The organism is Streptomyces sp. GESEQ-4 (assembly GCF_017948455.1).
GTDB lineage: Bacteria > Actinomycetota > Actinomycetes > Streptomycetales > Streptomycetaceae > Streptomyces.
This window is the reverse complement of sequence record NZ_JAFFSU010000038.1, coordinates 1-57,671: the sequence shown is the minus strand read 5'-3', so window position 1 is coordinate 57,671 and position 57,671 is coordinate 1. Positions and strand designations below refer to the sequence as shown.

The following is a 57,671-nucleotide window of genomic DNA, read 5'->3' as shown; positions in this document are numbered from 1 at the left end:
GATCGCGTTCGATCCGCCTTCCGACCCCACCGCAACCCCGACTGACACGCCCACATCTACGCCGACCCCGACCCCCACTCCGACCTCCCCATCGGCGCCCACCCCGAGCCCGACACTCAAGCCCACCCCCACCCCCACTCCCACCCCGACGCCGACACCTCCACCGCCCCCTGCCGACTACCAGTGGAGCGAGCTGGCGTACGACGTCAGCGGCGACGGCACCGAGCCGGAGATGCGGCTCCGGGAGAGCAGTTGGGTGTGGCAGCGGTACGGCATCTCGATCGCCGACAAGCGGTACGCGCACGGCGTGACCGTGCACGGCAGGTCCTCCGTGACCATCGACCTCAACCGTGAGTGCACGTCCTACGACGCACGGGTCGGCGTCGACGACCTGGCGCTGGGGCTCGGCAAGGTCTACTTCTCCGTGCACGCCGACGGAGTCCAGCTGTGGAGGTCCGGCTTGATCAAGGGCGGCGACCAGGCGGTCCCGGTGCATGTCGACCTCACGGGACGCAAGGCCGTACGGCTGGTGGTAGAGCCGCACAGCCACTTCGACAACCTCATGCTCGCGGACTGGGCGGAGTCGAAGTTCGCCTGTTCGTAGGGCTTACGGCGCCTGCCCGACGGGGTGGGTGAGCACCGCATCGGCGAGTTCGCCCTGCACATCGCCGGGGGTGAGGGCGGTTCCCCTGGTGCGCTCGGCCGCGTACCGGTCGGCGCCCAGGGCGGTGCGGGCGACGGCCTCGGTCCGCTCGGCCACCGTGCGCCCCGGCAGAGGACGGGGGTGGCCCTCCCGCCACTCCTCGGAGGCGGCGAGCAGGCGGACAGCGCGGGCGTGGTCGCCGAGCTCGGACACGAGATGCGCCGCGCTATCGGCAAGCTCTGCCGTGGCCCATTCGGCGCACCGCCACTCCACAGCCTGGCGCAGTGTGTCCGCGAGGATCGGCAGTCCGTGCCTCGGGCCGGACTCGGCGGCCGTGACCAGCGCCTCGAGCGAGTTCAGCGCCACCGTGAACTGGGGCGGCGGCGTGCCGTGCACCATCTCCACCCGGGTCGCCTCGCACAGCGCACGCGCGCGTGCGAGATCCTGCGCCTCCAGGGCCATGTGGGCCCGCAGCATCAGGACGAACGCCCGGGCGTCCGCCACTCCGTACCGGTCGGCGGCTGCGCTCGCCTCGTCCAGCGAGACGAGGGCGGCGGCGCGATCGCCCGAGCGGTAGGCGATCTCGGCGAGCCGGGCCAGGAGGAACGGCGACTCGGCGTAGGCGCCCACCTCGTAGGCCAGCCGCAAGCCCTCGGCGTACTCCTTCTCGGCCTCCTCGAAACGGCTGCGCGCCATGGCCGCCTCGCCGCTCGCGCTGCACACCTGGGCTCTGATCCAGCGGTCACCGACGCGTCTGCTGAGCATCCGCACTTCCGCCAGGTCGTCATCGAAACCCTCGAGCCGGCCGGGTGCGTCGACGACCATGTGCGCGCGGAACATCAGCAGCACGGCGAGCTCCCAATCGCCGCCATACATACGGCAGTTGGCGACCGCCCGATCCATGCCGGCCCGGGCGTCCACGGAGTTGCGCAGGTAGAAGGCGGTCAAAGGCCAGGCCAGCCCCGGCATCCGGGCAGCCTCCGGACCGCCCGGCTCGTAGAAGGCCCGCACGCGCGCGATGTACTCCCGGTACCGCGGATCCTCCACCGCGCGCTTCGGCTCGGCCTCGGTCATCAGGAAGAGATACATCATCCTGAGATCCATCCGCAGGGCACGCAGCGGATGCGGGGCCTCTCCGTTGGGGTCGGCGAGGAAGGCCTCGACGGGGTCAGGAGCGCGGAGGGGCACGGCGGCGCGCTCTTCGGGGACGCGGCTCGGGTCGCGGCCTGGGCGATCGGGGTGACCCAAGTGACCCAAGTGATCGGGGTGATTGCGGTGATTGCGGTGATCGCGGTGATCGGCCGCGTCCCCGCCGACCCGATCGGCCGGCCCGCTGTCCGCCCGACCTGGCGGCCCGCTGTCCGACCGCTCTACCGGCCGGCTGTCCGACCGGCCTGCCGGGCCGCTGTCGGACCGACCTGCCCGGCTGCCGGACCGACCCGTCGGCCCCCCGTTGCTCGAGCGACCCCCCGGACCGACCCCGCCCACCACATCCGCATCCACATCCGCACCCGAATCCGCATCCAGGCCCAAGCCCAAGCCCGAATCCAGAGCCGCACCCAGGCGCAGCACGCGCTCGATCCACTCCGCGCCCTCGCGGCGGTAGTTGCGCAGGAACCAGAACCAGCCCAGGGCGAGGGCGATGGCACCGGCCTCTGCCTCCTCACCCGCCAGGAGGCCGCGGTGGAGGGCCGCGCGGATGTTGTCCAGCTCGGTCTCCAGGCGGGAGATCCAAGGGAGTTGACCGGCGGAACGGAGCAGGGGCTCGGCCTGCTCGACGAGGGTGCGCGCCCATGCGCGGTGCCGGCGCTCGGCGGCCATGCGGGCTCCGGGGACCTCGGCGGCGCGCTCGACGGCGTATTCGTGGATCGTCTCCAGCAGGCGATACCGCATGCCGTCGCCGCCGTCCCGCTCGCAAGGGGCCGCCACGATCAGGGACTTGTCGACGAGGGCCCCGAGGAGATCCGAGACCGGACCGGTGCACACGGCCTCCGCCGCCGAGAGGTCCCAGCCGCCCGCGAAGACGGACACCTCACGCAGCACCGTCCGCTCCGGCTCGTCGAGCAGTTCCCAGGACCAGTCGACGACCGCGCGCAGGGTCTGCTGGCGGGGCAGGACGGTGCGGCTTCCGGAGGTGAGCAGGCGGAAGCGGTCGTCGAGACGGTCGGCGATCTGCCGGGGCGTGAGCAGCCGCAGCCGGGCGGCGGCCAGCTCGATGGCGAGCGGCAGCCCGTCGAGACGGCGGCAGATCTCCGCCACCGCCTCCGTGTCCTGGAGCACGGCGGCCGCGTCGGGACGGACGGCGGCGGCGCGCTCCGCGAAGAGGCGGTGCGCCTGGTCGGGGACGAGAGGTTCGACCGGGCGCACCGACTCGCCGGGTACGCCCAGGGGTTCACGGCTGGTGGCGAGGATCGTGAGCCCCGGGCAGCGGGTCAGCAGCGTTTCGGCGAGGTCGGCGGCGGCGCCGATGACATGTTCGCAGTTGTCAAGGATCAGGAGCTGACTGCGCGAGGCGCAGTGCTCTACGAGCAGGGCGACCGGGTCGTCCTGCGGGGTCGCCATCTCGGTGGTCAACAGCACGGTCTCGCGCAGACCGAGCGCGCTGACCACCGCGCCTGGCACCGCCTCCGGCCGGTCGAGCGGGGCCAGCTCGACCAGCCACGCCTGCGGGAGCCCGGCGGCGGCTTCCTCGGCGAGGCGGGTCTTTCCAGAGCCGCCCGGTCCGGTGAGGGTGACGAGGCGGGCCCTGTGCAATTCGGAACGGATGGCGTCGAGTTCGGGTTCCCGGCCCACGAAAGAGGTAAGGCGTGGACGGAGGTTGCCCTTGCGGGGAGCCGGGGCCGGGACCGTCGGCTGATCGAGCAACGCCTGGTGCAGGGCGCGGAGTTCCGGGCCGGGATCGGTGCCGAGGCCGTCGGCGAGGGCGCGGCGTGCCGTCTCGTACGCGGCGAGGGCGTCCGCGGAGCGGCCCGTGTCGCACAGGGCGCGGATGAGGAGGGCGTGCAGCGGTTCGTCGTACGGGTGCGCCGTGGTCAGTTCCGTCAGCTCCGGTACGGCGTCCTGAGCCTGCCCGAGCCGCAGCCGTGCCTCGGCGTGGGCGCGGGTCGCCTCCATGCGCAGGGCCTCCGGGCGGGCCGCGGCGGTCCGGTCCGGGAGGTCGGCGAGGGCGGGGCCGCGCCACAGGGCGAGGGCGTCTTCAAGATCTCCGGCGGCGGAGCGGGGATCGTCACGGTCGAGTGCGGCTGTGCCCTGTCGTACGAGCCGCTGGAAGACGTACAGGTCTACGTCGTCCTGCGTTGCCGTGAGGCGGTAGCCGCCGGGGTGGGAGGTGATGGCGTTCTTGCCGACGGTGCGGCGGAGTCGGCCGACGAGGGCCTGGAGGGCGGCCGGGGCGTCCTGCGGTGGGTCGGCCGCCCATACGTCGTCGATCAGGGTGCCGGGGGTGATGATGCGGCCGGGGCGTAGGGCGAGGGCGGTCAGCAGGGCGCGGAGGCGGAGGCCGCCGATGGATACGGGCTTCCCGTCATCGTCTTCCGCCAGCGCAACGCCCAGAATTCTGTACCGCACCGAGCCATTGTCGCCGGGACGGCTGTGCGGGGCACGGGCTTTGTGGCGCGGGGCGCTGTCGCGTCACCGGAGCCGACGCCGACGCCGACGCCGACGCCGACGTTCAGGATGAGTCACACCCGGCGCGGTGGCTGGGGCGGGGGGTGGGTCGCGCAGCCCGGCGCTTACGGGGTGCCGCCTGCGCCCACCCGTGCCGCCCCAGGCGGCACGCATGCCCGCAGCTACGGCAGAGGTACGCATGCCCGCAGCTACGGCAGAGGTACGCATGTCCGCAGCTGGGCGGGACGGCAGGCCCCGGATGGGCGGGCTCGGACGCATGTCCCCGCGTACCGCGTAATCGACCACGCACGCGCAGCCGCCCACGCGCCTGACGGCCCGGCGTCCTGCAGCGTATGCGACCGCGTACCCGCAGTCGCCCACGGCGGGAAGGGGACGTGGTGGGGGTGTCCGCCCGCAGCGGTTGTCGCGTCAACACGGGCACCTCTGTGAGGAACCGAGCCGCGACGTTCCGAGGACGGACACCCCCGCCGCGGCCCCGACCCCACCACCAACCGATGGCGCTACGCGTACCCCCACACAGCCGCAGCCCCGCCGGGAGGCATCCCGCCCACTCACGCCTGCCGAGCCGCAGCCCCCGCCCCCAGTGCACGCCCCTGAGGCGCGATCCCGGCCGGTACCGCGCGGGTGCGGGCCGGGGTTCCGGTCCAGCAGGTTCCTCTTCGGGCGAGCAGGCGGCGGAGCCAGAGTTCCAGGGAGACCAGGTCGGCGAGGCCGTCCAGGGGCAGCGGCTCGCCCTCGGCCGCCGCGCGGATGGCCTTGCGGACGACGCGGGCCTCGACCAGGCCGGCCTCGGCGAGGAGGGGCGTACCGAAGAGGGACATCAGGGTGTCCGCGGAGACCCGCAGCCCCATGCGGGCGGCGGCCGCCGAGGAGGCGTGCGAGGGGGCGCCCCAGCCCGGCGGAAGATCGGTGACGCCCGCGCCCTCCAGCACCGTACGGAGAATCGCGGCCCGCGCACCGGGCCGTACCCGCAGAGCCTCGGGAAGGGCGCGGGAGGCGCGGACCACCTGGTTGTCGAGGAACGGCGCGTGCAGCCGCTGGAAGCGGATCTCCGCGGCCTGCTCCAGGACCCGGAGGTTCGTGGCCTGACGGGAGAGCGCGGCACGCGCGCGGTAGTCACCGGGACGCTGCCCGGGCCCGACGCCCGAGCGATTCGTCGCCCCCTGTAGGAGAACCGATACTTCAGCGAGCGCCTCCCCGGTCAGCCACCGAGCGGCAGGCCCCGGTCTGCCCCAGGTGAGCGCGGCGAGGGACGCCCCCACCGCACCTCCGGGCTCGTCGAAGCGCCGCCGCAGCAGCCGCTCGGCGAGGCTCTCCAGCCCCGCCCGGTACGGCGTACGGGCCAGCCGCCGGGCGGCGCCGTACACGCGCGCGGGGACCAGCACGGACCCCCCGTCCGCCTTCGCCAGCGCAGCGACGGGCCGCACCAGATACCGCCGCTTGCGGTCCATCAGCAGATCGGCCAGCCGCGCCGGATGCGCGTCCAGGACCTGCCGGGCGCCGTACCCGGTGAAGTGGTCCGCGCTGCCGGAAGCGAGCCGCGCGCGGTGCCGGGCCGCCGTCACCAGGCAAGACCCCGGCTCGTCCGTCAACGGCCCGTCCAGATCGGCGTACGGCAGCGTCTCCTCGCCCCCGGCCACCACCACATGGTGCAGCCGGGGATTCGCCGCCAGCGCCCTCGCCCGCTCCAGCTCGGCCTCCCGGCCGCCCACCGCCAGGTCGTTGAAGGTCACGGCCAGCAGCCGCTCCCCCGCCCCCGTCCCGTGCCCGAGCACGGTCCCCGGCATCCCCGGCAGCCCGGCCGCCAGCAGCGCCAGCGTCCCCGAGGCCGGCCCTCCGGACAGGTCCGCCCCGATCCCCGGAACCGGCATCCCGCGCGCGGCACGCCGTTCGGCGGGCCCCATCCCCGGCACCGGGCCGGGGTCTATGTCGGCGCCGGGCACATGCCGGGGCGCGGACAGACGCGCGCGTACGGCCTCGATGAGCGCGTCGCGCACCGCGTCGACCGCGCGGTCCGGGTCGGCCGAGGGCGCGGCGACGGCGAGGGAGGCGACCTGCTCGTACCCGGCGATCTCCCGCGCCCCGGCGCGCAGGATCAGCGCATGCCCCGGCGGAATGCGCCGTACGCCGTCATAAGGGGTGGAGTCGTGCAGCGCGGCCGGCACATCGGGGGCCGCCAACAGCGCCGCCAGATGCCCGAAATCAAGGTTGGCCTCGATGAGATCGGCCAGCGGCAGCGCGGCCGTGGCATACGCCGTACCGCCCGCCCAGGGCGTGTAGAACACCGGCCTGGCTCCCGCCAGATCGCCGCAGACCATGATGCGCCGCCCGACCTGGACGACGGCCGTGTAGCTGCCCGGCCAGGCCGTCAGATGCCGAAGTGCGCCTCCGCGCGCGGCGAACAACCCGACCCGCAGCTCCTCGTCCGTCGCCCCGCAGGTGCCCAGCACCGCGATCCGGTTCTGCGGGTCGGCCTTCACCACCCGCACCTCGTCCGGGCGCCAGTCGCCGACCGCCCACAGCGGATCGGGGTCGCCCCACAGGAGTTGGGAGCCCACCGGGTGCAGCGTCTCGCCCTCGTGACCGGTCGCGCCGGCCGAGCCGGGCTCGACGGCACCCGCGGCGGTGCTGCTCCATCCCACCAACCACCGCATCGACGCCTCCACATGCCGTGGACAACCAGTGCACCGTACGAACCGGAGCACCATGCTGCCATGAAGGACGCGCCCCAGCAGGGCGGCGGTACCGCTTGTGCTCGGGGAGCGCGCCTCTGAGGAGATACCCGGAATCGCGCGAACACCCGCACGGAAGAAGGCATCTGCGACGCGAATGCGCCCCCGATACGCTCCCCCAGAACACCGGATGCGCCCTCAACTCCCATGGTGGGAGCGGTAATCGCCCACAGAGCTAGGGGTCGGTTTTCGGCCAAATCGCCGACGCGGAGACACGCGTGCACACGCTCCGTACATGCCCTGCCCAGCACCGGGCGGGCGCACAGTCCGGGAGGCGGAGTTCGCCTCCCGGACCGGTCCGCCGCCCGCGGGGATGTAGGCGGCGGTGTCCCCCAGCCCGCTGGATCCAGTACAGCGGGCCGACCCACGCACCGTTCATGGAACCGCTCCCCCGATGGCCGGAGAAGAGCGCACGGGCGGGCGCACAGCCACACAGCGGGAGCACATCACAACAGTCCGTACCTGAACCGCACTTCAGTACGGACCACAATCCCGCCATCCGGAAGAATGCCCCTTAACGCTTGGGATGCGGCGAACTACGCTGGGTTTACGAATGCCGCGTGGTTATGCCAGCGCGGCAGCCGTCTGTGTCGAGGGGTGGCGCATGTCCAGGGAGCAACGCGGGCCGAACGAAAAACTCGGCACCGTTCTCGCCCTCGCGGGAATCAGCAACGCAGGACTCGCCCGACGCGTCAACGATCTTGGCGCTCAACGCGGGTTGACTCTTCGCTACGACAAGACGTCGGTGGCGCGCTGGGTGTCGAAGGGCATGGTGCCGCAGGGCGCGGCGCCGCACCTCATCGCCGCCGCCATCGGCCAGAAGCTCGGCCGCCCGGTGCCGCTCCACGAGATAGGCCTGGCGGACGCGGATCCCGCGCCAGAGGTGGGCCTCGCCTTTCCCAGGGACGTCGGACAGGCCGTGAAGTCGGCGACCGAGCTGTACCGCCTCGACCTCGCCGGGCGCCGGGCCGGCTCCGGTGGCATCTGGCAGTCGCTGGCCGGGTCGTTCGCAGTCAGCGCATACGCAACGCCCGCCTCACGGTGGCTGATAACCCCGGCCGACAGCTCGGTGGCACGCGACGCGAGCCCGTCCGAGGGCTCCGGGTCACCGCTCAAAGTCGGCCACAGCGATGTGCTGAAGCTGCGGGAGGCCGCGGAGGACGCCAGGCGCTGGGACTCCAAGTACGGGGGCGGCGACTGGCGTTCGTCGATGGTGCCGGAGTGCTTACGGGTGGAGGCGGCGCCGCTGCTGCTCGGCTCGTACTCGGACGAGGTCGGCAGGGCGCTGTTCGGGGCCAGCGCCGAACTCACCCGCCTCGCCGGGTGGATGGCCTTCGACACGGGCCAGCAGGAGGCCGCGCAGCGGTACTACATCCAGGCCCTGCGGCTCGCCCGCGCGGCAGCGGACGTACCCCTCGGGGGGTACGTGTTGGCGTCCATGTCGCTCCAGGCGACGTACCGCGGCTTCGGCGACGAGGGCGTCGATCTCGCGCAGGCCGCGCTGGAACGCAACCGCGGCCTCGCCACGGCCCGCACCATGAGCTTCTTCCGCCTGGTGGAGGCACGCGCGCACGCACGCGCGGGTGACGCCCAGGCCGCCGGGGCGGCCCTGAAAGCCGCCGAGGGGTGGCTGGAGCGGTCCCGGGAGGGGGACAACGACCCGTCCTGGCTCGGCTTCTACTCGTACGACCGTTTCGCCGCGGACGCGGCGGAGTGCTACCGCGATCTGAAGGCGCCGCGGCAGGTACGCCGCTTCACCGAGCAGGCGCTGTCGAAGCCGACGGAGGAGTTCGTACGGTCTCATGGGCTGCGGCTCGTTGTCTCGGCGGTCGCCGAGCTGGAGTCGGGCAATCTCGATGCCGCGTGTGAGCAGGGCGTGCGAGCGGTGGAGGTGGCGGGGCGCATCTCCTCGGCGCGTACCACCGAGTATGTGAAGGATCTTCTGCATCGGCTGGAGCCGTATGGGGACGAGCCGCGAGTGGTGGAGCTTCGGGAGCGGGCTCGGCCCCTGCTGATGGCTCCGGCGTAAGTGCCGCCCGGCGCTCCGGTCCCCTGCGTTTGAAGTGACTGTCAGTGGCGCAGTGCACTATCGACAGTGGGAGGTGGTGCAGGTGCGGCGCGGGAGCGGTTACGACTGTGACGTGCTCGTGGTCGGTGGTGGGATCGTCGGGCTGTCGACGGCGTATGCGATCACGCGGGCCGCGCCGGGGACACGGGTGACCGTGCTGGAGAAGGAGTCGGGACCGGCCCGGCACCAGACGGGGCGCAACAGCGGCGTCATCCACAGCGGGATCTACTACAAGCCGGGCTCGCTCAAGGCGCGGTACGCGGTGCGGGGCGCCGCCGAGATGGTGAAGTTCTGCGCGGAGTACGGCATCGCGCACGCCGTCACCGGCAAGCTCATCGTCGCCACCGACCGGGAGGAGCTGCCGCGGCTGCACGCGCTCGTGCAGCGCGGCCGGGAGAACTCCATCCCGGTGCGCGAGCTGGGCCCCGCACAGGTCACGGAGTACGAGCCGGAGGTGCGCTCCGTCGCCGCGATACACGTCGGGACGACCGGCGTCTGCGACTTCGTGGGTGTCGCCCGGCTGCTGGCCGAGGCGTCCGGGGCGGAGATCCGGTACGGCGCGGAGGTCGTCCAGGTGGACCGGCGCCCGACGCTCGGCGTGGCCGTACGGACGCGCGACGGGGCGGTCGTGCGGGGGCGGGTGCTGGTGAACTGCGCCGGGCTGTACTGCGACGAGGTGGCGCGGCTGACCGGGGACGAGCCCGGGATGCGGATCGTGCCGTTCCGTGGGGAGTACTTCTCGCTGGCGCGGCCCGAGCTGGTGCGGGGGCTGGTGTACCCGGTGCCGGATCCGGCGTTTCCGTTCCTCGGGGTGCATCTCACGCGCGGGATCGACGGGGGCGTGCACATCGGGCCGAACGCGGTGCCCGCGCTGGCCCGCGAGGGGTACGGGTGGGGGACCGTGCGGGTGCGGGAGCTCGGTGGGGTGCTGGCCTGGCCGGGGGTGTGGCGGATGGCTGGGCGGCACTGGCGGTACGGGGCCGGGGAGCTGCGGCGGTCGGTGTCGAAGGAGGCGTTCGCGCGGGCCGTGCGGAGGCTGGTGCCGGCGGTGACGCGGGACGATCTGGTGCCGGCTGCGGCGGGGGTGCGGGCGCAGGCGGTGTTGCGGGACGGGACGCTGGTGGACGACTTCATGATCCGGGAGGGGGAGCGGGCGGTGCATGTACTGAACGCGCCCTCGCCTGCGGCTACGGCTTCGCTGCCGATCGGGCGGGAGGTGGCGCGGAGGGCGTTGGCTGTGCTGGGCGGGGTGCAGCCGGGGGTGGGATAGCTGGGGCGCGCGGAAGGCGTTGGCTGTGCTGGGCGGGGTGCAGCTGTGCGCGGGGTCGCTGCCGGGGGGTGGTCGCGCAGCCCGGCGCTGACGGGGTGCCGCCTGCGCCCACCCGTGCCGCCCTAGGCGGCACGAATGCCCGCAGCTTGGCGCAACGGTGCGGGCGCCTGCTTGGCGGGACGGTGCGGCCCTCTGCTTGGCGGGACGGTGCGGCCCTCTGCTGGGTGGGCGCCGCCCTGTCGCACGACTGACCGCAGCTGGGCGGGACGGCGCCCGCCGCCTGCCGGGTGGGCGCGCCCCCGTCGCACGACCGCCCGCAGCTTGGCGGGACGGCGTCAGGCGGCACTGCTGCCCGCAGCCGAGGCGCAGGCCCGTAAGGCAGCCCAGTAAAATCGACTCCACTGTGTCTGAGACTCACCACGCCCCCGAAGCCGATCATGCGGCCGGCATGTCCATTCGTCGCAGCCGTGCCAAGGGGGAGCCGCGGTTTCCTGATGGGCCGAAGGCTGATCCCGCGGGGTCGCATTTTGAGCGGCGGATTCGGAGTTTTCAGCCGCGGCGGAGCAGGGTGACGGCGGGACAGGCGGACGCGTTGCAGCGGCTGTGGCCCCTGTGGGGGCTGGATATCGACGGGCAGCGGGTCGTCGACCTGACCGAGCTGTTCGGGAACGCGAACCCGGTCGTGCTGGAGATCGGGTTCGGGATGGGGGAGGCGACCGCCCAGATGGCGGCGGCGGACCCCGGGACCAACATCCTCGCCGTCGACGTGCACACCCCCGGCCAGGGCAATCTGCTCAACCTGGCCGACCACCACGGCCTGTCCAACATCCGCGTGGGCAACGGCGACGCGATCATCCTGCTCCGCGAGATGCTCGCCCCCGACTCCCTCGACGGGCTGCGCGTCTTCTTCCCCGACCCCTGGCCCAAGAAGCGGCACCACAAGCGGCGGCTGATCCAGCCGGAGTTCCTCAGCCTCGCCGCGACCCGGCTGAAACCGGGGGCGACCGTGCACTGCGCGACGGACTGGGAACCGTACGCCGAACAGATGCTCGAGGTGCTGAGCGCGCACCCGGACTTCGAGAACACGCAGCCCGACGACGGTTTCGCGCCGCGTCCCGACTTCCGGCCGCTCACCCGTTTCGAGGGCCAAGGGCTGGACAAGGGACATGTCGTGAACGACCTGCTCTTCCGTCGCGTACTGCACGAAGGTCCCCAGTAACCTTCCCTCGTTAGGGTCAAAGCCGTGGCCACCAGTCCCCCGTTCCCCCCACACGCCGGTGATCCCGCCGGTGGCGCACGGCGGCACGCGCACTGGTGGCAGAAGCGATGGGTTCGGTACGGCGCCCTGATCACGCTCCTCGCGCTGTCCGGGCTCGTCATACTCGCCCTGGTCCGCGAACAGACCGGCACGGAGGGGTTCCTCGTCGGGCTCGGCCTCTCGGTGTTCCCCGTGCCCCTGCTGATAGCCGCCTTCCGCTGGCTCGACCGGGTCGAACCCGGCCCCTGGCGCAACCTCCTCTTCGCCTTCTCCTGGGGCGCCTGTGCGGCGGCGCTGATAGCGATCGTCGCCAACAGCTTCGCGACCAGATGGATAGCGACGGCGACCGCGGATCCGTCCAGCGCGGACACCCTCGGGGCGACGGTGATAGCGCCGATCGTGGAGGAGTCCGCCAAGGCGGCGGCCGTACTGCTCGTCTTCCTCTTCCGGCGACGCGACTTCACCGGGATCGTCGACGGGGTGGTGATAGCGGGGGTCACCGCGACCGGCTTCGCGTTCACCGAGAACATCCTCTACCTCGGTACGGCCTTCGGGACCGACCAGCTCACCGGCGACAGCGGCATCGCCTCCGTGACCGCGGCGACGTTCTTCGTGCGCATCATCATGTCGCCGTTCGCCCACCCGCTCTTCACCGTCCTCACCGGCATCGGCTTCGGGGTCGCCGCGCTCTCGGCGGACCGGCAGCATGTCCGGCGCGTGCTTGTGCCGCTGTCCGGGCTGCTGCTGGCGATGGGCATGCACGCGATGTGGAACGGCTCGTCGAGCTTCGGCGAGTACGGGTTCTTCGCCGTGTACGCCGTCTTCATGGTGCCCGCGTTCGGGCTGCTGACCTGGCTGGTGATCTGGACGCGGCAGCGGGAGCTGAGGACCGTACGAGCCGAGCTGCCGGCGTATGTCGCCGCGGGCTGGATGGGGCCGGCCGCGCCCTTTGTGCTGGGGTCGATGCGGGCGCGGCGGCTCGCCCGGGAGCACGCCCGGCGTCACTTCGGCAAGTCGGCGGGGCGGGCGGTGGCGCAGTACGAGGCGTACGCGACGTCGCTGGCGTTTCTGCGGCATCGGGGGCGGCGGGGGCGCGCCGGGGCCGACTTCGTCGTACGGGAGCGGGAGTTGCTGCGTGAGCTGTGGCAGCGGCGGGGGGTTGCGGGGCCGGCGCTGGAGCATGCGGCGCGGGTGGCTGCGCCGCCTTTGCCGGTGTACGGGGGGTATGGGAACGCGGTGCCGTATCCGTATCCGGCGTACAACCCGTATCGGACCTAGCCGGCGTTGCGAGTGGCCCGGCGTGGGGGCTGGGCGGGGGTGGGTCGCGCAGCCCGGCGCTGACGGGGCGCCGCCTGCGCCCACCCGTGCCGCCCTAGGCGGCACGAATGCCCGCAGCTTGATGGGAGGGAGGGCAGCCCACAGCTGGGCGGGACGATGCGCCCGCCTGCTGGGTGGGCGCCGCCCCAGGCCGCACGAATGACCGCGGCTGAGACGGCCCATGGGAATACCCGCAGCGCCCAGACGGCGACCGTCGGCCCGACAGCCCCCGCCCGCCGCAGGGCGCTACCTCAGGGGTTCAGCCCCTTGCTTCGCAGCCAGGCCATCGGGTCGATGCCGCCGCTGTCGGAGCTGCCGGTGTGGACCTCGAGGTGGAGGTGGGCGCCGGTGACGTTGCCGGTGGCGCCGACGCGGCCGATGACGTCGCCGGTGGCTACCTTCTGGCCGACGCTGACGCTGAGCGAGGACTGGTGGGCGTACCAGAGCTCGGTGCCGTCGTCGAGGGTGAGGACGGTCTTGTAGCCGTAGGAGCCGTCCCAGCCGGCCTCGGTGATCGTGCCGCTGTGGATGGCCTTGATGAGCGTGCCCGAGGGGGCGGCGAAGTCGAGGCCGGTGTGGTAGCCGGAGGACCAGAGGGAACCGGCCTGACCGAAGGTCGAGGTGATCGTGTACGAGGAGGTCGGCAGCGCGAACTGCGTGGCCAGCTCGGCGAGTCGCGCGGCCTCCTTCTTGGCCGCGGCCTCCTCCTCCGCCTTCTTCTTCGCGGCGGCGGCCTTGGCCTTGGCCTCCTGCTCCGCCTTGGCGGCCGCTTCGGCGGCTTCCTTCTGCGCGGCGGCCTGCACGGCCTGCGCGGCCTTGCTGTCGACCTGGTCCTGCTGCCGCTCGGCCTGGGCGAGGATCCGGGAGCGCAGCGTCTCACCGGCGTCGGCGGCGGACTGCTCGCTCTCGGTGGCGGCCACACTGACACTGCTGAGCGCGGTCGCGGTGTCCGCCGAGTCCTCGGCGGCGTCGTCCGAGATGATCGAGCCCACGGACGGCAGATCGGGCAGGGAGATCGACACCGGCGGCTTGCCGGTGTTGGCGCTGGCCATACCGCCCGCGCCGACGGCGGCTATGACACCGACGCCGAGAACCGTGGAGCTACGGGCGAATGCACCGTTGCGCTGCTTGCTGACGCGGTGCCGGCCACGTATGGGACGAATGGACTCCTCGGTGGGGTTCCACTCCTCCAGCGGGCCCTCGTCGTCGGTGCGGAAGCCGCTGTACACAAAGGTGTCGGGCTCGCGCTGACTCGGCACGAAGGGGGCCTCGGGGGCAGGCCGGTTGGACGCCACGTAGGCGTACTCCTTTCCTTCCTTCTCGCCTACCGGGTTAGCTGACGGGTTCGGAGCAGGAAGGTCTCCTACGCGCGTATACCCTCCGTGCTTCCACGGTGGCATCCGCGCGATTCACCCCAAGGTGGTGGTTCCCCGGTTCCCTTGCGGAATTCGGCGCGTGCGCACGGAGCCGACTCTTGTGACGGCTGGGACGACCGCGCTGCGTTATCGAACGTTAATAGACGCGGGGGCCGGATTCCAAGCGGTTCCGCTTGATCGTTAACGTTTTTGCGCAGGACGTACAGGCCATGACCGGTGAAAATCGGGCGAGTTGACCACGCCGCGGCAGCAACTCGGCAGTCACATCATTTCTGACGTTGCGTCAGTTGTTACCGGAACGAGGCCGTCCACTCACGCGGGGTGACGACGATCGAGCCCGCGGCGCGCGCGCTCGACGATCTCGTCCTCCGTGAGCGGCACATCGTGGTGACTGAGGCAGATCGGCACCTCGGTCTTGCTGAACCCGGTCCCTTCGGTCGCGGCGTGGAAGGTGCCGCTCCGGAGACCACCGGGGTTGTCGATGACCGCGTTGCGCGCCTCCGCCATGGTCTCCACGGCGTTGATCTGAGCGGGAACGGTGAGGCGGCCGATGAACTGGTTCACCGTGTTGCCCAGCGCCTGATTGTGGATCCCCCTGGGCGTCTGCGAGGCGAGGACCATCCCGAGTTCTGCGCCTCGTCCATCACCAGCAGCCCGCCCAGTGCACGGTCGCCGACCGGGTGCGCCCGGAACCACGAGAACAAGGTCGCCTGGAGGCGGCTGACGAACTGGGCCGGTCCGTCGCCGGACAGGCCGACGAAGCTGATCACCGAGATACGGGCGGTCTTCCCCGGCGACGGCATCAGAAGCCGCCATCTGCTCGACGAAGCCCGCCAGGGTCTTGCCGCCGTCGCGCGCGTACCGTTCGAGGGCACGCTTGAGGACCTCCAGCTGCTGGGTCGCGCGCGCACTGCTGCCCCGTATGCCGGCATGCGGCGCGACGCGGCGACGCTCCGCGCCACAGCCTCAGGAGGGGACCCTCCTCAGCGTGAACCCCGGGGCATCCTCGCCAGAATCAGGTGGGCCTTTGGGCAGTCCCCGACACAGCAAAGAGGCACCTTCGAACGTAATGTCGAAGATGCCTCTTGAACTGCATATTTGGTAGCGGGGACAGGATTTGAACCTGCGACCTCTGGGTTATGAGCCCAGCGAGCTACCGAGCTGCTCCACCCCGCGTCGTTGTGTTCACTAGTCTACGCCATCTGCGGGACACCCATGACCACACGTTGATTCACGCTGCGGGATTGCCCGCGTGGGTGAGGGTCTCCCAGGCTACGAAGAGCCCGTCGGTACCGGCCGGGCGGGTGCGCTCGGCGAGTCTGCGGGCGGCGGGGACGGTGATGTGAAGCCGGTCTTCCAGGTGATTCAGTACGACTTCCAGGTCGGGGCCCAGGGTTCTGGAGACCTTGCCGCCGCACAGCCAGGCAGGCGCGGGCTCGCCCAGCTGGTGCCGGGCGTGGAGGGACAAGGCGGCCTTGAGCCGGTCCTTGACCTCGCCGTACAGGTCGACGCCCTGGTGCCAGGCCGTCTCGGCGATGTGGGCGGTGGCGGCGAGGGAGTGGCCGACGTGCTCGAAGTCACGGCAGGTCTCCTGGGTGACGCCGTCCTTGTACGTCGACTGCTGGAACCAGTACGACCGCAGCCGCTGCGGGGTGTCCATGCCGGAGCCGGGCGCGGTGAGCGGGTGGCGGCCGTCCTTGCGGAGGTAGAAGTAGGCGGGGACGCGGTCGCGGAAGCGTCGCAGGGCGTGATTGAAGGTCTGGTGGTCGTCGAGGAAGACGGCGATCCCGATGGCCGCGTCGGTCGAGGCGAGATCCCGGTTTCCGTTGACGTCCAGGACCCGGCGGGTGACCCGGGGGAGGTAGACGGTGCGGAGCATGGTCTCGAAGCGCTGTACGCGGTTGGCGGGCCAGTCCGCGCCGGGTGTGTGCCGCACGATCTCGGCGGCCCGCGCCCAGGTCGACCCGGCCCAGGCCGCCTGGAGTCCGGCGTTCTGCCCGGTGTGCCGCTTCAGCTTCGCCGACCAGCCGTCCATGATCTCCCGGGCCTTGACGGCGTGCTGCCGCTTGCCGGTGACCGTGAACAGCAGGGCCTGTGTGTAGGCGGCGATGGCGTCCGTACGCTCCTGGATGCAGCCCCGGCCGGCCATGGCACCGGCCGGGCAGTTCACGGTCCGGTACGGCTCGGCCCGGTACTTGTACGCCCCGTATCTGCTGTCCCGCATGTCGAGGAACGCCTTCAGCCACGGCTGCCTGCCCGCCAGGACGTTCTCTCGTACGGCGTCCAGCTGGTCCTTGCCGACGAGGACGCCGGGGTGGGTGAACTCGGCGTCCGAGGGGAGGGTGCGGGCCATGGGGCGCGAACCGTCGGCCGTCCCGCAGGAGGCGAGGAGCGCCGCGGCCAGGGGCGGGATCAGCAAAGCCGTCGTCCGTCTGCGCACCGACCCCATCGCCGCCTCCGTGCCGTGATCCACACCCGGTCATTCGCAGCGTGCCCGGTACGGCGACGGGGCGCAGGATCTGATGGGCCGAAGGGGAGTTGAGGCCGGTCCGTCACGCCGACAGATGACGGTTCGGTGCCTTCGCGCGCTCCTCGTACTCCGGCAGTACGACGACGTCCACGCCGGCCGCTTCCAGCATCCCGCTGCCGTCGGCGGCCACCACGAAGGTGTCCGGCTCGCGCCACGCCGTCACCACGCGCCGTACTCCGGCGTCCAGGATCAGCCGGGCGCACGGGGCGGGGCGGGATGCGCGGTGGGCGCACGGTTCCAGGCTGCTGTAGACCGTGGCGGTGGCCAGCCGGGGGTCGGTCGGGTCGAGCTTCGCCAGCGCGGCCTCCTCGGCGTGGACGACGAGGTCGCCGCCCTCGCGGGAGTGGCCCCGCGCCAGCTCCGTCCCGTCGGCCGCGACCACGACCGCGCCCACGCTGAACGCGGTCCGCGAGGGAGGGCACCGCGCGGCCAGTTCGCAGGCGAGGGCGAGCCAGTGGTGGTCGGCGGCGGAGTCCAGCCGGCCGGCGCCGGGTGCGGTGGACTCGTAGCGCATGAGCACGACGTCCTCGATCCGCCGTGTCTCCAGCAGGCGGAGGCGGCCGCCCTGGTATCCGCCGGGGCCGAACAGCCGCGGCGCCTTCGGATCGCCCACGAACAGCGGCGCGAGGACCAGCTGCAACTCGTCGGCCAGCCCCTGCTGGAGCAGCTGGGTGTGGATGAGCCCGCCGCCCTCGACCATGAGGCGCCGCACGCCGCGCACCTCGCGCAGGTGCTCCAGCAGCCGGCGCCAGTCCAGTTCCGGGCCGAGCGGGACCACGTCGGCGTCGACCGGCGTCGCGTGCAGGCGCTGGGCGCCCCGGTCCGTCGTATAGACGACCTTCTCGCCTCCCGTGTGCCAGAACTTCGCCGCCGGGTCGAGGTCGCCGGAGCCGCTTACCGTGACCTTGAGGGGGTAGGCGGGTTTGCCCGCGGCCTCTCGTGCCGCTCGGCGCTCGGGGGAGTTCACCAGGAGGCGAGGGTTGTCGGCGCGGATGGTGCCGGCGCCGACGAGGATGGCGTCGACGGAGGCCCGTACCTCGTCGACGCGGTCGAAGTCGGCCGGGCTGGACAGGAGCAGGCGGTCGGGGCCGGTGTCGTCCAGGTAGCCGTCGAGGGAGACGGCGGCGGACAGCAGGACGTAGGGGAAGGGCATCTGCGTACTCCACCTCGGCGACGGGCGGGCTTGGTTCAAGTTTGAAACAAACCTACACTGGTTGCATGACGACCCGCTGGCTCACCCCCGAGGAGCAGCGCGCCTGGCGCGCGTACATCGGCGCCGTCCTCCTGGTGGAGGACGCGCTCGACCGGCAACTCCAGCAGGAAGCCGGCATGCCGCACATGTACTACTCCATCCTCTCCGTCCTGTCCGAGGCCCCGGAGCGCAAGCTGCGCATGACCGACCTCGCGGCGCGACTGAAGATCACCCGCAGCCGGCTGACGTATGCCGTGACACGCCTGGAGAAGGACGGGCTGGTGGGGCGCGAGAACTGCGGCTGGGACAAGCGCGGCAGCATCGCGGCGCTGACGGACGAGGGGATGACGGTCCTGGAGCGGGCGGCGCCGGGGCATGTGGAGACCGTACGGGCGCTGCTGTTCGACCGGCTGACCCCGGAGCAGGTCGGGCAGATGGAGGAGATCTTCGGCACGATCGCCGAGGGGTTCGAGGGGGACGCGGCGCAGGCGGCGCCCGATGACGTGCCGTGGCGGCGGCGGTCGGCCAAGCCCTGTTGATGACGCGGGTCACAAATCCATTGCTTCAAAATTGAAACATGGGGTAATGTCCGGGATCGAGGATCTGCTTCAAATCTGAAGCAGCGTGCCCGAGGACCGGAGTACCCGCATGCCCGACTTCCCCGCCGCCACCCAGCGCTCCCGCGTCCGCGTGCCGCTGCGCTTCGGAGACGGCTACAGCGTCGATGCCGAACTGGTCACCTTCCACGGACTGACCGACGGCCAGGAGCATGTGGCCGTCGTCCTCGGCGACCCGGGGCCCGTCCCCTTGGTGCGTCTGCACTCCGAGTGCCTCACCGGCGATGTCTTCGGCTCGGCCCGCTGCGACTGCGGGCCGCAGCTGCGCGGGGCCGTCGAGCGGATCGCCGACCGCGGCGGCGTCCTGCTCTACCTCCGCCAGGAAGGCCGCGGCATCGGCCTCTACAACAAGCTCGACGCGTACGCCCTTCAGGACCAGGGCCTCGACACCTACGCGGCGAACACCGCGCTGGGCCTGCCCGAGGACGCCCGCGACTACACGGCGGCCGCGCAGATGCTGGCCGGCCTCGGCATCGGCGAACTCGACCTGCTCTCCAACAACCCCGACAAGGCGGGCCAGTTGCGGGACCTCGGCATCAGCGTCCGCGACCGCGTACCGACCGGCGTGTTCACCACCGCCCACAACGTCCGCTACCTGCGTGCGAAGGTGCTTCAGACCCAGCACACCCTGCCACTGGGCGAGCTGACGGAGCGTACAGCGGGCTGACGGCGCGTTCCCGACAAGGGTCCGTCGATCATCTGCGGGTCCGTCGTGGCTGGTCGCGCCCGCGCGGCGGAGCCGCACATTGACACAGCCCCGCGCCCCTTCGGGGGCGCTTCCCGCGGCCGGGGAGCATTTCCGGGCGCCCTTCTCGGATGACGTCCGCGGACTACTGAACAGAAAGACGCGACCGGGACCGGACCCATCGCGCTCCTTGAGGTGCTTCCTTGGGGTGCTTCCGGCTACGGCTTCTGATCGCGACGCTCGTACACCGTGACCCGCCGCCCGCGGACCCGCTCGTCCGCCACCACCTCGAAGTACTCCCGCAGAACGGCGTCCTTCACGATGTCCCGCTTCGCGGAGATGGGCCGGGCCACCTCGGGCACGTCCGTGACCAGCACGATGCGCCGCTGTTCCAGCATCGCCGCCCTGATCCGCTCCGGGCCGGCTTCCTCGCCCTTCAGCGTTCCGGACGCCGTGGGGCTCCGCGCCAGCGCGATGTCCCGCAGACCGGCGAAGGCCTCAGGGGAGACCAGCCGGGTGTCGCGCCGGGCCGCCGGTATGAAGACCACCGCGTCCCCGGCGCTTTTCAGTTTCCGTACGTTCGCGGCCGCCGACAGGACGTCGTCCACCCGGCTCGCCGGAGACCGCGTGGCCAGGGAGTGCGGCAACAGGCCCACCACCGCCACTGCGACGATCCCCGGAACCAGCCAGGGCACCGCCCGGGGGAACCGGGGCCCGGTCACACGTACCGCCGCACCGACGACCGCGCCGATCAGCAAGGTCAGACCCAGCATGCTGAACAGGACATAGCGGTCCAGGAACAGCGGCTGGATCAGGGAAAGACCGAGCAGTCCCACCTGCGGCACCGCGAGCAGCGGCAGTCCGACCGCCGCCACGGACAGCCGGCCCGCCCGCGGCCGGTCCAGCGCCACTCCGAGACCGCCGATGGCCAGCAGCACCGCTGGGCCGATCAGCGCGTGCCACGTCAGAGGCGGGATCCACGACACCTGCTCGGACTGCGTCCGGCTGAAGAGAATCAACGGCAGGACGCCCGTCGTCGCGGCCGTCGCGGCCACCGACCAGCGTGCCCACACCCGCCGGTCGGCCTTCGTCCACATCAGGGTCGCCGCGTGCGCGGGCAGTATCAGCAACGACAGCCAGTTCAACAGCGCACACACCAGGACCACGCCCCCGTACGCGGCCCAGCGCACCGCACGGCCCCTGCCCTGCAGCACGGTCACCAGCAGCAGGGTCGAGATCGCGGACCCGGCCATGACCAGGGCGTACGGACGTCCTTCCTGGAGGTGGAACTGCACGGCCGGCAACAGCCCGAGCGCCAGCCCAGCGGCCAGGCCCGCCCTGGCTCCGGCCAGGCGATGACCGATGCCCGTCACACAGGCCGCCGCTGCCGCCACGGCCAGGACAGAGGGAAGGCGCAGGACGGTGGTGCCGGGGCCGAAGCCTTCGAAGAGCGTGTGCATCAGCAGGTAGTAGAGCCCGTGTACGGCATCCACCTGACCCAGCATGTGCCAGATCTCCCCGGCCGACCGCCGGGCCACCTGCCAGGTCGCCGCCTCGTCCCGCCACACACTGTGCTGCCGGGAGATGCCCCACAGGCCGAAGGCCAGGGTCCACAGCGGCGGTATCGCCCACAGGGGCAGGCAGCGCCGGAGCATCGGTATGCGGCAGGTCATGAAGACGTTCGGGTCCTTGGTGTGACGAGATGCGGACCGACGTCATGTACATGCTTGCGAGTGCCGCCCTCGCACTCTAAGCAAGGAGAACGATCTTTAGCGACGGATGACGGCTGTGAACAGGTTCACGGCAAACGCAGGGAACCTTTAGCCCTCAACGACCATCAGGCAGCGCTGATCCCCCCGCCTACCTGCCGTAGGCGGGGTTCCGGGGTTCAGCTCACGCCGAGAACGACCAGCGTCGTTCGTCGTTCAGAGGCGGAGCAGGCGCTGGGTGATCTCCCGGTACTGCCTCAGCGCGAGGTGGAGCTCGGCGGATTCCTTTTCGGCGTCCTGGCCTTCGGGGGCCTGGCCTTCGGAGTCCTGGTCCTGCCAGCCCGCGCGGAGGATACGCCGCTGTTCGGCGAGGGCCTCCATGAGGTGGGCGGTGGCCTCGTCGAAGGCGCCCTCGGCTTCCTCCAGCGACTCACGCGGAGCGTCGGGGAACGTGTTGACGGCCCGTCCGAGGCGCCGGACGATCTTGTCCCGCTCGTCCGGCGGGAACAGCGACGCCGGGCCGGGCGCGCGGCGTCCTGTGTCGCCACGGGGCTGGTCCGCGGACTGCCGGGCGCGTGTCTGGTCGTACATCATCAAGTGCCGCTTTCCTGTGTGTTGTGCCGGATTTCCTTCAGCGGCATGGCTCTGAGCCGTGCCGCCAGTCAACGTCCGGCGTCGGCCCGTGTCAACGCGATGCCGCCGGCGAGCGGACGGGGTTGTTACACGGGCAGGAGTACGGTGAGAACCCGAGGGCCTTTCGCATAGCGGAATTCGGAGCGGATCCGCCGTCATCTCGTGGTCCGGTGAGTCCACCGGACCACACTCCCTCCCACAGCCGTCACGCGTCCTCAGGGCAGCCCGTGACCCCGGCCGCGCCATCCGCATCCAGCCGAGGAGCCACGTATGCCGCGCAGCCCGACCACGCCTACGACGGCCTCACCGTCGGCCCCCGCCCCGCCCCAGGGCTACGACGGAACGTCCCCCTTCCCGCGGCACGGCCCGGCGCCCCCGCGCAACGGCGGTGAACGTCTCAGTGAACGTCTCTACGTCACGGTGACGGCGGTGAGCGTCGTCCTGCCGTTCCTGCCGTTCCTGGCGATCGGCCTGGCCGGCCGGCTGCTGTGGGGCAGCGGTTTCCACCGCGGTCTCACCCACGGCGGCTACATCGCGCTCGCGGTGGCCGGATCGTTGAGCTTCCAGGGCGACGTGATCACCTGGGCAGCCACCCCCCGCCGCCACCACGCCTTCACCGACCGGCCGAGCGACCCGCACTCGCCGTACCGCTACGGCACGCATCTGCGCGGCCAGTTGCGCGGACTGCTGCACGCGCACGTCGGCCGGCTGCTGCACGGCGTAACCGCCTTGCTGTGGGCGGGACTTGTGCGCGTCGCGCTGCTCCACCACGTCACCTGGAGCGTGAACTCCCTCTGCCACATGATCGGTGACCGGCCGTTCCGTACCCGGCGCCATGACCGGGCCACCGACCTGTGGCCGCTCGCCCTGCTCTCGTCCGGCGAGAGCCGGCACAGCCTCCACCACACCGACACCGAGCACCCGCCTCCTCCGCCGCACGGCGATCGACAGGAGCTTCAGTGACCACGGCCATGCAACCCCCGCTTCCCTCCCAACCCCTCCTGCGCCTGCGCCTGGCACCCCACGGCCGCATGCCCCGCCCCATCGACGGAGCGTGGTGGCCCCGTTCGTACGACCTGCTCGCTGAACTCCCCTGGCTGCTCGCCGGGTTGCCGCGCGCGTGGGGTCACATCACCAGCGTCACCGTCAACGGGGCGACATGGTCCGCGGTGCCCGGCCGGATGCTCGTCTCCAACCAGGTCGTACGACTGCGCCGGACCCCCACGGCCTCCGCCGCCCACACCATCGTCCTGCTCTCACCCGGCCAAGGACGCTGGGACCTGCTGGTCGTGCCGCCCGACACGACCGAGGCGGCAGCGGAACCACTCATGGCGGCCGCGGCGGACGCTCTTGATCAAACGCCGTGAGCCCCAGTTCAGATGCGGTCTGAACTGGGGCTCTGTCGTAGGCCCTGTGGGACTCGAACCCACAACCAATGTCGGCGCTGTCTTGCCGTCCGAGCAGCTTGAGGGCGCAGCCAGGTTCACGCCTTCACCGCTCAGGCAGGTACACACGCGTTTGTGCCTACGTGGACCGTGCGCCTCGGTGCTGGTTGGCCTGGCGTTGTCGGCGCTCTGGCAAAGTCATGCTCACGGCAGCACCCGCTCGTTTTCAGTGTGAGCGAGTACCCGCTCCAGCCAGGCCAGCAGGTCACCCTCGACTTCGGTGCGGTTGGTCTCGTTGAACAGCTCGTGCCGCGCCTCGGGGTAGATGCGGTAGGTGATGTCGGTGAGGCCGGCCTGCCGGTAGCGGTCGACGAGCAGGTCACTCAGCGCGAGCCCGGCGTTGAGCGGGTCCCGGTCGCCGACCAGGACGTGGACAGGCAGGTGTGCCGGGATGCCCCGGGGCTGGGCGAGTGCTGCCGAGGCGACGGCGACCTGCCGCATTCCCTCGGCGTCGAGGCTGGAGCCGCAGAGCGGGTCCGCGAGGTAGGCGTCGACGGCTTCGGGGTCACGGCTGAGCCAGTCGAACAGCGTCCGAGCGGGCTCGAAGCCTTTGTTGAGGGCGACGAGCGGATCCCCGGTGTCGTCCGCCTGGTTGGCGAGCATGACGTCGACCGCCGTGGTGCCGGCCAGGGCCAGGGCGTCGATCAGGTGGGAGTGGTGCAGTACGTACTGCTGCGCGGCGAAGGAGCCGAGGCTGTGACCGAGCAGCACCAGGGGCAGACCGGGGTGCCGCTCCTGGATGGTCTCGGAGAGTGTCACCAGATCGCCGACGAGGCTGTTCCAGCCGTCCTCGCCGAGATGGCCGGGCGCGGCATGCCTGCTGAGCCCGTGTCCCCTGTGGTCGTTGGCGTACACGGCGAAGCCCCGGGCCGTCAGCGTCTGGGCGAGGGCGGAGTATCGGCCGGCGTGTTCGCCCATGCCGTGCGCGATCTGCACCACGCCGCGCGGCGGTTCAGCGGGCTGCCACTCGTGCACGTGGATGCGTACGCCGTCCTTGCCGCTGTCGAAGGTGAACATGGTTCTCCTGGGAGAGGGTGAGTGGGGAGGCATGGCGTGGTCCGTGCCGGTGGGGCGGTCAGGAACTTTCGCCCAGGTAACCGGCCACGATCCGGGACCGGTCCGCTCTCAGTTCCCGGGCCGTGGCCTGCACGGTGAGTTCGCCGTGGGAGAGGACGCAGCCTCGGTCGGCGACCTCCAGGGCCAGGCCGACGTGCTGCTCGACGAGCAGCACCCCGCAGCCGGAATCGTCGGCGAAGCGCCGGACGACGGGCAGCAGTTCCTCGACGATGACCGGGGCGAGGCCGAGACTGAGTTCGTCGAGCAGCAGCAGCTTGGGACGACGGGCCAGGGCGCGTCCGAGAGCGAGCATCTGCTGTTCTCCGCCGGACAGGAGTCCGGCCTTGCGGTCCCGCATGCGGGTCAGGACCGGGAAGTAGGCGTACGCCGCCTCCTCGTCGAGCCGTTCTCCCCGGTGTCGCAGCCGCAGGTGTTCCGCCACGGTCAGTGAGGAGAAGATGCCCCTGCCTTCCGGGACGTGTGCGATGCCCCGTCGCGCGCGGGCCGCCGCCGGCACCTGGTCGAGGGGTGTTCCGGTGAAGGTGATGGTGCCTGCGGAGGGACGCAGCAGCCCGGAGACGGTCTTGAGCGTCGTTGTCTTGCCCGCGCCGTTGGCTCCCAGCAGGGCGACGACCTCGCCTGCGCCGACGGTGATGTCGAGGTCGCGGACGACGGGGGCTCCGTCGTAGCCGACGGTGAGTCCGGCCACTTCCAGTACGGGTGTGTTCATGCTGTCTCCGGTGCGCTGCTGGGGACCCCGGGCTGGTCGGTGGTGAGGGAGGAAGGAGTGCCGCCGTCGGGTAGGGGTGCGTCGGCGGGCTGGACGGCGGACGCGCCGAGGTAGGCGGTGATGACTGCGGGGTCGTCGCGGACCCGGCTCGGGGGTCCCGCCGCGATCACCTTGCCGAACTCCAGGACGACCAGGTGGTCGCAGATGCCCATCACCAGGCCCATGTCGTGGTCGATGAGGAGCAGTGCGGTACCCGCGTCGGCGACGGCACGCAGGCGGCGGCCGAGTTCGGCGCTCTCCGTGGTGTCCAGGCCGGCGGCGGGCTCGTCGAGGCAGATGACGCGGGGGCGGGCGGCCAGCGCCCTGGCCACGCCGACGAGTTTGCGCTGTCCCTGGGACAGTTCGGCCGGGGATGCGTCGGCCAGATCCTGCAGGCCCACAGTGGTGAGGGCATCGGCGACGGCGGAGGGCGGTGGTGTGCGGCGGCCGAAGGTCTCGCCGAACGCCCTGAGCCAGGCCGGTCGTTCCGCCGTCACGCGCAGGTTCTCCGCCACCGTGAGGTCCTCGAAGAGTTCGCTGCTCTGGAAGGTACGGGCGAGACCTCGGCGGGCCCGGGCATGCGCCGGCATGCCGGTCAGGTCCTCGCCGTCCAGTTCCACCCGGCCCCGGGCGCCGGCCAGTCCGCTGACCGCGTCCACGAAGGTGGTCTTGCCGGCGCCGTTCGGGCCGATCAGGCCCACCAGTTGGCCCTCGGCGACATCCAGGGTGACGTCGCTGAGTGCGTGGACGCCGCCGTAACTGACGCCCAGGGAACGGACCTTGAACATGCTCATCGTGCGACCTCCTCGGGGGCGGGCGTCGCTTCGGCCCCGGCGGTCTCCGGCGTGGCGTTTGCGGCGTGGGCTTGGGCGGCTTTCGCCGCGCGGGCGGCTCTCTTGGCCTTCTTGCGGCGGTGGTTGGCGCCCGCGATGCCGTCCGGGTTGGCGATCAGCGTCACGATCAGGGAGACGCCTGCGAAGAGCAGCGCCCAGGTCCCCTTGATGCCGAACCACTTGTCCAGGGCGTGCGGGATGAGTGCCTCGGTGGACATCAGGCCGGCGATGACGGCTCCGGAGACCATCGTGATGCCGCCGATGTAGGCGAAGCCGATGAGGCCGAGTGCGGCCAGCGCGGTGAACCGGACCGCGCTGACGGAGCCGAAGTTGTAGCCGTACAGGGTCCCCGCGGCGCTGGCGATGAAAGAGCTGATGGCGAACGCTGCGATCTTCACTCCCCGCACGTTGACGCCCGCAGCCGCGGCCGCGCGCTCGTTGGAGCGGACGGCGAGCATGCGCCGCCCCAGCCCGGTGCGTCTGAGGTTGGCCACGTACAGCCCCAGGGCGGCGGCGACGGACAGGACGAGGAAGCCGAAGAGGGGGCTGGGTTCGTTGCCGTCCAGGCCGCGGAAGGCCGCCCCCGGACCGAGGTCCACTCCGAACAGGCGGGGAGGGGGCACGGTCACTCCGGCGGTGCCGCCGAAGGACGTGTTGGTGAACAGGGCCTGTTCCATCGCGAGCGCGGCGGCCAGCGTGACGACGGCCAGGCTCACGCCGCGGACCCGCAGGGCGGAGATGCCGGCCGCCACACCGAGCAGGGTGGCCAGGAGGGTCGCGCCGAGGGCGTTGAAGGGGAAGGGGATGTGCAGTCCGGTCGCCAGATGGGACAGGGCGAAACCGGCGGTGCCGGAGAGCGCGAGCTGCATCACGGAGATCTGTCCCACGTAGCCGGTGATGACGACGTACGAGAGGACGATGATCGCGCCTATCAGCGAGTTCGTCAGCGCCTGGCGGAAGTCGAACGGCAGCACGATCAAGGCGAGGGCGGCGGCGGCCGTGGCCAGTACGGCCGGTCGGAGCAGTCGGTCCGGCAGCGGTACGGCGGGCAGCCGCTGCTCGACGACTTCGCCACGGCGCGGCAGGCCCGCCCCCTTCACGTAGAGCGCGACGATCATCAGGATGAAGATCAGCAGCTGCTGAAGTCCGGGCATGGCGTTGCCGTTGTCGGTCGGGAACCAACTCTGGGTGGACAGGTAGTAGACGACCGACTGCATGACGCCGATGAGGATGCCGGCGCTGCAGGCGATCCACAGTGAGGTGAATCCGGCGAAGAGAGCCGCCGCCAGGGCCGGGACCACCTGCAGTGGGAGCGTGACGGAGTCGACCTGGACGATGGGTGCGGCCAGGACCCCGAGCAGCCCCGCGATCAGCGCGGACAGCAGGGTGTTGGCGAGGGAGACGCTGTTGGGTGACAGACCGGCCAGCAGGGCCGCCTGTTCGTTCTCCGAGGCGGCGCGGGTGGCGAGCCCGAACCGGGTCCACCGGTACAGGGCCCCGAGGGCGAGCGCTACGGCGATCACGAGCCCGGTCAGGATGAAACGGTCGACGGGCGTGGTGACGCCCAGGACGGTGACGGCGTCCGAGGGCAGGATGCTGGGGGCCTGCTGGGGCTGGGTTCCGAACACCAGCAGCACGGTGGCCTGAAGGGTGAGCAGAATGCCGAGTGACGCCGCGAGCTTGGCCAGTGGTGAGACCGCGCGCAGCGGCTTGAACACCGCGACCTCGGTGAGCACACCGACCGCGAGCGCCGCCATGAGCGCCCCCGCCATAGCGGCGGCGATCGGCAGGGAGAAGCCGAAGAAGCCGGTGCTCAGGGCCCAGAAGATGTAACCGGCGACCATCGCGACGGCGCCGGTCGACAGGTTGATGATGCCCGAACCCCGGTAGGTCGCCACGACGCCGAGTGCGATGCCGGCGATCAGTGCCCCCTGGCCCAGGCCGAGCACGGCGAAGAGCAGGATCTGTTCCATTTCTTACTCCTGGAGCGCCGTGTTCCTTAAGGCCCTAGGGAAGGAGTCGGGCCTCAGGAACACGGCACGGGAAGGTCTGTCGCGGGCCGTACGGGACCCGGGCGGACGGTGGACGGGGGTCACCGGGGCGGGCGGAGCCAGTCGGTCAGCGGCTGGAAGGCACCCTTGCCCTTGTACTGGTAGAACCGCGCCTGGTCGTTGCAGACCGCGGGGGCGTCCGGGTACTTGGCGCACTTGACCTCGGCGGCACCCATGACGACCGGCCCGGTGAACTTCTTCAGCTGTGCGGCGACGGTCTCCGGGGTGATCTTGTCGGCTCCCACGGCGTTGAGCGCCTTGGCGTACGTCAGGATCGTGCTCCAGCCCAGTGGTGCGAAGACCTGGGACGCGGTGGCCTTGTCCAGCCCCACCTGGCCGGATGCCGTCAGGAACGCCTTGGAGTCGGCGGCCGAGGTGTCGGTCGGCAGCGTCTGGGCGACGCCGTACGTCCATGTGGGCAGATCCCCGCCCAGGCCCTTGGCCACGTCCGGTGACATGCACAGGGGCGTGGACACCACGGGCTTGTCGATGCCGAGTTGCTTGAGTGCCTTGGCGACTCCGACACACCCGGAGCCGATCGTGATGGGCACGATGACATCGGCGGAGTTGGCGCCGGCCGCGGTGACCGGGCCGATCAGGTCCGTGGCCTGCGCGTCGAAGCCGACCGACTTGACGGTGAGGCCGGCGGCCTTGAGTCCCTTGACCGCCGCGCTCGAAGCGATCTTGTCGCCGGGGGTGTTCGTGTGGATGACCGCCGCCGTCTTCGCCTTGAGGACGTCACGTGAGTACGTGCCCCAGGTGCCGAAGATGTGCGGCAGGTCGCCGAAGGTGCTGTAGGTGTTCTTCGCCGTGGGCAGGGTGGGACCCGTCGCCACGCCGACCAGAACCGGCTTCCTGCCCGCCACCACGGAGTTGAAGGAGGCGTCGCCCAGGTACAGATTGCCGAGGCCGATGGCGGAGACGGCCTTGTCGCCGATCAGTTGCTGACCGCACTTCTGCCCCTCCTCCTCGGCGGAGACCACCGAGCAGACGTTCAGCGCGAGCGGGTGGCCGCCGATTCCGCCGAGCTTCTCGTTGACGTACCGAACGGCTGCCTTGGCGCCCAGGGTCGCCTCAGGGCTGCCGCCGGGGCCGCCCTCGACGTTCACCCAGCCGAGCGTGACCGGGGACAGGCCGGAGTCGGCCTTGCCCGCCTTGCCCCCCACGTAACCCTGATAGTCGGTCACCACGGCGGCCGACGGGCGGGTGTCCGCGGCGGCCGACGAGTCGGCTGCGCCGGCACCGGCCGAGGCTGAGCCCGGGCTCTGCGCGCCACTGCAGGCGGTGAGGCCCAGGACGGGCGCCATGAGGGAGGCGATCAGGCCCAGTCCTCGGACACGCGGATGGGTAGGCATACGAAACCTCCGTGAGCGGAGCGAAGGGAAGTCATGCCGAGGGCATGCGCAACAGGGGGTCAAACGGTCGGCCGGGGACCTGGAGCGCACGGGGTGACCAGCGCGAAGGGCGGCTCGGAGCACCCGGAAAGGCCTGTTCAGGCGGCCTTCTCGAGGTTTCGTAACTTTCTTACGAACCGGGAATCTAGGTGTAGGCTTACCCCCTGTCAACGCCTTGGTTCACTTTGATTTAACGATCAAGCAGCTCGATTTAACGCTCAGGCAGGGGAGGGGGAGGGTGTGACGACGCAGGCCGGAAGACGCAGGCTGCCTCGGCGATCGCTCGAGGAGACCCGGGCCCTCATGCTGGAAGCGGCGACCAAACTCGTCTGTGCGGGAACCGCCGACACCAGCGAGGCCGCGGTCTCCGCCGCACTGGCCCACGTGCGGGTCAAGCAGGTGACGGAAGAGGCCACCCGCATCATCCGGGGCCGGCTGGGCGACGAGTCGGCGCCGGCGGTCACCACGGGATCGATCTACCAGATCTGGCCGGCTCAGGCCGATTTCCAGGCCGAGTTGTTGTTCCACCTCACCTCCCGGCAGGCGGAACTGGTACCGGGTCTGCCCGACAGCATCCGGCGCTTCGAGGTAGCCGTCGAGAAGGGCATCACCTGGCAGGAAGCCCTCAACGACGTACTGACCGACAACCACAAGAACCACCGGGTGGACCCGATCTACCGGGTGATGCTCGGTTTCTACGCCAGCGCCGCGAACCCCCGTGTGCGTGAGGCCCTCGGGCACTACGGCGAATCGTTCACGAAGGTGGCCTGCGAGGCGTACCAGGCCCTGCTCGACACCTACGGGCTGCGCATGCGTGCGCCCTACCAGGTCGATCACCTCGCCACCAGCATCGCTTCCCTGCTGGACGGCTTCCACATGCGGTGGATCGCCGGCTACGGGGACCTGGCGGACCCGCACGGCGACGAGAACTGGTCCCTTGTCACAAGGGTTGCCGTCATGCTGTTCGACCAGTTCACCGAACCCGTACCCGCGGACGGCACTTCCTGAGGACCTGGGCCCCTTCCTGTGACCGGCACGGTGAGACAGGCGGCCGATCCCGCTTCCCGACTCCTGGAGCCCTCTCCTCACCTCAGGGCTGCTCGACAACGACGGGTTCTGCCCCCCCGACACCACGGTCCTGCTGCAGCAGGAATGATCTCCGATGGGCGCGGGCGGCACGGTCTTCCGCCCGGATCTGGGAGCGCTGGGCCCGGGCGACCTCGGACACGTACACGAGCCTGCTCCCTGAGCTGGACCGCGAAATCGCCGAGAAGGCAGCGAAGCTGATCCCCCGGTCGCGTCCGGCAGCCGCCGATTCGTCCGCCCAAGCGGCACCCGATCCGCAGGCCACGAGCACATCCGCTCACGCAATGGCTTGAGAACGAAGCAGCGCCCGACCCGGCCAAAGCCGACTCAGGCGCTGCGTAGCAGGTCAGAGGCCGTTTCCCTCCCCCGCCACCGGTAGGCCCTGTGGGACTCGAACCCACAACCAATGGATTAAAAGTCCACTGCTCTGCCAATTGAGCTAAGGGCCCAGGCGATGTTGCCTCCCCGAGCATAGCCGGACACGGCCGGGACTCCGATCGGGTATCGGGGTCCCGGCCGTGCCGCGCCGGCGGAGCGGGCCGGGAGTGTCCAGGGGTGTTACGGATCGACCGGTTCGGGCGTGCCCGTGCGGGACGCCTCGCGGGCGATGGTCCGTTCGTGGTCGGGGTTGAGGAACCAGTGCCGGGCCGAGGCCAGCCACCAGGTCGCGGCGAAGCCGAGGACGACGAGGACGGCGACCGGGGCGTAGTTGAAGGTCTCCGAGGTGACCGGGGAGACCTGCGGCAGCATGAAGAGGACCGTGATCACGCCGACCCACACCACCGCCACCACGCCGATCGGCCGCGACCAGCGCCCCAGGTGCCACGGACCGCGCTCGAAGTCGTCGCCCTTCCGCAGCCGCAGCAGCGTCGGGATGGCGTAGGCGATGTACAGGCCGATCACGGCGATCGACGTCACCGCCGCGTAGGCCGTGACATTGATCAGATACGGCAGCCCGAGCACCAGCGCGCCCAGCGCCGCCAGCCACACGGCCGCCACGGGGGTGCGGGTGCGCGGGTTCACCGAGTGCCAGACGTGGGAGAAGGGCAGCGCGCCGTCCCGGGAGAACGCGTAGATCATCCGGCTGTTGGCCGTCACCGACGCCATCCCGCAGAACAGCTGCGCCCCGATCACGACCAGGAGCAGCAGCTTGCCCGCCGTCGCGCCCAGCGCGTCGAGCAGGATCTGCGCGGGCGGTGCGCCCGTCGGGGACGTGAGGGCACCCTCGTACGACTGGATGGCGAAAGTGAAGCCCAACAGCAGCACGAACCCGGCTATCCATGACGTCCAGATGGACCGCACGATCCCCTTCGGGCCCGCCGTCGACGCGTCGTGTGTCTCCTCCGTCATGTGGGCGGAGGCGTCGTAGCCGGTGAAGGTGTACTGGGCCATGAGCAGGCCGAGCGCGACGACGTACACGCTGCTGCCCCAGCCCGTGTTGTTCACGAACTCGCCGAACACGAAGGACGCGGACTGGTGCTGGTCCGGGGAGAAGGTGAGCGCGCCGACAATCACCGCCACGCCGAGCACGTGCCACCACACGCTCACGCTGTTGAGCAGGCCCACCACCCGCACCCCGAAGGTGTTCAGCAGGCCGTGCAGCACCAGGATCCCCGCGAAGAGGAGGATCGTGCGGCCGGGTGTCACCTCGAAGTCAAACTGCAGGTTCAGATACGCGCCCAGGAAGGACGCCGCCCCGAAGTCGATGCCCGCGGTCACCGCGACCTGGCCGAGCACGTTGAACCAGCCCGTGAACCAGGCCCACGCGGCGGCCGTACGCGGGGGCGCGAGCCGATGGGCCCAGAAGTACAGGCCCGCCGACGTCGGATACGCCGAGCAGATCTCGGCCATCGCCAGCCCCACGAACAGCGTCATCAGTCCGACCGCGACCCAGCCCCAGGTGATCACGGCGGGACCGCCGGTGTTCATGCCGAACAGATACAGCGTCAGACATCCCGACAGAACCGAGATGATCGTGAAGGAGACCGCGTAGTTGGAGAACGCCGACATGCGGCGGGCAAGGACCTGCGTGTAGCCGAGCTGGGCCAATCGCTCTTCGTCAGACAGCCCACTCACTTTGGCGTCATCTGTCATGCCCCCAGCGATTCCCTCGCCGGGGGCATGACACACGTCACAACTTGGCGAGAAATTGGCCCTCTAGTAAAGGCCCTTGTAGTACTGCCACCCGGTCGCGATCTTCACGCGCGCGGCGAACGACCCCTTGCCGGTCCCGGTCTGGCGGTACAGATTCCCGGCCGTGTCCCGCATCACCAGGTCGCTCTTCCCGTCGCCGGTGATGTCCCCGACGCCGACGACCGCGTTGTACGAGGCTCCCCAGCCGGTGGCGATCCTCACCCGGGTGCCGAAGCGTCCGTTGCCGGCGCCGTAGTAGCGGTACAGGTTGTTCGCCTTGTCCTGCGCGAGCAGATCGCCGATCCCGTCACCGTTCAGATCACCGGCGCCCACGACCTTCTTGTACGTCTTCCAATTGTCGACGAGCTTGACCCGGGAGGCCAGCTTGCCGGTGCTGGTGCCCTTGTAGAGATAGACGGCGCCGGTGGCGGCGTGGCGGGCGATCAGGTCGGGTCGGCCGTCCTTGGTGAGGTCCCCGGGTGCGGTCAGCACGTCGTACTGGTTCCAGCCGCTGGTGCCGAGCGTCGTGTGCGGCGTCGACGGCCGCAGCGGGGCATCGCAGCGCGGCTTGTACAGGTGCAGGGCGCCGCCGCCCGTCTTGAGCAGGACGTCGTTGCAGTTGTCGCCGTTCAGATCTCCGAGGGGCACCGGTCTGTACGCCGGTGAGTTCCAGCCGTCGCCGATCAGGGACGTGCGGACCGTGCCGTCGCCCCCACCGTGGTAGGTCATCTCGCCGCCCTTGAAGGTGAGCAGGTCACCCATGCCGTCACCGAGGCCGACGTAGTCGCGGTGCACCACTCGGCCCTTCAGCAGCCGGACCGTGCCCTGGATCGACAGCGGAGCGCCCACGCCGTCGGCGGGCGTGACCGACAGCGTCCAGTCGTACGGGCCGCTGGGGAGAAAGCCGTTCGCGCCGCGGCCGTCCCAGCCGACCTTCAGTTCGCCGCGCACCTCGCCGCCGTCCGTGCCGTCCACGACCTTGCCGGTCGCCTTGTCGCGCACGGTCAGCACCCAGCCCGCGGCCGGCTTCGACAGCAGTGCCGTGGTGAGGGTGGGGTAGAAGTCGTCCTCCTCACTCACCTCGACCTCCGCTGCCTTCACCACCGGCTCCAGCGGCCGCAACGGCTGCTGCGGCACACCGGACGGGACGAGGTGCACCTGCTCCTTGGCGTCCACATAGGCGGCGTTCCCGCCGGACTCGTCCACCGTCCAGCGCACATCCCTCTGCGAGACGCCGGTGTCGGGCAGCTCCCCGATGACCCGGCTCGCGGGCGCCCCGTTCGCCACCGTGGTGAGCGTCAGCTTGCCGGCCTGCTTGTCGTGCGTGACGACATACCCGTCACCGAGCTTCGCCTCGCCGACCGGCACGGCGACGGACTTCTTCGCCGTACGGTCGTAGACGCCGGCCCTGCCCTCGCAGGTCCAGTAGAGCCAGCGGCCGTTGGCCTGGAGGTCGGTCGGGTCACAGCCGGCGTCCATCGCGAAACCGACGGAGGTCTCCTCCGCGAGGTCGTGGGCCGTGAAGCTGTGCTCGTCCGCCGTCCACAGGGTGCCACCGTCGAGAGCGGCGGCACCTGGGGTGCGCGTGACGACCGGCCTTTGGTTCCCATCGATCTCGTATACGGACTGCTGGGCCGCGGCCGTGTGGATCAGATACCGGCTCGAGACATCGGTGATCCGGCCGCCCCGGGGAAGGTCGTGTTCCCAGTACCTGCCGGAATTCGCGACGGCGACCCGGTCGGTGTCCGCCGACACATGAGTCAGCCAGGCGACCCGCCCGTCGGCCGTACCGCGGATCGGGGCGCAAGAGGAGTCGTCCGCTGGGCAGTTGGCGAGGCTGGACGCCATGCCGAGAAACCGAGACGACTCACCGAACTTGGGAGTACCGGCCGCCGCGACCGTCCGGGTATGAGTGATGCGCTCGCCCCGGGTCTCATAGCTGGTCCCGTAGTCCGCGACGACGAAGCGGCCCTGGTCCAGCGACAGACCTTGGATCTTGTACGGCGGTTTCGGCAGCGCCTTGAGCTGGGTGACCGTCGGCTCGCCGCCCGGGCCCGGCTGGATGCGCTGGACGCCCCAGTCGTCCCGGGCGGCACCGGTGCGACCCACCGCCAAGGCGCCGCCGTCGGGGGCGGCGGAGATACCGGGCTCCGAGACGGGCAGCAGAGTCTTCGAGGGACCGCCGGCGATCGGCTTGGCCATCACCGCCGTGCCGGGTTGGGTCAGCAGCCAGTCACCGACGACCGCGAGGCCGAGGGCGGGGCTCGCGCCGTCGCCGTCCAGCGTGACGGCGACCGGGGCGGCGGACAGATCGGTGCGGGAGTACACCTGAACCGTGGGCTCGTTCCTGTTGAAGAGAACGACATGGTCGGCCGTGACCTGCGCGTTGCGGTAGATCTTGGAGACGGGCGGAGTCCAGCTCTGTACCCGCCCCGTGTGCCGGTCGACCATGACCGACGCGTAGGGCCCACCCGACTGGCCGGCGAGGAACAGCAGCGCGTCCGCGTCGCCGCCCTGGGCTTGCGCGAGGCTGTACCCGCCGGGCACTCCGGTCACCGGCACGTCACGTGTGCTGCCGTCGTCCTGCGGGAGCAGCAGGTGCATCTCCCGGGCGGTCGTCGTGCCGTTCTCGTCCGTCACCTCCCGGTACGCGATCGCCAGATCGGCGTAGACGGCGAGCAGCGTCAGCCCCTCCGGCGTCCGGATCGTACGGGTGGTGTTGTCGGCGGCGTTCCACAGGTCGACCCGGCCGTCGGCGTACCGGTAGGCGAGCACGTCACCGCCGGTCGCCTGGTAGTAGCTGTAGCCAGTCGGGTGGACCACCTTCACCGAGGTGCCGTCCGAGTACCGCGTCCAGACCAGCCCGGAGCCCTCCAGGGAGTGGAACACGCCCTGCGCACCGGCGCCGTCGCGCCCGGCATAGGTCGAACTCGTGTAGAGCCAACCCGAGGTGTACGTCCCGCGCAGCCTCGCCGGCACCACCGTCTCCTGCGGCACGTCCGCGACCGCGGTCGACGGCAGCAGCGGTGCCAGCCCGGCCGCCAGTACGACGGAGGCGGCGAGCACGCGCAGGCGTGCGTAGGCATGACGAGCCAAGGAGTCCCTCCCCGAAACGTGAGGCGGGACGCACACCGCTTCTCGATGCCCAGGCCCCCCGGCCGTCGCATCCGCCTCTCAAGTCGGCTGATCTTACAGCGACTTCACAGTTTCGAGGTGAGCGATTTCGGGCCGCCCGGTTACGCGGGCGGAAACGCCGGAAGGGCCCGCACGACCGAAGTCGTACGGGCCCTTCTCGCGTCAGTCAGCGTCAGCCGTTGCGCTTCCAGCGCGGCTTGTCGTCCCGGCGGCCGAAGGAGCCGGTGCCGGTACCGGTGCTGCCACCGCGGTGGTCGTCACGGCGGCCGTAGGGGCGCTCGTGGCCGCCGGAGCGGAAGCCCGGGCGGTCGCCCTGGCGGTCGCGGTTGAAGGGGCGGTCGCTGCCGCGGTGACCACCGCGGTCGTCACGACGCTCGAAGGAACGGCCCGCCGGGCGGTCCGCCGGACGGTCGGCAGGGCGGTCGTCGCGACGGAAGCCGCCACGGTCGTTGTCACGACGCTCGAAGGAACGACCACCACGGTCATCACGACGGTCATCGCGACGGAAACCACCACGGTCGTTGTCACGACGCTCGAAGGAGCGGCCGCCCCGGTCGGCCGGGCGGTCGTCGCGACGGAAACCACCACGGTCATTGTCACGACGCTCGAACGAACGACCGCCACGGTCATCCCGACGGTCGTCACGGCGGAAGCCACCGCGGTCATTGTCACGACGCTCGAACGAACGACCACCACGGTCATCACGACGGTCATCGCGACGGAAACCACCACGGTCATTGTCACGACGCTCACGACGCTCGTACGGCGCCGGAGCCTCGGCCCGGTCCACATCCTGCGCCACCGGCTGCTCGGGCACGGACGCCTCAAGCGCGGCCTCCACGACCGCGGCCTGTGCCTCGGCGACAGCGGTCTCCGGGTCCTCGCCGCGCTCGCGGGCGGCCCGGGCGACCAGGCGGTCGGCCTCCTCGCGCAGCTCGGTCGCGCGCCGCTGCGCCCGCTCCAGCTGCTTGCTGAGGTGGGTGACCTCACGCTCGGCCTGCTGCGCGGCGTTGCCCGCGGACTCGGCCTGGACCTCGGTCATCGAACGGGCGCCGGTGATCTCGGCGACCTCGGGCTCGAACGCCGTACCGGAGTTGATGATGTGACGGCCGGCGTCGACGCCCGCGTCCTCCATCAGCCGGAAGATCTGGCGGCGCTGGTGCGGGAGCGAGAGGGAGACGACCGTGCCGGTGCGGCCGGCTCGGGCTGTACGGCCCGCGCGGTGCAGGTAGTCCTTGTGGTCGCCGGCGGGGTCGACGTTCAGGACGAGGTCGATGCCGTCGACGTGGATACCGCGGGCGGCGACGTCGGTCGCGACGAGCGCGTTGACGTAGCCGTCCTTGAAGTCGGCCAGCGTGCGCGTACGGGCGCCCTGCGTCATGCCGCCGTGCAGCGCGTCGGCCTTCACGCCCGCGTCACGGAGCTGCTCGGCGATACGGTCGGCGCCCAGCTGCGTACGTACGAAGATGATCGTGCGGCCCTTGCGGGAGGCGATCGCGGCGGTGACCGGCGCCTTGTCCTTGGGCTTCACGACGAGGATGTGGTGCGACATCGTCGTGACGTTGCCCTGGGCGCTGTCGACCTCGTGCGTGACCGGGTTGGTCAGGTAGCGCTTGACCAGCGTGGAGATCTCGTTCTCCATCGTGGCCGAGAACAGCATGCGCTGGCCGCCGCCCGGGATCTGGTCGAGCAGCTCGGTGACCTCGGGCAGGAAGCCCAGGTCGGACATCTGGTCGGCCTCGTCGAGGACCGCGACCTGGACGTTCTCCAGGGAGCAGGCGCCGCGGTTGATGATGTCGCGCAGCCGGCCCGGGGTGGCGACGAGGACGTCGACGCCGCGCTCCAGGGCGTAGATCTGGTTGCCCATCGACGTACCGCCGCAGACGACCTTCATCTTCAGGCCGAGCACGTCGCCGTACGGCTGGAGGGCGTCCGCGACCTGCATCGCGAGTTCACGCGTCGGCGTGAGGATGATGCCGCGGGGCTTCTTCTTCTCGGTGTGGCCGCCGGAGAGCTGCGTGAGCATCGGCAGACCGAAGGAGAGGGTCTTGCCGGAGCCGGTGCGGCCACGGCCGAGGATGTCCTTGCCGGCCAGGGCGTCCGGGATGGTCGCGGCCTGGATCGGGAAGGGGCTGGTCACGCCGTTCTGCGCGAGCTTGCGCACGACGCCCTCGGGGAGACCGAGGTCCGCGAAGGTGAGCTCGGGAGCCTCAACGGTCTCTACGGTCTCGTCCCCGTTCTCGGGCACGACGACGTGATCAGTACTGGAAATGGACATGCGAATGCGAAACCTTCCGGAGTCTCGTCGGCACGCGCCCGTCAACTCCGTGATTTCGCAATACGACCGCCTCTATGCGGTCAGCCACGGCAAGGGAGAGAACGCGCCACACGGCGCGCTCTTCTATGGCGCCGGGCAAATGATTCAAACGATCTATAACCATACGCACCCCTCGGCCCCCCTGGCAAACCGCATCCCCGAGAGACAGGTCACACCCTCACGCCGGTGACCCCGCGGTCGGCGCCGGCTCCCGCTGGGCCAGCTGCGGTGCCGTCTCGCCATGCGCCGACGACGACGGCTCGGCGACGGTCGGATCCGGCGAGACGGTCGGCGACGGCGGCGTGGGCGTCGGCTCCGGCGCGACCGTCCGCGTAGGCGTCGGCTGCGGCTTGGTCGGCACGGGCTCGCCCGCCCCGCCCGTCCCACCGGGCCCACCCGGATGCACCGGCGCCGCGGGAGCCCCGCTCCCTGGCGCGGAAGCCGAGGCCGAAGGCCCCCCGGACTTCTCCCCCGGCTTGCCCTTGCCCTTGCCGTCCCGCTTCTTCCCGGCGCCCTTCCCGTCCCGCTTGCCGCCCGTCGCCGCCCCGTACCCGGAGCCACCGCCCGACACGGCCGATCCCCCGTCGGGCGCCTCACCACCCCGCTGTCCGGCGGACTGGGACGGCTTGGCGCTCCCGCCCGGCCCGTCGTCACCCACGCTCATACAGCCGGCGGCAGCGGCGACGGCCACGACCGTGGCGGCCAGGCGAACGGGTACGTACAAGGGGCGCACGGGCAGCCACCTCCGGGGAGGGCGAAGAAGTCAACCTGCCCAACTCCCGCCGCCCACAAGAGGACACGCGCCAGACGACACGTGACGCGTCACACCGGACGAACGACGCCTCAGCCGTACCCCAGCGCGTGCAGCCGGGCGTCGTCGATCCCGAAGTGATGCGCGATCTCATGCACCACCGTCACCTCGGTCTCCTCCACGACCTCCGCCCGCGACTCGCACATCCGCAGCGTCGGCCCCCGGTAGATCGTGATCCGGTCCGGCAGCACCCCGGCGTACCACTCCCCGCGATCGGTCAGCGGAGTCCCCTCGTACAGGCCGAGCAGTTCGGGATCGTCCGCGGGCGGTTCGTCCTCGACGAACACCGCGACGTTGTCCATCAGCCGCGTCAGCTCCGGCGGGATACGGTCCAGCGCCTCGGCGACCAGTTCCTCGAACTCCTCGCGTGTCATCTCCAGCACAGGGCCATTGTCCGGTACGGAACGGTCGTAGGAGAGTCACTGCGACGGTATGAGAGTCACCGCCGCCCCGCATATCCGCTGCCGGACTTGGGCATACGGGACCAATGGCCGCCCGCGTCCCCAACGTCGCCGCCCTGAACCGCGTACGCCGGGCATCGCGTGCGCTCGCCCGCCGCTACCGTTCCCGCCGCCCGCACCCCGCCGTCGAACTCGTCCCCCAGCCCCACCCCTGGACCCGCGCCCTGGGGCTGGTCGCGGTCGTGCTGCTGGGCGCCTGGCTGGGCCTGCTGATCGTCGGGAACGTCCGGGTTCCCGTCGGGCCCATGGACACCACCATGACGCTGCGCCCCTCACTGGCCGGCGGCACGAAGATCAACGTATCCCCGCTCGGCGCGCTGGAGCTGGACAGCCATGTCGCCCCGGTCCGCCTGGACGTGAACGTCGACCAGCTCGACCCGGCCCGCGCCCAGGCCCTCGTCGACCACCCCGAACGTATCTCCGGCCTCCAGGACGAAGTCGCCAAGGACGTCGGCCACGGCACGCTCGACCTCGCCGTACGCTCCTGTGTCGCCGTCGTCGCCGGCGCCACCGCCCTCGGTCTCGCGGTCTACCGCCGCCCCCGCCGCGCCCTCGCCGCCGGCGGCCTCGCCCTCACCCTCCTCGCCGCGTCCGGCGGCACGGCCTTCGCCACCTGGAACCCGAACTCGGTCCTCGAGCCCAAGTTCTCCGGCCTGCTCTCCTCCGCGCCCTCCGTGGTCGGCGACGCTCGCAGCATCGTCACCGAATTCGACGTCTACCAGAAGGAGTTGGCGCGCCTCGTCACCAACGTGACGAAGCTGTACGACGCCACGTCCACGCTCCCGGCCTACCAGCCCGACCCGACCACGATCCGGGTCCTCCACGTCTCGGACATCCACCTCAACCCGGCGAGCTGGAAGATCATCGCGTCGCTGGTGGAGCAGTACGAGGTGAACGTGATCGTCGACTCCGGCGACACCATGGACCACGGCACGGCCGCCGAGAACGGCTTCCTGGACCCGATCGAGGACCTGGGCGCCCCGTACGTCTGGGTCCGCGGCAACCACGACTCCATGATCACCCAGCAATATCTGGAGCGCATGAAGAACGTCCACGTCCTCGACGACGGCCGCGCGGTGTCCGTCGCGGGCCTGCGCTTCGCGGGCATCGGCGACCCCCAGTTCACCCCCGACCGCACGAACGAGATGGGCGCCGAGCAGTCGCAGGAACTGGCGGGCGCGCGGCTGGCCTCCGCCCTGCGCGACCAGAAGGCAGCCGGCAAACCGGTCGACGTGGCCGTGGCCCACGAGCCGCCCGCGGCCCGCGAGACGGACGGCCAGGTGCCACTCGTCCTGGCGGGCCACCTCCACCACTCCGAGATGGAGGTCATGCCGTTCGGCACCCGTCTGCGCATCGAGGGCTCCACGGGCGGCAGCGGCCTGCGCGCGATCGAGGGCAAGTACCCCGACCCGATCGAGACGTCGATCCTCTACTTCGACCGCGACACCCGCCGCCTCCAGGCCTGGGACGAGATCAGACTGGGCGGCCTGGGCCTGACCACGGCGGAGGTGGCCCGCCACCTCCCGGAGGAGAACCAGCCGGGCGCCGCCCCGTCACCCACCCCGTCCCCGTCGCCCTCCCCCACCCCCGCGACCACGTCCCCGTAAACCGTTTTGGCGATACCTCCCGCCATCCCATATGCTTCTCACGTCCCCGACGCGCCGAGAGGCGCCCAGGCGGGCCGATAGCCCTCATCGTCTAGCGGCCTAGGACGCCGCCCTTTCAAGGCGGTAGCACGGGTTCGAATCCCGTTGGGGGCACGTAATTACTCTGCGTTGTCGCAGATCAGACGCCCTCACCACCACTCTCGCTGTGGCCGGTGCGTTTCCTCACCGTGTAGAGATGTCCGCTACGGGCACGGTGCCGGACAAGGGTTTCCACGCCGCCCCCGAACAAGAGCGGACGTCTCCCTTTCCCAGTGGCGGAGCATCACCCTGAACAGCGTCACAAAGCTGGCAGCAGGCCCCACGTCTGCAGGGCATAGGGCCGTCCCTTCTCCGTCCCCTGGATCAGTGGCACGTCGAGGAGTCTGAAGCCCGCCTTGGTGGCTACGGCGACGCTTGCGGCGTTCTCGGCCTCCAGCTCCAGGACCACTTGCCCCACGCCCAGTTGTTCGAAGGCATACGCAGCCATCACCCGCACTGCCCGTGCAGCCAGCCCCTGGCCGCGGTGCGCCGGGCCGACCGCATAGCCGATCTCTGCACCCTTGGGGGCGCGCCGCAGCATCACCTCGCCGAGCGGCGCGCGGCCGTCGACGGTGATGGCGAGCAGGATGGTCGTGCCCTCCGCACGCATTTGCCGATCCCGGTCCAGCCGTGCGCGAGCGACCGCTTCGTCAAAGGGTGAGACGATCGGCGTCCAGTACGCGATATCGGGATGGTCGAACAAATCCGGCATTGCGGCCAGGTCTGCCTCCGTCCAGTCGCGCAGTACGAGACCTTCCCCTGTGAGCTCAATCCGCTCGGGAAAGGGCAACGGGGTACCGCTCATGGTGCCGATCCTCCCTGGCCTGACGAGACAGGGCAGCGTAACTGGGGCGGTCATCGGCTCACCAGGTTTTCTGGGGGACAGAGCCGTCGATCCTCGTCTCGAAGTCACGGTGGCTGCTCAAAGGCCCTGAAGCATCCCTTGCGGGGTGCGCGGCACCCGTACCCACCACGCGCCTTCCTTTGAGCGTCCGCTCGGTCAGGGTGCCCTCCTCGCCGGTCCACCCTGCCTCGCCGAGCATCAGGGCGAGGCCCATGATCTGATCGCTGATCCGCCGGTCCCTGTACGCCTGGGCCCGGCACGCGCCGTCGCAGTTCCGGCGCCGCGGCGATGCCTTTCTCGGCAGCCGGCCCCCAGGGGGCAACGCCGAGACCAGGGGGTATCGCCGAGACAGGAGAGACCCCTGGCCACGTGATGGCCGGGGGTCCTCTGGATGTGCGGGTGTCGGTTCAGCCGCAGCAGTCGCAGCCGGGGCGGCAGCCGCAGGCGTCTGTCTCTCCGCCGGCGGCCGGGACCACCGCGGCGGCGGCCGGGGTCGCGCAGCAGCCCTTGCCCTGCCAGGCGTCGCGGCCTTCCTTCACTGCGATGGCGGCGATGACCAGGGCGGCGATCGGGTCGGCCCAGGACCAGCCGAGCGTGGCGTTGAGGACCAGGCCGAGAAGGAGAACGGCCGACAGGTACGTGCACAAGAGCGTCTGCTTGGAGTCGGCGACCGCGCTGGCGGAGCCCAGTTCGCGTCCGGCCCTGCGCTGGGCGGCGGACAGGAACGGCATCACGGCCAGGGAGAGGGCGGCGATGACGATGCCGGGGATGGAGCGTTCGGCCTCGCCGGTGCCGGCCAGCGCGCGGGCGGCGTCGACGGTGACGTACGCGGCGAGCACGAAGAACGACACCGCGATGATCCGCAGCGTGCGCTTCTCCCGCGCCTCGCGCATCGCGTGGTCGCGGGCGGAGAACTGCCAGGCGACCGCGGCGGCGGAGGAGACCTCGATGACCGAGTCCAGGCCGAAGCCGATCAGCGCGGTGGAGGAGGCGATCGTCCCGGCGGTGATCGCGACGGCCGCCTCGATGACGTTGTAGCCGATGGTGGCCGCGACCAGCAGCCGTATGCGCCTGGCGAGGACGTCACGCCGGGCCGGGGTCGGACGTGTGCCGAGGGATATCTCGGCGGTCATCAGCAGCAGCCCTCCTCGTCCGCGTCCACGCACGTCTTGTCGGCCTCGACCGCCACGACGGCGGTGCGCAGGTCGTCCAGCGCGTGACCGAGACGTTCGTCGGCGAGCTCGTAGCGGGTGCGGCGGCCCACCGGCACCGCGACGACCAGGCCGCAGTCGCGCAGGCACGCCAGGTGGTTCGACAGCCGGGTCCGGGAGATCTCCAGGGTGTCGGCGAGGTCGGCGGGGTGGGCCGGGGCCTCACGTAGTGCGAGGAGGATCCGGCAGCGGATGGGGTCGGCGAGGGCGCGGCCGAACCGCGCCAGCACCTCGATGTCAGCAGCGAGAGTCAGCACACCCACGACAGTACACGGAATCCTGAATTCACCAAACCTTGCATTCGCGAGTCAGGGCGCGTGGCCGCCGTGCTTCGGCGCACCCGCCGCCTGCGCGGAGGTCGATCACGGGGTCCGGCTGGGGCGAGAACCGCTCGTCCGTAGTTGTTCGTGCCCGCCACCCGGTCCAACTCGGCGCCGGTCGGAGTGCGCCTGCCGCTCGCTGCCGCTCGCTGCCGCTCGAAGTGTTCCCACATGACCTGCTCGGCCTTCGGCGCGCCCGCGGTCCGCTCGCCGTCCGACAGTCCCGCCCGCCCGGCCCCGGTCTCGCTCTGGCTCGCCCTTCCCCCTCTCGTCTCGCTTCGGCGATCGGCACGGCGAGTAGGCATGAGCAAGCCGATCGTCGCCAGCAGAAGCAGGCCGTCGACCGGCAACGACCACAACGTCGCGCTGGTCGCATCCACCCCGCCACCACCACCGCACATCCCCGACGGACCCACACCTCCACGCCAAGGCCACCGCCCGACCTCGTCGAGTTCCCTTGAACGGCTTCCCGGGGGCACTCATCGCAGTCCACCTGCCGCTCCGGCGGACAACAGCGACATGATCGGACGGCGGATACTGCGGCTCCTCGACCTTCGGACCTCCTGCCCAGAGGGGCCGGGGAGCCGCTCGTCACGCGCACAGAGTGCGCAGAGCACACCCCGCGTTCTGATACGCTTTTCCAGCGACATCGGCCCGCCAGCCAGCCTCCAACCGGTCACTGGGAATCACCAGTCCGGCGACGACGGCGAGGCAGTCCGACAGTCGCAGTGAGCGTCAGCTCATGACGGGATGATGACGTTCGCGGACGTGTCGCGGCTGTACGAATTCCGTTGGGGGTACGCAACACCGTGTGCGACACTGTCGTACGCATTGCTTGGTCCTGTGGAGCAGTTTGGAGTGCTCGCCACCCTGTCAAGGTGGAGGCCGCGGGTTCAAATCCCGTCAGGACCGCTGAGGTTCCTTTTGGAACCTCGTGGCTGGGTAGCTCAGTTGGTACGAGCGATCGCCTGAAAAGCGATAGGTCGCCGGTTCGACCCCGGCCCCAGCCACAGCCCAAGGGCCCCGCTCAGTGAGCGGGGCCCTTGATCATTCCCGGGCCACTCCCGGTGACCGGTCCGCCGGCGGCAAAAGCGTTCGCCATCGATTTCCCCGGGATGAGATCCTGGACCGCGTATGTCTACGCACCCCGCCCCCGGCTCCCCCGCCCTCGGCGCCCTCGCCCCCCGTCTGGCCGAACTCTCGCTGCGCGACGCGCACCGGCTCGGCCGGCGGCTCGAAGGTGCCCGCAAGATCCGCAAGCCGGAGGCCCGCGCCGCCGTACTCGCCGAGATCGAGGCCGAGGTCGCCAAGGCCGAACAGCGGATGGGCGAGCGGCGGGCCCGCGTTCCCGCCGTCACCTACCCCCCGCAGCTCCCCGTCAGCCAGAAGCGCGACGACATCGCCGACGCCATCCGGGACCACCAGGTCGTGATCGTCGCCGGTGAGACCGGCTCCGGGAAGACCACGCAGATCCCGAAGATCTGCATGGAGCTCGGCCGGGGCGTGCGCGGCATGATCGGGCACACACAGCCCCGGCGGATCGCCGCCCGTACCGTCGCCGAGCGGGTGGCGGAAGAGCTGGACACCCCGCTCGGCGAGGCCGTCGGCTGGAAGGTGCGGTTCACCGACCAGGTCAACCCGGACGCCACCTTCGTCAAGCTGATGACCGACGGCATCCTGCTCGCCGAGATCCAGACCGACCGCGAGCTGCGCGCCTACGACACGATCATCATCGACGAGGCCCACGAGCGGTCTCTCAACATCGACTTCCTGCTCGGGTATCTCGCGCAGTTGCTGCCGAAGCGGCCCGACCTCAAGGTCGTCATCACCTCGGCCACCATCGACCCCGAGCGCTTCTCCCGGCACTTCGGCGACGCCCCGATCATCGAGGTCAGCGGGCGTACGTATCCCGTCGAGGTGCGTTACCGGCCGCTCCTGGAAGAAGACGGCGACGACTCCGACCGCGACCAGATCACCGCGATCTGTGATGCCGTCGAGGAGCTTCAGGGGGAGGGCAAGGGCGACATCCTCGTCTTCCTCTCGGGGGAGAGGGAGATCCGCGACACCGCGGACGCGCTCGTGAAGAAGAACTACCGGTTCACGGAGGTCCTCCCCCTCTACGCGCGGCTCTCGCACGCCGAGCAGCATCGCGTCTTCCAGCCCCACACCGGCCGAAGGATCGTTCTGGCGACCAACGTCGCCGAGACCTCCCTCACCGTCCCGGGCATCAAGTACGTCATCGACCCCGGCTTCGCCCGGATCAGCCGGTACAGCCATCGCACGAAGGTGCAGCGGCTCCCCATCGAGCCGATCTCCCAGGCCAGCGCAAACCAGCGCAAGGGCCGCTGCGGCCGTACGTCCGACGGCATCTGCATCCGCCTCTACAGCGAGGACGACTTCGAGGCCCGCCCGGAGTTCACGGACGCGGAGATCCTGCGTACGAACCTCGCGTCCGTCATCCTGCAGATGACCGCCGCCGGACTCGGCGAGATCGAGAAGTTCCCCTTCATCGACCCGCCGGACCACCGCAACATCCGCGACGGCGTCCAACTCCTCCAGGAACTGGGCGCGTTGGACCCCACGCAGAAGGACTCGCGCAAGCGCCTCACCGACACCGGCCGCAAGCTCGCCCAGCTGCCCGTCGACCCCCGCCTTGCCCGGATGGTCCTGGAGGCCGACAAGAACGGCTGTGTCCGCGAGGTCATGGTCATAGCCGCCGCCCTGTCCATCCAGGACCCGCGCGAGCGCCCGGCCGACAAGCAGACGCAGGCCGACCAGCAGCACGCCCGCTTCAAGGACGAGACCAGCGACTTCCTCGCCTATCTCAACCTGTGGCGGTACGTGCGCGAGCAGCAGAAGGAACGCGGCTCGTCGTCCTTCCGCCGGATGTGCAAGCAGGAGTATCTGAACTTCCTGCGCATCCGCGAATGGCAGGACATCTATACGCAGTTGAGAACGGTCGCGAAGCAGATGGGCATCCATCTGAACGAGGAGGACGCGCCGGAGCAGAGCGTCCATGTCTCGCTGCTCGCCGGGCTCCTCTCCCACATCGGCATGAAGGATGTGAAGGACGCCGGGGGGGAGGGCGGGAGAAACACAGCCAAGAACGAATATCTCGGCGCCCGGAGCGCCAAGTTCGCGATCTTCCCGGGCTCGGCCCTCTTCAAGAAGCCCCCGCGCTTCGTGATGTCCGCCGAACTGGTGGAGACCTCCCGTCTCTGGGCCCGCGTCAACGCCCGCATCGAGCCCGAGTGGGTCGAACCCCTCGCCGAGCACCTGCTCAAGCGGACGTACAGCGAACCGCACTGGGAGAAGGACCAGGCCGCGGTGATGGCGTACGAGAAGGTCACGCTCTACGGCGTCCCGATCATCGCCGACCGCAAGGTCAACTACGGCCGGATCGACCCGGAGGCGTCCCGCGAGCTGTTCATCCGCAACGCGCTCGTCGAGGGCGACTGGCGCACGCACCACAAGTTCTTCGCCGACAACCGCAAGCTCCTCAGCGAGGTCGAGGAGCTGGAGCACCGCGCCCGGCGCCGGAACATCCTCGTCGACGACGAGACGCTCTTCGACTTCTACGACGAGAAGGTCCCCGAACACGTCGTCTCCGGCGCCCACTTCGACTCCTGGTGGAAGCACAAGCGGCACGAGCAGCCCGACTTCCTCGACTTCGAGCGCGAGATGCTCATCCGGGAGTCCGCGGAGGCGGTCACCAAGGCCGACTATCCGGACTCCTGGCGGCAGGGGAACCTGAAGTTCCGGGTGACGTACCAGTTCGAGCCGGGCGCGGACGCCGACGGTGTGACCGTCCACGTCCCGCTCCAGGTCCTGAACCAGGTCACGGACGAGGGCTTCGACTGGCAGATCCCGGGGTTGCGGGAGGAAGTCGTCACCGAGCTGATCCGCTCCCTTCCGAAGCCGATCCGCCGCAACTACGTGCCGGCGCCGAACTTCGCGAAACGCTTCCTGGACACGGCCGTCCCGCTCCAAGAACCCCTCACCACCACCATGGCCCGCGAGCTGAAGCGCATGGTGGGCGTCCCGTTCACCGCGGACGACTTCGACTGGTCCAAGGTCCCCGACCACCTCCGGATCACCTTCCGGATCGTCGACGAGCGGCGCCGCAAGCTGGCCGAGGACAAGGATCTGGAGGCCCTGAAGCTCCAGCTGAAGCCGAAGGCGAGGAAAGCCCTCTCGCAGGCCGCGGCGGCCACGGCCGAACGCCAGGGCGGCGAGTCCCTGGAGCGCAAGGGCCTGACCGACTGGACGATCGGCTCCCTCACCCGCGTCTTCGAGACCCGGCGGGCGGGGCAGCCCGTGAAGGCGTACCCGGCGCTGGTCGACGACGGCGACACCGTCTCCGTACGCCTCTTCGACACGGAGGCGGAACAGCAGCAGGCCATGTGGCAGGGCACGCGGCGGCTGATCCTCCGCAACATCCCGGTGAACCCGGCGAAGTTCGCGTCCGAGAAGCTGACGAACGCCCAGAAGCTCGCCCTGTCCGCCAATCCGCACGGCTCCATCCAGGCCCTGTTCGACGACTGCGCGATGGCTGCGGCGGACAAGCTGATCGGCGACTTCGGCGGGCCGGTGTGGGACGAGGAGTCGTACCGGAAGCTGTACGACAAGGTCCGCGCCGAGATCGTCGACACGACGGTCCGTACGGTGGACCAGGTGCAGCAGGTCCTCGCCGCGTGGCAGGCCTGTGAGCGCCGCCTGAAGGCCGTACGGAGCCCCGCGCTGCTGCCGAACCTGGCGGACGTACGGGCGCAGCTGGACGGCCTCGTGAAGCCGGGGTTCGTGACGGAGGCGGGGACGCGGCGGCTGGCGGATCTGATGCGGTACCTGGTGGCCGCGGACCGCCGGCTCCAGCAGATGCCGACGAACGTCCAGCGGGACACCACGCGTATGGAGAAGGTCCACGAGATGCGGGACGAGTACGCGTGGCTGCTGGAGCAGATGCCGCAGGGGCGGCCGGTGCCTTCCTCCGTCCTGGACATCCGCTGGATGATCGAGGAGCTCCGGGTCAGCTACTTCGCCCACGCGCTCGGCACGGCGTACCCCGTCTCCGACAAGCGCATCGTGAAGGCGATCGACGCGGCCGCGCCGTAACCGGCCCCGCACCCTAAGTGAGTTCGACCAGGCGGCGCCCCTCCTGTACAGTCTCTTCTCGCAGCACAACGCACCACCAAGTGCCGCGAAACCAGGTCCTGTGGAGCAGTTTGGAGTGCTCGCCACCCTGTCAAGGTGGAGGCCGCGGGTTCAAATCCCGTCAGGACCGCAGCGAGATGCAGTAGGCCCGCGCCGAACAAGGCCGCGGGCCTTCTGCATGACACCACGCACCCCAACAGCGCTCGCCACCCTGTCAAGGTGGAGGCCGCGCCCGCGGCGCAGCCGCAATCGGGTACAGCAAATCCCGTCAGGACCGCAGCGAGAAGAGCAAGGCCCGCGCCCGTCAAGGGTGCGGGCCTTCTTCGTGTCCACCTTCCCGGTGCCCCCTGTCGCCGTCTTGACGGCGTGTCCATCCCTCGGTACCCAGGGACCAAGGGCGCTTCACGGGCGGTTCTGTGGAGGTGGGGTATGGCGGCATCGGTCAGGCATGAGACGCGGGCGTTGCTTCGTGCGCATCTGGCGGCCGCATCTTCCTATCGCCATCTGACGCGTCACTGCCCGATCTGCCACCATCTCCTGCGGCTGGCCATGGACACGGCCCCACGGACCGCCCGGGATCCGCAGGAGGCCGTGGAGGACGAGAGCACCACGCCCGCATGACGAGCGCCCGGCGCTCAATAGCGCACGGGAGACGGGGGCGACAAGGACTCTGGCATGTGACGGGTGTCACCGGGTGAGTTTTTCAAACCTCGGTTCTTACCCGGTTCCTACAACTGTTCAATTTAATATGTGCAATTGCACCCGCCTGAGGCATCTCCCCGAGCCCGCACACAGGAGATCCGACAGCCCTCCCCAGACTCCGACAAGGCCACTCACAGAGCCGGCCGGACCAGCCGCGACAGGGCACAAAAAGATCGCGCTGGACTCGGCGGAGTCCAGCGCGATCGACGACGCACCCTGTTGTGTGCTTCAAAAGCTCTGTGGAGCTCGGGCGTGGGCTCCGTTGGGGCAGAACCCGCGTCGTGTGGAGCTAGGTTTCCGAACGTCGCGGCCAGTGGGGGACCAGCCGGTTTGCCCGGTTTATTCAGTTGTCAGGCTTCGCTGCGCTGCTGCGGAATGCCCGCGAGCAGAGCACGGACCTCCGCCTCGCGGTAGCGGCGGTGCCCGCCGAGCGTGCGGATCGATGTAAGCTTCCCGGCCTTCGCCCACCGCGTGACCGTCTTAGGGTCCACACGGAACATGGTGGCGACCTCAGCCGGGGTCAGCAGCGGCTCGGCATCAGGGGTGCGAGCGGTCATGAGCGGCCTCCTCGGGAGAACCGAACCTTCTCGGTTCTTTCCTCTAAATTCTGCACCTTGACCCGCGTTGCCCGAAATGGCGGACGCGGGTCGAGTCGGTTATAGGACGAACGGCTTGTCCTCGGCACTACAACTACACCATCTGTCCAGCCGCGTCGGCCAAACCGATGGAATTGCCCCCCAGGTGTTCATCGGCGACGGAAGCCGATGGACCATGCCATAGCGGACAGTCACGCCCCTGTGACGATCAGTCACAGGACGATCAGGAGTCACAAGACCCCCCAAAGCAGGCAATGCTGAGATTCCGCCCATAGTGGAGCACAGTCGGACGGAGGAGTCCTCCCCCGGACTCCTTGTCCTATTTTGACATGAGGAGGGGCAAGCGAGGCAAGGGCCGCGTAAGTGCGGTCCGTCACGCTTGAGACATAAGCCCGGATCGGGACCAACGCCCCATGTTGACGAAACCTCAGGAACCTCAGGACGAGGACGAAACCCCAAAACGGGCGTCAGGTCAAACGTCAGTTCCCCGACCGCAGGTCAGGCGTCATATCGCCGAACGACGATCAAACTCCGGATGTCAGTTCGCCGACCGCCGGTCCCGCACCGACCGCCACCGCTCCACGAGCCGGCCGTACGCCTCGCCCGCCGCCTCGCCGTCCCCCTCCCGCAGCGCCGCGATCCCCTCGGCCACGTCGGCGGCCGAATGGTCGTCCTCCAGTTCGCCGGGCGGCAGGGTGTGCACCAAGCCGCCGTAGTCCAGCTCGACCAGCGAGCGCGGATGGAACTCCTCCAGCCAGCGCCCCACGTCCAGCAGGCCGTCGATCAGCGGCCCCTCGTCGATGGTGTCCTTCAGGGTCCTGAGCGCCCGCGCCACCCGCCGCCGGGCCTGCACCATCGGCGTCCGGTAGCGCAGCATCGGCGGAGCGTCGCCGGAGCCCTTGTCGAAACGCCGTTCCTCGTCGGCGACCAACACGAACCAGTGCAGCGGCACCTGCCAGGTCGAGGTGCGGATCCACGGCCGGGCGTCGGGGTTGCGGGCCAGCCAGCGCTCGTAGTCCTGGGCCGCCTGACGCCGTACGACGGGCGGCAGGACCGCGTCCAGGACGGGCGGCGGCAGCTCCTCGGCGAGATCGCCGAGCGCCTGCCAGCCGCGCAGCCGGGTGCGCCAGGGGCAGACGCAGACCACTCCGTCGACCTCGAGCACGAAGGCGTCACGGCTCTCGTGCACCGGCACCGGGACGGGCGGCGTGGGCAGCAAGTCGGCCAGCGCGCGGCGGAGTTCGTCCTGGTACGTGGGACGGTCGGGGCGCCGGGCGTACCTCTCCCAGTGGTCGCGCTCCCGCTTCGGGAAGGCGGCCAGCGGTTCGTACACACGCAGATAGGTCGCGTACGGGACGATCAGCGAGGACACCTTGGGCACGCCTGCTCCCTCCCCCGCCCTCTGCCAGGAAAACCTGCGAAACCCGCTCACAAACCTGCGGGAAAACTATGCAAATCGTCGCACGGGCGTACTCCGGGAGTAGGTGATCCTGAGCACGTCGCGGTCGGCGGGGCGTACAGGCTCTAATCTCGTGCTAGCTGCCTCCCGCCACCCTTACGGGAGCTCGTCCCAACCGCCGCTACTTACCCAGGAGTCACCACCGTGACCGACGTAACCGGCGCGCCTGCTGATGTACTGCACACCCTGTTCCATTCGGACCAGGGGGGTCATGAGCAAGTCGTGCTCTGCCAGGACCGAGCCAGCGGCCTCAAGGCCGTCATCGCCATCCACTCCACCGCCCTGGGCCCCGCACTCGGCGGTACGCGCTTCTACCCGTACGCCAGCGAGGAGGAGGCCGTCGCCGACGCGCTCAACCTCGCGCGCGGGATGTCGTACAAGAACGCCATGGCCGGGCTCGACCACGGCGGCGGCAAGGCCGTGATCATCGGTGACCCCGAGCGCGACAAGACCGAGGAACTGCTGCTCGCCTACGGGCGTTTCGTGGCCTCGCTCGGCGGCCGGTACGTCACCGCGTGCGACGTCGGCACGTACGTCGCCGACATGGACGTCGTCCACCGCGCATGCCCCTGGACCACCGGCCGCTCGCCCGAGAACGGCGGCGCCGGCGACTCCTCCGTCCTCACCGCGTACGGCGTCTACCAGGGCATGCGGGCCAGTGCCCAGCATCTGTGGGGCGACCCCTCGCTGCGGGCCAGGCGCATCGGCATCGCGGGCGTCGGCAAGGTCGGCCGCCACCTGGTGGGGCACCTGGTCGCGGAGGGCGCCGAGGTCTTCGTGACCGACGTGCGCGAGGAGGCGGTACGGCAGGTGACCGAGCGGTACGACACCGTGCTGGCCGTCCCGGACACGGAGGCGCTGATCCGCGTCGACGGGCTCGGCATCTACGCCCCCTGCGCGCTGGGTGGCGCACTGAACGACGACACCGTGCCGGTGCTCACCGCCGAGATCGTGTGCGGCGCCGCCAACAACCAGCTGGCCCACCCGGGCGTCGAGAAGGACCTGGCCGACCGCCACATCCTGTACGCGCCCGACTATGTGGTGAACGCGGGCGGTGTCATCCAGGTCGCCGACGAGCTGCACGGCTTCGACTTCGAGCGGTGCAAGGCGAAGGCGGCGAAGATCTACGACACCACGCTGGCAATATTCGCACGCGCGAAGGCAGATGGCATTCCGCCGGCCGCCGCGGCCGACCGGATCGCCGAGCAGCGGATGCACGAGGCGGCGGCGCGCGGACGGTGAGTGCGCCCGGACCGGTCCGGGAGGTTTGGCCGGTACCCGCCGGTGGGCACTTAGAGAGAACTCTCACTTCCATCGGCGGGTCGACCGCCAGGAAGTGGTTAAAATCGCGGTTGACCAGCGAGGACGGGGCGCCTCAAAGGTCCTGTGCACACGCGGCTGCTGCGGGCGACGTACCGTATGGGCGCGGGCTCAGGTACCGTGGAAGCCCTACGGACCGGCCTCTCCACGGAGAGTCCGTTCCAGATCATGAACGCGTGTCGAGACTCTGGGGCCGTCGAGCCCCGTCACCGAGGGGGTCGAGCCATGGGGCGCGGCCGGGCCAAGGCCAAGCAGACGAAGGTCGCCCGCCAGCTGAAGTACAACAGCGGCGGGACTGACCTGTCGCGTCTGGCCAACGAGCTGGGCGCTTCGACTTCGCAACAGCCGCCGAATGGCGAGCCGTTCGAGGACGATGACGAGGAAGATGACCCGTACGCCCAGTACGCGGATCTCTATAACGACGAGGACGAGGACGACGAGTCCGGTCCCGCGTCGCAACAACGCCGCGGCGCTTGACTGTCAAGCAGTGCCTGACCCGGTCCTGAGCGGTTACCCGTAGGACCGGGTTTTGCGCTGCTTTCGCAAGCGCCGGCCGGGAGCTCAGTCAGTGTGCATACACGCCGACCAGCTCCGCACCCGTGGCATGGTCGCCGCGGTCCGTGATCTCTCCGGCCACCCATGCCTCGACACCGCGGTCGGCCAGGGTCGCCAGGGCCACGTCCGACGCTTCCTCCGGGATGATCGCGATCATGCCGACGCCCATGTTGAGGGTCTTCTCCAGCTCCAGCAGCTCGACGTCGCCGGTCCTGCCGACGAGGTCGAACACCGGGGCCGGGGTCCAGGTGGAGCGGTCGACGATCGCGTGCAGGCCGTCCGGGATGACGCGGGCGAGGTTGGCCGCCAGTCCACCGCCGGTGACATGGCTGAACGCGTGCACATCCGTCGTCCGGGTCAGCGCCAGGCAGTCCAGCGAGTAGATCTTGGTGGGCTCCAGCAGCTCCTCGCCGAGGGTGCGGCCGAACTCGGCGACCTGGGTGTCCAGCGCCATGCCCGCGCGGTCCAGCAGGACATGCCGGACGAGCGAGTACCCGTTCGAGTGAAGGCCGGAGGCCGCCATGGCGATCACCGCGTCACCCGTACGGATACGATCCGGGCCGAGCAGCCGGTCGGCCTCCACCACGCCGGTGCCGGCGCCGGCGACATCGAAGTCGTCCGGGCCGAGCAGACCGGGGTGTTCGGCGGTCTCGCCGCCGACCAGAGCGGTGCCGGCGAGGACGCATCCCTCGGCGATGCCCTTCACGATGGCGGCCACCCGCTCGGGGTGGACCTTGCCGACGCAGATGTAGTCGGTCATGAACAGCGGCTCGGCGCCGCACACCACGATGTCGTCCATCACCATGGCGACCAGGTCGTGGCCGATGGTGTCGTAGACGCCCATCTGGCGCGCGATGTCGACCTTGGTGCCGACGCCGTCGGTGGCGGACGCGAGCAGCGGACGCTCGTAGCGCTTGAGGGCGGAGGCGTCGAAGAGGCCGGCGAAACCGCCGAGGCCGCCGAGGACCTCGGGGCGCTGCGTCTTCTTCACCCACTCCTTCATCAGCTCGACGGCGCGGTCGCCCGCTTCGATGTCGACGCCGGCAGCCGCGTAGGAAGCACCGGAAGCAGCATGAGTCTCAGACATTGCCTGGGATCTTTCGGGTTGGTTTCTACGTGGCTTACGGGCGACGGATCGCGTCGGCCGCAGCCGTGGCGGCGGGCCCCGCGGCCAGCTCGGTCTCCAGGAGCTGCTTGCCCAGCAGCTCGGGGTCCGGGAGCTCCATCGGGTACTCGCCGTCGAAGCAGGCGCGGCAGAGGTTCGGCTTGGCGATGGTGGTCGCCTCGATCATGCCGTCGAGGGAGATGTACGCCAGGGAGTCGGCGCCGAGCGAGGTGCCGATCTCGTCGATGGTCATGCCGTTGGCGATGAGCTCGGCGCGAGTGGCGAAGTCGATGCCGAAGAAGCAGGGCCACTTCACGGGCGGCGAGGAGATCCGGATGTGGACCTCGGCGGCGCCCGCCTCGCGGAGCATGCGGACCAGGGCCCGCTGGGTGTTGCCGCGCACGATCGAGTCGTCGACGACGACCAGGCGCTTGCCCTTGATGACTTCCTTCAGCGGATTCAGCTTCAGCCGGATGCCGAGCTGGCGGATCGTCTGGGAGGGCTGGATGAACGTACGGCCGACGTACGCGTTCTTCACGAGACCCGCGCCGAAGGGGATGCCGGACGCTTCCGCGTAGCCGATGGCGGCCGGAGTGCCGGACTCCGGGGTCGCTATGACGAGGTCGGCGTCGACCGGCGCTTCCTTCGCGAGGCGGCGGCCCATCTCGACCCGGCTGAGGTACACGTTCCGGCCGGCGATGTCGGTGTCCGGGCGGGCGAGGTAGACGTACTCGAAGACACAGCCCTTGGGCTTCGCTTCCGCGAATCGGGACGTTCGCAGGCCGTTCTCGTCGATGGCGACGAACTCGCCCGGCTCGATCTCGCGGACGTAGGCGGCGCCGCAGATGTCGAGGGCTGCGGACTCGGAGGCGACGACCCAGCCGCGCTCCAGGCGGCCGAGGACCAGCGGGCGAATGCCCTGCGGGTCACGGGCGGCGTAGAGCGTGTTCTCGTCCATGAAGACGAGGGAGAAGGCGCCGAGCACCTGCGGGAGGACCGAGTGGGCGGCCTCCTCGATGGTCAGCGGCTTGCCGTCCTCGTCGACCTGGGCGGCGAGCAGCGCCGTGAGCAGGTCGGTGTCGTTGGTGGCCGCGACGCGCGGGGTGCGGCCCTCCTGCTTGGGCAGGTCGGCGACCATCTCGGCGAGCTGGGCCGTGTTGACCAGGTTGCCGTTGTGGCCGAGCGCGATGGAGCCGTGCGCGGTGGCGCGGAACGTCGGCTGGGCGTTCTCCCACACGGAGGCGCCGGTGGTCGAGTAGCGGGCGTGACCGACCGCGATGTGACCCTGGAGCGAACCGAGCGAGGTTTCGTCGAAGACCTGGGAGACCAGGCCCATGTCCTTGAAGACGAGGATCTGGGAGCCGTTGCTGACCGCGATTCCCGCGGATTCCTGACCTCGATGCTGGAGGGCGTAGAGCCCGAAGTAAGTGAGCTTGGCGACCTCTTCGCCGGGAGCCCAGACACCGAAGACGCCGCATGCGTCCTGGGGGCCTTTCTCGCCGGGGAGCAGATCATGACTTAGTCGACCGTCACCACGTGGCACGCCACCGAGTGTAGGCGAGATCGACCACTGGTCCGAATTCGTGAAGAGTGGGCTTGCTTACTTCGCCCGCGCCACGAGGCCCTCGCCGGAGGTCGCGGTGATCGTCAGGGACTTGTGTTTCTGCTGGTAGGAGACCTTGCCGGAGAGGATTTCGGTGAGTTCCCGCTCGGTCTTCATGACGGGCCCCGAGCACACCATGCGGGTGGTCGCGAGAGGGCCGATCTCGATGGTGCCGTCCTTGACGGTGGCCTTGGCGTTGAAGGTGTTGCAGCCGAGGCTTCCGGTGACGGTGTTGTTCTTGGTGAGGGTGAGGTGGGCCTTCGCCTTTTCGGGCAGGGACACGGCGGTCGAGTCGTCGCTCTTGCCCGACAGCAGGGTGTCGATCGTCCAGCGGGTGCCCTTGAGGGCGGGGGCGGTCTCGGCGGTGCCTTCGCGGAGGGTGATGCGGTCGCCGTTGCCCCTGGTCAGGGTGAGGGTCTTGGTGCCGTCACGCTCTTGCACGGCGGCCTTGAGGTTGCCCTCGAAGACGCCCACGAACTTCTCCTCGAACTCCCCGACGGCTCCCTCGCAGCCGATCAGCGTCATCGCGAGGTCGGAGACCTTCACGGTGTCGCCCTCGATGTCGACGTCGGCGCCGAAGTGGTTGCAGCCCACCGTGCCGCCGGACTCGCCCCCGCCGACCTCGGGCTCGGCCGCGCCGGGCTTGAAGGTGATGTGGGCGTCCTCGAGCTCGAAGGCGTCGCCCTTGGGCAGGTCGTACTTCTTGCCGTCGACTGTCACGCTCTGGGGCAGCCAGGAGGTGTCCGCGATGGTGGAGATGTTCTTGGTGGTGTTGCCCTCGCCGCCGACCGCGCCGTTGGCGCTGCCGGAATCCGTGCCGCAGGCGGCCAGGACGGCCGTGCCGGCCAGGGCCGCGGCGGCGTACGTCATGTTCTTCGTCGTCCGCTTCATGGCTCTTTGACGCACGGGACGGGCGATGGGTTCGGCCCCGTTATGACTCTGTTGTCATGTGCCCGTCCGTCAGCGAAGCAGCGGCAGCAACGGCCCGAGATCGGCCCGCTCCCCGCTGGCACTGACCTTGGCGTCATGGACAGCATGCTTCCACTCCACCCGCCCGGTCGCGAGCCGGATCCAGGTGAGCGGGTCGGTCTCGACGACGTTGGGCGGGGTACCGCGCGTATGCCTCGGCCCCTCCACGCACTGCACCACGGCGTACGGCGGGATCCGCACCTCCGTCGAGCCGCCGGGCGCCTTGGCGGCGAGCGCGTCGGCGAGGAGGCGGGTGCAGGCGGCGAGGGCCTGGCGGTCGTACGGGATGTCCAGGCCGGGGACGGCGGCGTTCAGGTCGTCGGTGTGGACGACGAGTTCCACGGTGCGGGTGACGAGGTAGTCGGCCAGGGTCAGCGCGCCCGCGCTGGTGGGGAGCAGCCGGCTGCCGGGCTCGTCGGCGATGCGGGTGGTGAACTCCCGCTCGATGTCCGCGAGATGGCTGTCCAGGTCCGTGTGCTGCTCGGCTCTGAGTCGGGCGGTGTCGGCGATGTCGTCGGCAGCGTCGGCGATCGCGGGCAGCCAGTCCAGCAGGGCCGCGTCCTGTCGCGCCGGTTCCGGTTCGTCGAGCAGCCGCACCACGGCCGCCGGTGCCATCCCCGTGTGCGCCACCAACTCCCGTACGGTCCACTGCCCGAGCCGGGTCGGCAACGCGAGCTGTTCGGGTGTCAACGTGCGTACGGCGTCTCGTACATGCCCGAACTGCGCTAGCACGGCGGCGCGGATCTTGGTGGGGTCGTAGGTGCGGGGGCGTTTTCTGGCCGGGGGCATGGGTGCAGCCTATGCGGGGGTGCGCTTGCCTCCGGCGGTTGGGCGGGGGGTGCCTGCGGCGGCCTGTGCGGATTCGGCGGGGGGTGCCTGCGGGGGCGGGGGGGGGTGTGGGGGGGGGGGGGGGGGGGGGTGGGGGGGGGGGGGGGGGGGGGGGGGGGGGGGGGGGGGGGGGGGGGGGGGGGGGGGCGGGGGGGGGGGGGGGGGGGGGTGAGGG

Annotated in this window: 42 protein-coding genes, 6 tRNA genes, 1 pseudogene and 1 riboswitch (1 of these 50 running past the window's edge); of the genes and pseudogenes, 20 read left to right on the top strand and 29 right to left on the bottom strand. The window is 70.4% G+C overall.

Annotated features, from left to right (window positions below):
- Nucleotides 1–604 carry the end of a sigma-70 family RNA polymerase sigma factor gene (locus tag KCH48_RS39335; protein WP_210582413.1) on the top strand. It extends 1,355 nt beyond the left edge of the window, so 604 of the gene's 1,959 nt are visible here — the last part of the coding sequence; its start codon lies off the left edge, out of view; it ends in the stop codon at nucleotides 602–604.
- A gap of 3 nt (nucleotides 605–607) precedes the next feature.
- Here the strand turns inward: KCH48_RS39335 and KCH48_RS42690 are convergent, their stop codons facing one another.
- Both KCH48_RS42690 and KCH48_RS39325 read right to left on the bottom strand, forming a co-directional pair.
- On the bottom strand, nucleotides 608–4,210 hold the full coding sequence (locus tag KCH48_RS42690) for a BTAD domain-containing putative transcriptional regulator (RefSeq protein WP_307841070.1): 3,603 nt from the start codon (nucleotides 4,208–4,210) through the stop codon (nucleotides 608–610).
- A gap of 611 nt (nucleotides 4,211–4,821) precedes the next feature.
- Nucleotides 4,822–6,924 (bottom strand): asparagine synthase-related protein, encoded by a 2,103-nt coding sequence (locus tag KCH48_RS39325; RefSeq protein WP_210582411.1) that lies wholly within the window; start codon nucleotides 6,922–6,924, stop codon nucleotides 4,822–4,824.
- Between the two features lie 682 nt (nucleotides 6,925–7,606).
- On the opposite strand from KCH48_RS39325, the gene KCH48_RS39320 reads away from it, so the two are divergent.
- From KCH48_RS39320 to KCH48_RS39305, 4 genes are all read left to right on the top strand, one after another.
- A complete protein-coding gene (locus KCH48_RS39320) occupies nucleotides 7,607–9,031 on the top strand; it encodes an MFS transporter (protein WP_210582409.1) in 1,425 nt (474 codons plus the stop codon).
- A gap of 52 nt (nucleotides 9,032–9,083) precedes the next feature.
- On the top strand, nucleotides 9,084–10,340 hold the full coding sequence (gene lhgO / locus KCH48_RS39315; protein ID WP_307841069.1) for an L-2-hydroxyglutarate oxidase: 1,257 nt from the start codon (nucleotides 9,084–9,086) through the stop codon (nucleotides 10,338–10,340).
- 403 nt (nucleotides 10,341–10,743) lie between these two features.
- Nucleotides 10,744–11,559 carry a tRNA (guanosine(46)-N7)-methyltransferase TrmB gene (gene trmB / locus KCH48_RS39310; RefSeq protein ID WP_210582407.1) on the top strand — a complete coding sequence of 272 codons (816 nt, stop codon included), beginning with the start codon at nucleotides 10,744–10,746 and terminating at the stop codon, nucleotides 11,557–11,559.
- Between the two features lie 24 nt (nucleotides 11,560–11,583).
- Nucleotides 11,584–12,876: a PrsW family intramembrane metalloprotease gene (locus KCH48_RS39305; protein WP_210582405.1), complete on the top strand. Its 1,293-nt coding sequence runs from the start codon at nucleotides 11,584–11,586 to the stop codon at nucleotides 12,874–12,876.
- 290 nt (nucleotides 12,877–13,166) lie between these two features.
- Here the strand turns inward: KCH48_RS39305 and KCH48_RS39300 are convergent, their stop codons facing one another.
- From KCH48_RS39300 to KCH48_RS39280, 5 genes are all read right to left on the bottom strand, one after another.
- A complete protein-coding gene (locus KCH48_RS39300) occupies nucleotides 13,167–14,210 on the bottom strand; it encodes a M23 family metallopeptidase (protein ID WP_210582403.1) in 1,044 nt (347 codons plus the stop codon).
- Nucleotides 14,211–14,221: 11 nt separating this feature from the next.
- Nucleotides 14,222–14,379: riboswitch (cyclic di-AMP (ydaO/yuaA leader) on the bottom strand.
- A 224-nt stretch (nucleotides 14,380–14,603) separates the two neighbouring features.
- Complete coding sequence (locus KCH48_RS42685) at nucleotides 14,604–14,912, bottom strand: hypothetical protein (RefSeq protein ID WP_246886586.1); 309 nt, start codon at nucleotides 14,910–14,912, stop codon at nucleotides 14,604–14,606.
- 478 nt (nucleotides 14,913–15,390) lie between these two features.
- A tRNA-Met gene (locus KCH48_RS39290) sits at nucleotides 15,391–15,467 on the bottom strand.
- 55 nt (nucleotides 15,468–15,522) lie between these two features.
- Nucleotides 15,523–16,644 carry an alginate lyase family protein gene (locus KCH48_RS39285; protein ID WP_210582427.1) on the bottom strand — a complete coding sequence of 374 codons (1,122 nt, stop codon included), beginning with the start codon at nucleotides 16,642–16,644 and terminating at the stop codon, nucleotides 15,523–15,525.
- Between the two features lie 199 nt (nucleotides 16,645–16,843).
- Entirely contained in the window at nucleotides 16,844–17,974 is a 1,131-nt protein-coding gene (locus KCH48_RS39280; protein ID WP_210582401.1) for a dihydrofolate reductase family protein, read from the bottom strand.
- A 65-nt stretch (nucleotides 17,975–18,039) separates the two neighbouring features.
- Here KCH48_RS39280 and KCH48_RS39275 point away from each other — a divergent pair, with 65 nt between their 5' ends.
- Together KCH48_RS39275 and ribA are read left to right on the top strand one after the other, a co-directional pair.
- The gene (locus KCH48_RS39275; RefSeq protein ID WP_210582399.1) at nucleotides 18,040–18,552 is read left to right on the top strand and encodes a MarR family winged helix-turn-helix transcriptional regulator; all 513 of its coding nucleotides are present in this window, start codon (nucleotides 18,040–18,042) and stop codon (nucleotides 18,550–18,552) included.
- Nucleotides 18,553–18,661: 109 nt separating this feature from the next.
- Nucleotides 18,662–19,297: a GTP cyclohydrolase II gene (ribA, locus tag KCH48_RS39270; RefSeq protein ID WP_210582397.1), complete on the top strand. Its 636-nt coding sequence runs from the start codon at nucleotides 18,662–18,664 to the stop codon at nucleotides 19,295–19,297.
- Nucleotides 19,298–19,533: 236 nt separating this feature from the next.
- Here the strand turns inward: ribA and KCH48_RS39265 are convergent, their stop codons facing one another.
- Nucleotides 19,534–20,988: a glycosyltransferase family 39 protein gene (locus tag KCH48_RS39265; RefSeq protein ID WP_246886585.1), complete on the bottom strand. Its 1,455-nt coding sequence runs from the start codon at nucleotides 20,986–20,988 to the stop codon at nucleotides 19,534–19,536.
- A 252-nt stretch (nucleotides 20,989–21,240) separates the two neighbouring features.
- On the bottom strand, nucleotides 21,241–21,618 hold the full coding sequence (locus KCH48_RS39260) for a hypothetical protein (protein WP_246886584.1): 378 nt from the start codon (nucleotides 21,616–21,618) through the stop codon (nucleotides 21,241–21,243).
- 309 nt (nucleotides 21,619–21,927) lie between these two features.
- Here KCH48_RS39260 and KCH48_RS39255 point away from each other — a divergent pair, with 309 nt between their 5' ends.
- Both KCH48_RS39255 and KCH48_RS39250 read left to right on the top strand, forming a co-directional pair.
- Entirely contained in the window at nucleotides 21,928–22,620 is a 693-nt protein-coding gene (locus tag KCH48_RS39255) for an acyl-CoA desaturase (protein WP_246886583.1), read from the top strand.
- A complete protein-coding gene (locus tag KCH48_RS39250; RefSeq protein ID WP_210582395.1) occupies nucleotides 22,617–23,024 on the top strand; it encodes a DUF5994 family protein in 408 nt (135 codons plus the stop codon). The genes KCH48_RS39255 and KCH48_RS39250 overlap by 4 nt, the downstream gene beginning before the upstream one ends.
- Before the next feature lie 222 nt (nucleotides 23,025–23,246).
- Here KCH48_RS39250 and KCH48_RS39245 read toward each other — a convergent pair whose 3' ends face one another.
- From KCH48_RS39245 to KCH48_RS39225, 5 genes are all read right to left on the bottom strand, one after another.
- Complete coding sequence (locus KCH48_RS39245; RefSeq protein ID WP_210582393.1) at nucleotides 23,247–24,119, bottom strand: alpha/beta hydrolase; 873 nt, start codon at nucleotides 24,117–24,119, stop codon at nucleotides 23,247–23,249.
- 58 nt (nucleotides 24,120–24,177) lie between these two features.
- Nucleotides 24,178–24,888 (bottom strand): ABC transporter ATP-binding protein, encoded by a 711-nt coding sequence (locus KCH48_RS39240; protein WP_210582392.1) that lies wholly within the window; start codon nucleotides 24,886–24,888, stop codon nucleotides 24,178–24,180.
- Nucleotides 24,885–25,721 carry an ABC transporter ATP-binding protein gene (locus tag KCH48_RS39235; protein WP_210582390.1) on the bottom strand — a complete coding sequence of 279 codons (837 nt, stop codon included), beginning with the start codon at nucleotides 25,719–25,721 and terminating at the stop codon, nucleotides 24,885–24,887. Before KCH48_RS39235 ends, KCH48_RS39240 begins: the two co-directional genes overlap by 4 nt.
- Nucleotides 25,718–27,733: an ABC transporter permease gene (locus KCH48_RS39230; protein WP_210582388.1), complete on the bottom strand. Its 2,016-nt coding sequence runs from the start codon at nucleotides 27,731–27,733 to the stop codon at nucleotides 25,718–25,720. The genes KCH48_RS39235 and KCH48_RS39230 overlap by 4 nt, the downstream gene beginning before the upstream one ends.
- A 119-nt stretch (nucleotides 27,734–27,852) precedes the next feature.
- Entirely contained in the window at nucleotides 27,853–29,166 is a 1,314-nt protein-coding gene (locus KCH48_RS39225; RefSeq protein WP_210582386.1) for an ABC transporter substrate-binding protein, read from the bottom strand.
- A gap of 342 nt (nucleotides 29,167–29,508) precedes the next feature.
- Here KCH48_RS39225 and KCH48_RS39220 point away from each other — a divergent pair, with 342 nt between their 5' ends.
- Nucleotides 29,509–30,213 carry a hypothetical protein gene (locus KCH48_RS39220; protein ID WP_210582384.1) on the top strand — a complete coding sequence of 235 codons (705 nt, stop codon included), beginning with the start codon at nucleotides 29,509–29,511 and terminating at the stop codon, nucleotides 30,211–30,213.
- Nucleotides 30,214–30,422: 209 nt separating this feature from the next.
- Nucleotides 30,423–30,633 (top strand): annotated as a pseudogene (locus KCH48_RS43310) (site-specific integrase); the annotation flags it as partial.
- A gap of 34 nt (nucleotides 30,634–30,667) precedes the next feature.
- Here KCH48_RS43310 and KCH48_RS39215 read toward each other — a convergent pair.
- The 6 genes from KCH48_RS39215 to KCH48_RS39190 form a co-directional block, all read right to left on the bottom strand.
- Nucleotides 30,668–30,740 (bottom strand) — tRNA-Lys (locus KCH48_RS39215).
- Between the two features lie 109 nt (nucleotides 30,741–30,849).
- Nucleotides 30,850–32,385, bottom strand: coding sequence for an amino acid permease (locus KCH48_RS39210; RefSeq protein WP_210582382.1), 1,536 nt, complete (start codon nucleotides 32,383–32,385; stop codon nucleotides 30,850–30,852).
- 63 nt (nucleotides 32,386–32,448) lie between these two features.
- Nucleotides 32,449–35,520 (bottom strand): VCBS repeat-containing protein, encoded by a 3,072-nt coding sequence (locus KCH48_RS39205; protein WP_210582380.1) that lies wholly within the window; start codon nucleotides 35,518–35,520, stop codon nucleotides 32,449–32,451.
- A gap of 211 nt (nucleotides 35,521–35,731) precedes the next feature.
- Nucleotides 35,732–37,837 carry a DEAD/DEAH box helicase gene (locus tag KCH48_RS39200; protein ID WP_210582378.1) on the bottom strand — a complete coding sequence of 702 codons (2,106 nt, stop codon included), beginning with the start codon at nucleotides 37,835–37,837 and terminating at the stop codon, nucleotides 35,732–35,734.
- 217 nt (nucleotides 37,838–38,054) lie between these two features.
- Complete coding sequence (locus KCH48_RS39195) at nucleotides 38,055–38,609, bottom strand: hypothetical protein (protein ID WP_210582376.1); 555 nt, start codon at nucleotides 38,607–38,609, stop codon at nucleotides 38,055–38,057.
- 110 nt (nucleotides 38,610–38,719) lie between these two features.
- A complete protein-coding gene (locus tag KCH48_RS39190; RefSeq protein ID WP_210582374.1) occupies nucleotides 38,720–39,070 on the bottom strand; it encodes a metallopeptidase family protein in 351 nt (116 codons plus the stop codon).
- Between the two features lie 104 nt (nucleotides 39,071–39,174).
- Between KCH48_RS39190 and KCH48_RS39185 the strand changes: the two genes are divergently transcribed.
- A complete protein-coding gene (locus KCH48_RS39185; protein WP_210582372.1) occupies nucleotides 39,175–40,755 on the top strand; it encodes a metallophosphoesterase in 1,581 nt (526 codons plus the stop codon).
- An 80-nt stretch (nucleotides 40,756–40,835) separates the two neighbouring features.
- Nucleotides 40,836–40,908, top strand: a tRNA-Glu gene (locus KCH48_RS39180).
- Nucleotides 40,909–41,092: 184 nt separating this feature from the next.
- Here the strand turns inward: KCH48_RS39180 and KCH48_RS39175 are convergent.
- The 3 genes from KCH48_RS39175 to KCH48_RS39165 all read right to left on the bottom strand — a co-directional run bounded on the left by KCH48_RS39175 (nucleotide 41,093) and on the right by KCH48_RS39165 (nucleotide 43,145).
- A complete protein-coding gene (locus tag KCH48_RS39175) occupies nucleotides 41,093–41,638 on the bottom strand; it encodes a GNAT family N-acetyltransferase (RefSeq protein WP_210582370.1) in 546 nt (181 codons plus the stop codon).
- A gap of 446 nt (nucleotides 41,639–42,084) precedes the next feature.
- The gene (locus KCH48_RS39170) at nucleotides 42,085–42,810 is read right to left on the bottom strand and encodes a cation transporter (RefSeq protein WP_210582368.1); all 726 of its coding nucleotides are present in this window, start codon (nucleotides 42,808–42,810) and stop codon (nucleotides 42,085–42,087) included.
- Nucleotides 42,810–43,145 carry a helix-turn-helix transcriptional regulator gene (locus KCH48_RS39165; protein ID WP_210582365.1) on the bottom strand — a complete coding sequence of 112 codons (336 nt, stop codon included), beginning with the start codon at nucleotides 43,143–43,145 and terminating at the stop codon, nucleotides 42,810–42,812. Before KCH48_RS39165 ends, KCH48_RS39170 begins: the two co-directional genes overlap by 1 nt.
- A 900-nt stretch (nucleotides 43,146–44,045) precedes the next feature.
- Between KCH48_RS39165 and KCH48_RS39160 the strand changes: the two genes are divergently transcribed.
- From KCH48_RS39160 to KCH48_RS42680, 5 genes are all read left to right on the top strand, one after another.
- Nucleotides 44,046–44,120 (top strand) — tRNA-Asp (locus tag KCH48_RS39160).
- 24 nt (nucleotides 44,121–44,144) lie between these two features.
- A tRNA-Phe gene (locus tag KCH48_RS39155) sits at nucleotides 44,145–44,218 on the top strand.
- A gap of 124 nt (nucleotides 44,219–44,342) precedes the next feature.
- On the top strand, nucleotides 44,343–48,320 hold the full coding sequence (gene hrpA / locus KCH48_RS39150; protein WP_210582364.1) for an ATP-dependent RNA helicase HrpA: 3,978 nt from the start codon (nucleotides 44,343–44,345) through the stop codon (nucleotides 48,318–48,320).
- 94 nt (nucleotides 48,321–48,414) lie between these two features.
- Nucleotides 48,415–48,489, top strand: a tRNA-Asp gene (locus KCH48_RS39145).
- A gap of 299 nt (nucleotides 48,490–48,788) precedes the next feature.
- Nucleotides 48,789–48,980: a DUF6274 family protein gene (locus KCH48_RS42680; protein ID WP_246886582.1), complete on the top strand. Its 192-nt coding sequence runs from the start codon at nucleotides 48,789–48,791 to the stop codon at nucleotides 48,978–48,980.
- A gap of 431 nt (nucleotides 48,981–49,411) precedes the next feature.
- On the opposite strand, the gene bldC is transcribed toward KCH48_RS42680, so the two are convergent.
- Together bldC and KCH48_RS39135 are read right to left on the bottom strand one after the other, a co-directional pair.
- The gene (gene bldC, locus KCH48_RS39140; protein ID WP_003949541.1) at nucleotides 49,412–49,618 is read right to left on the bottom strand and encodes a developmental transcriptional regulator BldC; all 207 of its coding nucleotides are present in this window, start codon (nucleotides 49,616–49,618) and stop codon (nucleotides 49,412–49,414) included.
- 577 nt (nucleotides 49,619–50,195) lie between these two features.
- A complete protein-coding gene (locus KCH48_RS39135) occupies nucleotides 50,196–51,038 on the bottom strand; it encodes a hypothetical protein (RefSeq protein ID WP_210582362.1) in 843 nt (280 codons plus the stop codon).
- A 222-nt stretch (nucleotides 51,039–51,260) separates the two neighbouring features.
- Here KCH48_RS39135 and KCH48_RS39130 point away from each other — a divergent pair, with 222 nt between their 5' ends.
- Both KCH48_RS39130 and KCH48_RS39125 read left to right on the top strand, forming a co-directional pair.
- Nucleotides 51,261–52,358, top strand: a complete 1,098-nt coding sequence (locus KCH48_RS39130) for a Glu/Leu/Phe/Val dehydrogenase (protein WP_210582360.1) — start codon at nucleotides 51,261–51,263, stop codon at nucleotides 52,356–52,358.
- Between the two features lie 303 nt (nucleotides 52,359–52,661).
- On the top strand, nucleotides 52,662–52,913 hold the full coding sequence (locus KCH48_RS39125) for a DUF3073 domain-containing protein (protein ID WP_210582359.1): 252 nt from the start codon (nucleotides 52,662–52,664) through the stop codon (nucleotides 52,911–52,913).
- Nucleotides 52,914–53,001: 88 nt separating this feature from the next.
- Here KCH48_RS39125 and purM read toward each other — a convergent pair whose 3' ends face one another.
- The 4 genes from purM to KCH48_RS39105 all read right to left on the bottom strand — a co-directional run bounded on the left by purM (nucleotide 53,002) and on the right by KCH48_RS39105 (nucleotide 57,457).
- Complete coding sequence (gene purM / locus KCH48_RS39120) at nucleotides 53,002–54,078, bottom strand: phosphoribosylformylglycinamidine cyclo-ligase (RefSeq protein WP_210582357.1); 1,077 nt, start codon at nucleotides 54,076–54,078, stop codon at nucleotides 53,002–53,004.
- 34 nt (nucleotides 54,079–54,112) lie between these two features.
- Complete coding sequence (purF, locus tag KCH48_RS39115) at nucleotides 54,113–55,639, bottom strand: amidophosphoribosyltransferase (protein ID WP_210582355.1); 1,527 nt, start codon at nucleotides 55,637–55,639, stop codon at nucleotides 54,113–54,115.
- Between the two features lie 57 nt (nucleotides 55,640–55,696).
- Entirely contained in the window at nucleotides 55,697–56,590 is an 894-nt protein-coding gene (locus KCH48_RS39110) for an META domain-containing protein (RefSeq protein WP_210582354.1), read from the bottom strand.
- A gap of 69 nt (nucleotides 56,591–56,659) precedes the next feature.
- Complete coding sequence (locus KCH48_RS39105) at nucleotides 56,660–57,457, bottom strand: maleylpyruvate isomerase family mycothiol-dependent enzyme (RefSeq protein ID WP_210582352.1); 798 nt, start codon at nucleotides 57,455–57,457, stop codon at nucleotides 56,660–56,662.
- Nucleotides 57,458–57,671 lie beyond the last annotated feature (214 nt).

What these genes read in the sequence shown, in the direction of transcription:
- KCH48_RS39325 (WP_210582411.1), bottom strand. Translation starts at nt 6,924, where the DNA reads ATGCGGTGGTTGGTGGGATGGAGCAGCACCGCCGCGGGTGCCGTCGAG.
- KCH48_RS39280 (WP_210582401.1), bottom strand. Translation starts at nt 17,974, where the DNA reads ATGCCCTTCCCCTACGTCCTGCTGTCCGCCGCCGTCTCCCTCGACGGC.
- KCH48_RS42685 (WP_246886586.1), bottom strand. Translation starts at nt 14,912, where the DNA reads ATGGTCCTCGCCTCGCAGACGCCCAGGGGGATCCACAATCAGGCGCTG.
- KCH48_RS39210 (WP_210582382.1), bottom strand. Translation starts at nt 32,385, where the DNA reads ATGACAGATGACGCCAAAGTGAGTGGGCTGTCTGACGAAGAGCGATTG.
- KCH48_RS39240 (WP_210582392.1), bottom strand. Translation starts at nt 24,888, where the DNA reads ATGAACACACCCGTACTGGAAGTGGCCGGACTCACCGTCGGCTACGAC.
- KCH48_RS39200 (WP_210582378.1), bottom strand. Translation starts at nt 37,837, where the DNA reads ATGTCCATTTCCAGTACTGATCACGTCGTCGTGCCCGAGAACGGGGAC.
- hrpA (WP_210582364.1), top strand. Translation starts at nt 44,343, where the DNA reads ATGTCTACGCACCCCGCCCCCGGCTCCCCCGCCCTCGGCGCCCTCGCC.
- KCH48_RS39230 (WP_210582388.1), bottom strand. Translation starts at nt 27,733, where the DNA reads ATGGAACAGATCCTGCTCTTCGCCGTGCTCGGCCTGGGCCAGGGGGCA.
- KCH48_RS39185 (WP_210582372.1), top strand. Translation starts at nt 39,175, where the DNA reads ATGGCCGCCCGCGTCCCCAACGTCGCCGCCCTGAACCGCGTACGCCGG.
- ribA (WP_210582397.1), top strand. Translation starts at nt 18,662, where the DNA reads ATGCCCGACTTCCCCGCCGCCACCCAGCGCTCCCGCGTCCGCGTGCCG.
- KCH48_RS39285 (WP_210582427.1), bottom strand. Translation starts at nt 16,644, where the DNA reads ATGGCCCGCACCCTCCCCTCGGACGCCGAGTTCACCCACCCCGGCGTC.
- KCH48_RS39320 (WP_210582409.1), top strand. Translation starts at nt 7,607, where the DNA reads ATGTCCAGGGAGCAACGCGGGCCGAACGAAAAACTCGGCACCGTTCTC.
- bldC (WP_003949541.1), bottom strand. Translation starts at nt 49,618, where the DNA reads ATGACCGCTCGCACCCCTGATGCCGAGCCGCTGCTGACCCCGGCTGAG.
- KCH48_RS39225 (WP_210582386.1), bottom strand. Translation starts at nt 29,166, where the DNA reads ATGCCTACCCATCCGCGTGTCCGAGGACTGGGCCTGATCGCCTCCCTC.
- KCH48_RS39125 (WP_210582359.1), top strand. Translation starts at nt 52,662, where the DNA reads ATGGGGCGCGGCCGGGCCAAGGCCAAGCAGACGAAGGTCGCCCGCCAG.
- KCH48_RS39275 (WP_210582399.1), top strand. Translation starts at nt 18,040, where the DNA reads ATGACGACCCGCTGGCTCACCCCCGAGGAGCAGCGCGCCTGGCGCGCG.
- KCH48_RS39235 (WP_210582390.1), bottom strand. Translation starts at nt 25,721, where the DNA reads ATGAGCATGTTCAAGGTCCGTTCCCTGGGCGTCAGTTACGGCGGCGTC.
- KCH48_RS39110 (WP_210582354.1), bottom strand. Translation starts at nt 56,590, where the DNA reads ATGAAGCGGACGACGAAGAACATGACGTACGCCGCCGCGGCCCTGGCC.
- KCH48_RS39245 (WP_210582393.1), bottom strand. Translation starts at nt 24,119, where the DNA reads ATGTTCACCTTCGACAGCGGCAAGGACGGCGTACGCATCCACGTGCAC.
- KCH48_RS39170 (WP_210582368.1), bottom strand. Translation starts at nt 42,810, where the DNA reads ATGACCGCCGAGATATCCCTCGGCACACGTCCGACCCCGGCCCGGCGT.
- KCH48_RS39105 (WP_210582352.1), bottom strand. Translation starts at nt 57,457, where the DNA reads ATGCCCCCGGCCAGAAAACGCCCCCGCACCTACGACCCCACCAAGATC.
- KCH48_RS39265 (WP_246886585.1), bottom strand. Translation starts at nt 20,988, where the DNA reads ATGACCTGCCGCATACCGATGCTCCGGCGCTGCCTGCCCCTGTGGGCG.
- KCH48_RS39220 (WP_210582384.1), top strand. Translation starts at nt 29,509, where the DNA reads ATGCTGGAAGCGGCGACCAAACTCGTCTGTGCGGGAACCGCCGACACC.
- KCH48_RS39255 (WP_246886583.1), top strand. Translation starts at nt 21,928, where the DNA reads ATGCCGCGCAGCCCGACCACGCCTACGACGGCCTCACCGTCGGCCCCC.
- purM (WP_210582357.1), bottom strand. Translation starts at nt 54,078, where the DNA reads ATGTCTGAGACTCATGCTGCTTCCGGTGCTTCCTACGCGGCTGCCGGC.
- KCH48_RS39260 (WP_246886584.1), bottom strand. Translation starts at nt 21,618, where the DNA reads ATGATGTACGACCAGACACGCGCCCGGCAGTCCGCGGACCAGCCCCGT.
- KCH48_RS42680 (WP_246886582.1), top strand. Translation starts at nt 48,789, where the DNA reads ATGGCGGCATCGGTCAGGCATGAGACGCGGGCGTTGCTTCGTGCGCAT.
- KCH48_RS39175 (WP_210582370.1), bottom strand. Translation starts at nt 41,638, where the DNA reads ATGAGCGGTACCCCGTTGCCCTTTCCCGAGCGGATTGAGCTCACAGGG.